Origin of the sequence: Microbacterium ureisolvens, from assembly GCF_019511645.1 — a bacterium.
Lineage (GTDB): Bacteria > Actinomycetota > Actinomycetes > Actinomycetales > Microbacteriaceae > Microbacterium > Microbacterium ureisolvens_A.
Genome location: NZ_JAEUAX010000014.1, coordinates 1 through 57,671 on the forward strand (window position 1 = coordinate 1; position 57,671 = coordinate 57,671).

Genomic DNA, 57,671 nt, shown 5'->3' on the forward strand with positions numbered 1-57,671 from the left:
GCCCGCCCGCCCCCGGTCGCGTTCGCGTGTCGACCGGGCAGGTGCTGCCGCTCGACCGCACGATCGTGATCGGCCGGCGGCCGCGATCGACGCGCGTGAGCGGCACCGACCTGCCGCACCTCGTGGCCGTCGACAGCCCTCAGCAGGACATCTCACGCAGCCACGTCGAGCTGCGGGTCGAAGGCGAGAGCATCGTCGCGACCGACCTGCGCACCACCAACGGCACGACGCTGCTGCGGCCGGGCGCGGATCCGGTGCGCCTGCACCCGGGTGAGGGCACCGTCGTCATTCCCGGTGACGTGCTGGACCTCGGCGACGGGATCACCGTGGCGATCGAGGGGCTGTCGTGAGCCCCAAGCGCGCGCCCATGGCGCCGCCGGATCTTCCCGGCTTCACCTACGTCGACCTGCTCGGATCGGGCGGCTTCGCCGACGTGTACCTGTACGAGCAGCAGCTGCCGAAGCGCCGCGTCGCGGTCAAGGTGCTGCTCACCGATCGCATGTCGAGCGGGTCGGTCGAGGAGTTCACCGCCGAGGCGAACGTCATGGCGATGCTGTCGACGCACCCGGCGATCGTCACGATCTACCAGGCCGGCGTCGCGAAGGACGGCCGCCCCTACCTCGTGATGGAGTACTGCCCGCGCCCGAACCTGCAGGTGCGCTACCGGCGGGAGCCCTTCTCGATCGCCGAGTCGCTGCGGGTCGGCGTGCAGGTCGCGGCAGCCGTCGAGACAGCGCACCGCGCGGGCGTGCTGCACCGCGACATCAAGCCCGCGAACATCCTCGTCACCGAATACAACCGGCCGGCGCTCACCGACTTCGGCATCGCGTCGACCACGAACGCGGCGGCCGAGTCGGCGGGTCTGTCGATCCCGTGGTCGCCGCCGGAGTCGTTCGCCGACGTGCCGCGCAGCGACCCGCGCTCCGACGTGTACGCGCTCGGCGCGACGGTGTACACCCTGCTCGCCGGACGCTCGCCATTCGAGCTGCCGGGTCAGCGCAACGGGGCCGCCGAGCTCATCCACCGCATCGAGACGCTGGCGCTCCCGGCCCTCGGCCGGGCCGACGTGCCGGCGTCGCTCGAGCGCGTGCTCGAGCGCGCGATGGCCAAGGCGCCCGTCGACCGGTACGAGAGCGCCCTGGCCTTCGCCCGCGCGCTGCAGACCGTGCAGATCGAGCTGTCGCACTCGGTCACCCCGATCGACATCCTCGACGACCACGTCCTGGACGACCTCGAGGAGGACGAGGACGACGGCCTCACCCGGGTCCGGGGTGTCGTCAGCATCAACCCCGAGACGACGCCGGCGGCCGGCATGACCCGTCCGTCGGCGACGACCGCGCCCAGCCGGGCCCACACCCCGCAGTTCGACCCGCCCCTCGCCGAGACGGCGACCGTGGCCCGCCAGGCGCCCGCGGCCCCGGCCCCGGCGTACGCGTCGGCGTACGAGCAGACGGTCCGCCGCGATCCGGTCGGCCTGCCGGTGTCGCTCGACGAGACGATCGTCCGCCCTCCCGCGTTCGACGCACCCCCTCCGGAGCCGGAGACGGATGCTGCGCCCCCGCGTCGCCGTCGCACCGGACTCTGGATCGGGCTCGGCGCCGCCGCCCTCGCGATCGTCGCGGTCATCGTGGGGGTGTCGCTGCCCGGCATGCTGTCGGGCACCGCCCAGGAGCCTCCCACGCCGACGGAGTCGTCGAAGCCGCAGGACCCTCTCTCGACGGTCATCCCCGCTGTCACCGACGTCGTCGGAACGCCGGTCGAGGGCGGCGTGAAGTTCACGTGGACGAATCCCGACCCGCAGGACGGCGACCACTACCTCGTCACGGCTGTATCGGTGAGCGACAGCGACCCCGCACCGGAGTCTGTCGACGTCGCCGAGATCGTGGTGCCGGCGGCAGCCTCGGGACCGACCTGCGTCGACGTGGAGCTGGTGCGCGCGAACGGGCAATTCCAGAACGCGCCCACCCGGGGGTGCTCGCCGTGACATCCGCACAGGTCGACGAGCTCAGGATCGAGTTCGCGGGCGAGGAGTTCTCGGTCGCGCCCGGCGCGGTCTTCACGGTGGGCCGCGAGGGCGACCTAGCGATCGACGACAACCTGTTCCTGCACCGCAACTTCCTCACGATCCAGAACCTCGAGGGTATGTGGCTCCTCTCGAACGTGGGCTCGCGGCTGTCGGCGACGGTCACCGACTCCGGCGGACGCGTGCAGGCCTGGCTCGCACCGGGCGCGCGGCTGCCGGTCGTGTTCGCCGCGACATCCGTCATCTTCAGTGCAGGCCCCACGACGTACGAGCTCACGATCCACGCGGCCGAGCCGACCTTCCGCGACACGCAGCCGCCCGCCGACGACGACGGCCTGTCGACGATCGGCGAAGTGCCGCTGACGCACAGTCAGCGCGTGATGATCCTCGCGCTCGCCGAGCCCGTGCTGCGCCGTGAGGGCACCGGCATGAGCGAGCTGCCGACCTCGGCGCAGGCTGCCGAGCGCCTCGGCTGGACGCTCACGCGTTTCAACCGCAAGCTCGACAACGTCTGCGACAAGCTCGACCGCGCGGGCGTGCCCGGGATGCGGGGCGGGGTGCGCTCGTACGCGACCAATCGCCGGGTGCGGCTCGTCGAGCACGCGATCGCGGCACGCCTCGTCACCCGCGACGACCTTCCCCTCCTGGACGTGGAACGCGAAAGCTCGCTCGCCGGCGCGAGCGCGTCCGCGGAGGACGACGCGTGAAGGGGGTGTCGCGTCAGCGGCCGGCGTCGTAGAGGTGGCGGCCGCCGTGGCTGACGACCTTCACCACCACACCTCGGCGGTGCAGCTCCGTGACGGTGCGGGTCTCCTCATCGATGTCGCGACCGAGCGCGTGCACGTTGGCCACGACGAGCACGTCGCCGCGGACGAGTGTGCCGAACAGACGGACGAGCCGCTCCTCCCAGGACTCGAGGGTCTCGGGAGCCGGGTGACGGAAGCCTTCGATCGGCACGCCGAAGCGCGCGAGGTCGCTGCGCTGCTCGACCACGGAAGGCATGTCGTCGCGCGCGATCACGAGCCCGACGAGGCGTGATCCGGCGGGCTGGGCGAGCCACCAGTTGCGGTTCTGCTGCAGCTCGGTGAAGCACTTGGGGCACTCCGCCGCCTGGTGCGGCAGATGCAGCGGCGCGGTGTCGGCCGCGACCGAGCCCGCAGCCGGAGCCGCGTGCGTGTGCGCGGCATCCGGCGTCTTCGTCGTCTCGCTCATGTGAGGCCCCCTCGCTCACGTCCATTGTCCCCCACGCCGGTGACGCGCGGCGACGCGGTGCCCCCCCCCGCGACGAGTGCTGCACTTTTCTGCGTCGCGGCACGCCGCGGGTGCAGAAAACTGCCGCGGTCGCGGCAGGACCGCGCTCAGTCGTCTTCGTCGTCCAGCCGCAGCTCGAGGCTCAGCTGGTCGGCGTCGAGCTCGGCCAGGGCGTGGCGCAGAGCGGGTGTGCTGTACTCGCCGCCCGACGACAGCTCGTTCAGGCGCCCGCGCATCGCCTCGATCATCGCGAGCCGGAGCTCGAGGAGGTCGCCGGTCGGCAGGCCGTCGGCGTCGTCCGGCGGGTCGACCATGCGGCTGCCGACAAGGGAGACGAGGTCCTCGGCGAACGGCGAGCCGTCGCGCCGGCGCAGCGAGGGATCCGACAGCGCACCGATCGCGGCGTCGCGCAGCTCGTCGTCGAGCGCAGACTGCTCCGCCTTGTCGAGGCTGTCGTCACCGGACTTCCCGATCCGCAGCGCCGTGACCAGCCACGGCAGCGTGAAGCCCTGCAGCATGAGGCTTCCGACGGCCACCGCGAACGCGATGAAGACGAGCAGGGCGCGGTCGTCGGTGACGTCGCTCGAGATCGTCTGCGCCGCGGCGAGCGTCACCACGCCGCGCATGCCGGCCCACACGATGATGACGCCGTGCTTCCAGCCGAGCGGCGAGGCCTGGTAGTAATCGAGGTCGCTGAGCGCCCGCGACACACGCGCCCGCATCGACGAGAGCCGCCGTTGCGCGCGCGGGTCGTCGAACGACACCCCGCCGCGTCGGCCGCGGTAGCGCGGATCCGGCACGGCCGAACCTTCGGCGATCTGGTCGAGTCGCGTGTTCATCGCCTCGAGACGGGTGCGCTGCCGCCCGCGGGCGCGCCGGCTCTGCAGCCACACCAGCAGCGAGACGTATGCCGCGCGCGAGGCGATGATGATCGCCAGCGCTCCGAGCGCGATTGCGAGGCCGGTGCCGAGGCCGTTGTGCTGCTCCACGTTCTGCGTCACGATGTCGCGCAGCTCGAGGCCCATGATGAGGAAGACGGCGCCCTCGAGCACGAGCTCGATCGTGCGCCAGTTGTGCTCGTCGGATCGGCGCTGCTCCGGTGTGAACCACCGGGCCGCGCCCTGGCCGGTCACGATCCCCGCCACGACCGCCGCGACGAGGCCGGATCCGCCCAGCTCCTCGGTGGGGATGTACGCGATGAACGGCACGACGAAGCCGATCGCGGTGTTCGCCGCCGAGTTCTTGATGAGTGCGCGCAGCCGCAGGTTCAGCCAGCCCACCACCGCACCGACCACCACCGCGACCACGACGCCCCACGCGAACTCCGGGATGAACCCGAACCCGACGCGGGTGTCGCCGCTGACGCTGGTCGCGATTGCCACCGAGGCGATCATCGTGCGCAGGAGCACCAGCGCCGTCGCATCGTTGAGCAGGCTCTCGCCCTCGAGCATCGTCACCACTCGGCGCGATACGCCGAGGCGCTTGACGATCGAGGTGGCCACCGCATCCGTGGGACTGAGGATCGCCCCGAGCGCCACCGCTATCGCGGGATGGATGCCGGGGATGACGGCGATGAAGAAGAGCCCGAGCAGCACCGAGCTGATGATGACGAGCAGGAACGACAGCCCCGCGATGGGGCCGAAGTCGCGGCGGAACTCGATGGCGGGCAGCGCGACGGCCGCCGAATAGAGCAGGGGCGGCAGCACCCCCACCAGGATGAACTCCGGGTCGATCTCGGGGATCTCGACGAACGGCAAGAGGCTCACCGCACCGCCGACCAGCACGAGGATCAGCGGCCCGGCGATCCCGAGCCTCGGGGCGACCGCCGTGGCGAGCGCGATGACCACGATCGCGATGATGACGACGATCAGGGCTTCCACGGTCCAGAGCTTATTGCGGGCGCGCTGCGCGGCTTCGGATCGCCCCTCTTGTTCCTGCGTCGATCAAGCGGGCGTGGCCGTGAGATCGGCGATGCAGGAACGGACCGGCGGCTACAGCACGCCCAGCGACCGCACCGCGTCACGCTCGGCGACGAGTTCGTCGACGGATGCTGCGACCCGCGCGCGTGCGCGATCGTCGAGGTGGAGTCCCTCGACGACGCGATATCCGTCGTCATGGCCGCGCGAGGTCACCGGGAAGGAGCACACGAGGCCCTCGGGAACTCCGTACTCGCCCCGTGAGACGACCGCCGCCGAGGTCATGCCGCGGCGGGTGCCGAGCTGCTCGTCGCGCACGTGGTCGATCGCGGCGTTCGCGGCGGAAGCCACCGACGACGAGCCGCGCACGTCGATGATCTCCGCCCCGCGCTTCGCCACGCGCGGGATGAAGACGTCATCCAGCCATGCCGTCGCCGCCGCTTCGCCGCCGAGGCGCTCGGCCAGCGCCTCGAGCACCGTCATCCCGTCCGGCAGGATCGCGTGCGAGACGTCGGGGAACTGCGTCGCCGAGTGGTTGCCCCAGATCACGACGTCTGCGATATCGCCGGCGGCGACATCGAGCGCCTCTGCGAGCTGGCCGACGGCACGGTTGTGGTCGAGGCGCGTGAGGGCCGTGAACCGCTCGGACGGGATGTCGCCAGAGGCGGATGCCGCGGCGATGAGCGCGTTCGTGTTCGCGGGGTTCCCGACCACGACCACGCGCACGGCGTCGTCCGCCACCGCGCCGATCGCCTTGCCCTGCGGCCCGAAGATGCCCGCGTTCGCCGCGAGCAGGTCGCCCCGTTCCATGCCGGCGGACCGCGGGCGAGCGCCGACGAGCATCGCGATGCGGGTGCCGTTGAAGGCGGCGAGCGGGTCGTCGGTGACGTCGACGCCGGCGAGCAGCGGGAACGCGCAGTCCTGCAGTTCGAGCGCCGCGCCCTCGGCCGCACGCATGCCCTGCGGGATCTCGAGCAGCCGCAGCCGAATCGGACGATCGGGGCCGAGCATGTCTCCCGCCGCAATGCGGAACATGAGGGCGTAGCCGATCTGGCCGCCGCCGCCGGTGATGGTCACGGTCGTGGGTTCGCTCGACATGCTCTGAGCGTAGCCCGGCGCATTGTACTCATTCCTGCCGATTCGGGAATGGTTCCTGCTGTGGATCGGACTGTCGGGGTACCGTGACGGCATGACGTTCAATGAGAACGCCAACGTCGGGGGGAACACGGCGCGGCGTCGAGGCGGTGGCATAGCGGTGGCGGGCGGCGGAATCGCCGGCCTGGGGGCGATCGCGGTCATCCTGTTCCAGCTCTTCACCGGGCAGGACCTGTCGAGCGTCATCCCCTCGCAGCCGCAGGTGGCATCGGGCGAGGAGTCCGAGATCCAGCAGTGCGAGACCGGGGCCGACGCCAACGCGCGCGACGACTGCCGACTGGCCGCGGGCAGTCTCGTGCTCGACCAGTACTGGGAGACGCAGGTGCAGGGCTACAGCAAGCCGCAGCTGATCGTCGTCGACCAGCAGACGCAGTCCGCCTGCGGCACGGCGTCCAACCAGACCGGTCCGTTCTACTGCCCGCCCGAGCAGACGGTCTACATCGACCCGACGTTCTTCGGGCTCCTCCGCCAGCAGTTCGACGCATCGGCGGGCGAGCTCGCGCAGTTGTACGTCCTCGCCCACGAGTACGGCCATCACGTTCAGAACCTCATCGGCGTCATGGACGACCACCCGAACAACGGCGCCGGCCCCGACAGCAACGGCGTGAGGACCGAGCTGCAGGCGGACTGCTTCGCGGGCGCCTGGGTGGGCGACATGACCGAGCAGCGCGACGAGAACGGCGTACCGTATCTGAAGGAGCCCACGCAGCAGCAGATCGCCGACGCGATCAACGCGGCCGGCGCCGTGGGCGACGACCACATCCAGCAGGAGTCCGGGGGCTTCGTGAACCCCGAGTCCTGGACCCACGGCTCCAGCGAACAGCGCCAGCGCTGGTTCGAGACCGGCTACCAGAATGGGCCCGAGGCGTGCGACACCTTCGCCGTCCCAGGGGGAAGCCTGTGAACGAACACCTCGACGACATCCTCTATCCGCCCATCGAGCCCTACGACACCGGCACGCTCATCGCCGGCGAGGGCAACCGCATCGCGTACGAGCAGAGCGGAAACCCCGAGGGTAAGCCGGTGGTGTTCCTGCACGGCGGGCCGGGTGCCGCCACGTCGCCCTGGCACCGCCGCTTCTTCGACCCCGAGCGGTACCGCATCATCCTGCTCGACCAGCGCGGGTGCGGACGCTCCACCCCGCACGCGAGCGAGCCCGATGCCGACCTGCGTCACAACACGACGTGGCACCTCGTCGCCGACATCGAGCTGCTGCGCAAGAACCTCGGGATCGAGAAGTGGCAGGTCTTCGGCGGCTCGTGGGGGAGCGCGCTCGCCCTCGCCTATGCCGAGTCCCACCCGCAGGCCGTCACCGAGATCGTGCTGCGTGGGATCTTCACGCTGCGGCGCCACGAGCTGGAGTGGTTCTACGAGGGGGGCGCAGCATCCATCGTCCCGGATCTGTGGGAGGACTTCATCGCCCCGATCCCGATCCTCGAGCGCTCGCAGCTCATGGAGGCGTATCACCGACGGCTCGCCGACCCGGACCCCGCCGTGCACGTGCCGGCCGCTGTCGCGTGGTCGCGCTGGGAAGCCGCGAATCTCACGCTGCTCCCCGACGCCGAGCTGATCGAGGCGATGACCGAGCCGCGCGCGGCCGTCGCGTTCGCCCGCATCGAGAACCACTACTTCCTGCACGGCGGCTGGTTCGAGCCCGAGCAGCTGATCGCGAACGTGGGTCGGATCCGCAGCATTCCCGCCGTCATCGTGCAGGGCCGCTACGACGTCTGCACCCCCGCCATGACCGCGTGGGACCTGCATCGCGCGTGGCCCGAGGCCGACTTCGTCATGATCCCGGATGCTGCGCACGCGGCGTCCGAGCCGGGTATCGCAGCCGCCCTGCGCGCGGCGACCGACCGCTTCGCGCAGGCGCCCGCCGAGCAGTCCCACGCCGGGGCCGTCGACGAGCCCGCAGCCGACGGCGCCGAGCCGGAGGCCGACCCCGACCCCGGGCCCGTGCCCGCAGCCGACGGCGCCGAGCCGGAGGCCGACGCCGAGCCCGACCCCGAGGCCGAGTTCCGCTCCGAGGGCGCGAGTGATCCAAAGGATCCGCCGGCCATGGAGCCGGAGCTTCGCCGTGAGCGCAACGGCAAGCGATCCACGAAGCGCAAGGACACCGCCGACCTCTGACCGGGGAACGCCCAGCCGCCACTGGTAGGGTGGATAACCTTGCAGCGCTCCGATGCGCTTCTCGCGTCGTAGAACGCTTCCCTCGCCGGCACCCGGACCCCGATCCGAAGAACCGCGCTGACATCTTTCGTACGGCGACCCGCGGGCGAGATACGCCCCGGTTACCGACAGGGCACCCGCGTGCCCGGAGAACTCCCCTCATGACCGAAACCACGTTCGGCGCGCTCGGCGTGCCGCAGCCCCTCGTCGACGCGCTCGCCGCGAACGGCAAGACCACCGCGTTCCCGATCCAGGTCGACACGCTCCCCGACACGCTCGCCGGCCGCGACGTGCTCGGCCGCGGCAAGACCGGGTCGGGCAAGACCCTCGCGTTCTCGATCCCGATGGCCGCGCGCCTGGGCGGCAAGCTGGCCGGCGGCAACCGCCGCAAGGGCCGGCCGCTCGGCCTCGTCCTGGCGCCGACGCGCGAGCTCGCGACGCAGATCGACGCGACGCTCGCCCCGCTCGCCAAGGCCTACGGGCTCACCACGACGACCATCTTCGGCGGCGTGAACCAGAACCGTCAGGTGAACGCGCTGAACGCGGGCGTCGACATCGTCGTCGCCTGCCCCGGCCGCCTCGAGGACCTCATGAAGCAGGGCTTCGTGCACCTCGACGCGGTCGAGATCACCGTCATCGACGAGGCCGACCACATGGCCGACCTCGGGTTCCTCCCGGGTGTCACGCGCATCCTCAACGCGACGCCGGCCGGCGGCCAGCGCCTGCTGTTCAGCGCGACCCTCGACAACGGGGTCGACAAGCTCGTGAACCGCTTCCTGCAGAACGAGGTGCTGCACTCGGTCGACGAGGCGCACTCGCCCGTCGCCGCCATGACGCACCACGTCTTCACGCTCGCCGACGCCGACGCCAAGAAGGACGTCGTCAAGGCCCTCGCCTCCGGCATGGGCCGCCGCATCCTGTTCATGCGCACCAAGCACCAGGCCAAGAAGCTCGCGAAGCAGCTCACCGGCCAGGGGATCCCCGCCGTCGACCTGCACGGCAACCTCTCGCAGGCGGCCCGCGATCGCAACCTCGCCGCGTTCTCGTCGGGCGCCGTCAAGGTGCTCGTGGCGACGGATGTCGCGGCCCGCGGCGTGCACGTCGACGACGTCGAGCTCGTCATCCACGTCGACCCGCCGATGGAGCACAAGGCCTACCTGCACCGCTCCGGCCGCACCGCTCGCGCGGGAGCGGAGGGTGCCGTGGTCACCCTCGTCCTGCCCGAGCAGAAGCGCGACGTGTCACAGCTCCTGCGCAAGGCCGCCATCTCTGTCGAGCCCGTCGCCGTGACCGCGACCTCGCCCGAGGTCGTCGAGCTCGTCGGCCAGGTCGCCCCGTACGTCAAGCCCGTCCCCGTGGCCGAGACGCCGCGCGGCACCAGCCAGGGCGCGAACGCGCAGCGCAAGCGCGCAGCCCGTGAGGCGCGGGAGACGGATGCTGCGTCCGGCCCCCGCTCGGGCGGCTCGGGCTCGGGCGGCGGTCGCCGCCGTCGCGGCTCCGGGTCGGGCGGCACGTCCCAGGGCGCCGCTGCCGGCGCGGGGCGTCAGCAGGGCGCTAGCGGCCAGCGTCGCGATGCCGCCACCGCGCACGACAAGGCCTCGCACCAGCGTCACGACCAGAGCGCCGGTCACGCCCGCTCGGCTCAGCCTGCGGGCAACCCCCGCACGCCGGGCCGTCGCGCCTCGTCGGGCGGCACCGGCAAGCTCATGGTCGGCTCGGTCGTCCGACCCAACGGCACCAACCGCCGCGGCGGCCGCTGACTTCCAGCTCGATCACGAACCCCCTCCACCCTCACCGGGAGGAGGGGGTTCGTCGTCTCCTCCTGTGGTTTGGGGCGCGCCGCGCACATTCGGGGCGCACGCCGCGCGCCCCGAACGTGCGGAGTGCGCCCCAATCCGGGGAAAGGCGACGCGAAAAGCTCAGACGTGGCGGCCGAGGATGAGGTCGGCGGCGACCTCGCCGATGACGATCGCCGGCGCGTTCGTGTGGCCGCGGATCACCGTGGGCATGATGGAGGCGTCGGCCACACGCAGGCCGCTGACGCCGCGGACGCGGAGCTCCGGGTCGACGACGGAGGCAGCATCCGTCCCCATCCGTGCCGTGCCGACGGGGTGGTAGAGCGTGTGCGAGTAGCGGCGCAGCGACAGCTCGGCGCGCTCGGCCGGGGTCATGCGCTCGCCGCCCTCGGGCTGCACCCATCCGCCCGTGGTGAGCGCGCGCAGCGCGTCGGTGTCGATGAGGCGCTCGCACTCCGCGAGGCCCGCGAGCATCGTCTCGGCGTCCACACCGTCGGCATCGGACAGGTAGGCGGGGTCGATGAGCGGCGGCATCGTCGGGTCGGCCGACGCGAGCCGGATCGTGCCCCGGCTGCGGGGGCGGAGCAGGATCGCACCCACCGTGAGCCCGTGCGCCGGCGTGGGCACCAGGCCCTCGCCGACGTACGGCACCGGGGCGAAGATGATCTCGATGTCGGGGAGCCCCGCGGGGGCACCCGTGCGTTCGGCGACCTCGGTGCGCACGAACCCGTACGCCTCGGCCACGTTGGAGGTGAGCATCCCCTTCTGCGCCGTCAGGTACCTCGCGAGCTCGGCGGGCTTCTCGGCGTCGTACAGCGTGCCGGCGTTCGCCGCCGGAGCGAGTCCCGCGACGAGGTGGTCCTGCAGGTTCGCGCCGACGCCCGGTGCATCCACCACCACGTCGATGCCGTGCTCGGACAGGTGCTCCGCCGGGCCGATGCCGCTCAGCATGAGCAGCTGGGGAGTGTTCACCGCTCCGCCCGACAGCACGACCTCCCGCCGTGCGTGCATGTGCCGGGTGATGCCGTCGATCTCGACGTACACGCCGGCGGCGCGCGGGGCCCCGCCCTCGCCGGCCTCGAACGTCACCCGCCGGGCGAGGGCCCCCGTCACGACGCGCAGGTTGCGCCGCCGCTTCGCAGGTCGCAGGTACGCGTCGGCGGTCGAGACACGGGCGCCGCGGTGCTCGCTCACCATCGTCTGCGAGAAGCCCTGGCCGGTCGGCAGATTCGGAGGGGTGACGGGATGCCCCGCCTCCCGCGCCGCGTCCAGGAACGCAGCCGTGTGCGGCCGCGGGTCGCGCTGGTGCTCGACCGCCTGCGGACCGCCCGTGCCCTGCGTCACATCTGCGGGATCGGACGTGCGCTCCACACGCCGGAAGTAGGGGACCAGCGCGTCCCACGACCACGTCGGGCCCGCAGCATCCGCCCACTCGTCGTAGTCGGCGGCGAAGCCCCGCACCCACATCATCGCGTTGAGCGACGACGACCCGCCCAGCGTCTTGCCGCGCGGCCAGTACACGGTGCGGCCCTCGAGGCCGGGCTGGGGAACCGTGTCGTAGTTCCAGTCGTACGCGCCGCGGAACAGCTTCGAGAAGGCAGCGGGCACGTGCAGCTCGAGCGCCTTGTCGGGACCGCCCGCCTCGAGAAGCAGCACCGAGACCCGGGCGTCCTCGCTCAGCCGTGCCGCGAGCGCCGCCCCCGCGGAGCCCGCGCCGACGACGATGTAGTCGGCCTCGAGTCCGTCCCTGCCGAAATCGGCGGTCACGCCTGCATGGCTTTGGTCAGCGTCTTCACGAGCCCCGGGAGCCTGCCGTCGACGAGGTACCGCGTGAGTCCGGCGCAGACCTCGGCGCCGGTGCGCGAACTCACGAACCACGGCGGCGTCGGGAGGATGGTGAAGACACCGCCCTTTCCGACCGAGCGCGGGAAGGGGCGGAACGGACCACGCGCCACCGACCGCTCGACGCGGTCGAGCAGCAGCGCGTTGTGCACGACGCCGATGCCGCTCGACACGTCGGCGAGCGTCGCCCCCGGGAAGCCGCCCCACGTGAGGCGGGCGGTGAGGAAGTTGAAGGCCGTCCACGTGTTGATCGCGATGTCGCCGTAGCGGAGGTCGGCCATCGCGCGTTCGAACCCGTCGCCGAGCGCCTTCTCGGTGACGGGGTCGATCAGGACGTTGGCGCCGAGCGTCCCAGTGAGCCTGTCGTTGGCGTGGGCGACCGCCGCGTCGAGGAACTCCTGTCCGGTGCCGGCCACCTCGACGACCCCGAGGATCGGCGCGAAGTACTCGATCGTCTCGACGGGGTCGGCGTCCCCCTCGCCGATCTCGACGATCGCGCGGGTGCGGTCGGCGCTCCAGACCGCGCCGGGATAGGCGGATGCTGCGGCCTCCAGCCGCTCGTCGGCCCGGGGGTACCAGACCGGGCGCTCGGGGGCCGCGGCGTACGCCGTGTGCAGCTCGCGGAGGAAGTCCGCGCGCTGCGGCCAGTCGGAGCTCACGATCACGACCTGGCCCGCGATGCAGTTGTGTCCGGCGTTCACGAGCCGCATCGTCGCCACGTGCTCCGCCTGGTACTTCAGGTCTGCCGCTGTCCAGCGGCCCGGCACCACGATGATCGGCGAGACGCCGCCCAGCTCCGCCGTGATCGGCACCTGCAGCTTCGGAGTGCCGGATTCGCGTGCGGACGCAGCATCCCCATCGGTTGCTGAGTCTGGCGCAGCACCCCAGACGATCGCGTCGAACGTCTGCGCCGACCCTGTGATGTGCACGTGGGCGAACCGTGGGTGCGAGGTGAGATACGCGCCGGTCGCGGCGCCGCCGCGCACGATGCGCACGAAGCCGGGTTCGATGAGCGGGGCCAGCGCGCGCTCGAACACCGGGAGGAGGGAATCCTGCGTGGGGTTAACCTTCAGCAGGGCCACGCGGTTGTGCGCGAACAGCTCGTACAGCACATCGGCGACGGGGATCGAAGTGACGTTCCCCGCGCCGAGCACCAGCCCGACGCCGCCCGACTCGGTGGGGGTCAGCTGGGCGAGGCCCGCGGCGCGGGTCGCTTCGACCGCGGAGACGCCCGGCTCGAACCACACCTCGCCGGTGAAGCCCGACAGCAGGAACTTCTCGGTGCCGTTCACAGGGTAGGTGTGGGCGCGCAGACGCCCGCCCGGCGCCTCGTCCAACACGATGCCGTCGAGCGGGCTGCGTCCCTGCGCGAGCGCCTCGAGCGTTTCACGCAGCGCGTCGAGCAGTCCGATGACGGCATAGGGCCCGCCGAGCCATTCCTCCCCCGACAGTGGATGCCCGGGCTCCAGGCCCTTCGACATCGTCGCGGTGTCGGCCCACTCCTGGGCCACCGCGCCGACGGCATCGCGGACGCGGCCGAGCAGGCGCGCCCGCTGGTCGAGCGTCAGTGCGACCCACACCTTGGCGCCCGCTTCGAGCCGATCGACGTCGACGTCGAGCGCCGCACGCTCGTCGGCCGGAAGGGCGGAGGCGGCAGCATCCTCGACCGGCTTGTCGGCGCGCGGCTTCGCAGGGGCCTTCGCCGGGGTCGACGAGGTGGGTGCCATGCTGCTCTCCTTCGAACTCGCTTCCCGGGACCGGCTCGGGCGAGTGTGTCACGGGGCATCCTATGCCACCCCGCTCGGCACTCGATGTCAGCATTCGTGCGACCCGATGTCAGGCCGTCGGGCACCGGTCCGCCGTCATGCGTGGTCGACGTCGTCGCGGCGCAGCGGGTACCGCGAAAGCGTGAGAAGGCTCACGCCGATCAGCACGGCGGGCGCGAGGCTGAAGCTCACGACGATGCCGGTGATCGCGGCATCCGGCTGTTCCACGACCTGCGTGCCCGTGGACGAGACGTATCCGGTGACTGTCAGGATCACCGCCAGCGTCGTCGCGCCGAGCGCGAAGCCCACGGTCTCGCCGGCCGTCCAGACGCCGCTGAACGAACCGGCCCGGCCGGCGCCGTGCGTGCGCTCGTCGTGCGAGATGACGTCGGGGAGCATCGCCATCGGCAGCGACTGCATGCCCGCGTACGCGATGCCGGCGACGCCGACGGGCACGTAGATCCAGTCGCCGGGCGCCCACAGCATGCCGAGGATCGACAGCGCGGCGACCGCGAACACGATGCTCGCGATCGTGAAGGCGCGCTCCTTGCCGATGCGGCGCGCGAGGGCACCCCACGCCGGGGCGGCGAGCAGCGCCGGCGCGATGAGTGCGACGAACAGCAGCTCGACCGCAGCCTGCGAGTGCAGCACCCACGTCGCGACGTACTGCGCACCCGCGAGCATGAGACCCGTGGCGAGGGCCTGCAGCACGAAGGTGGCGAGCAGCATCCGAAATGGCCGGCTCCGCGTGAGCGCGCGGAGTCCTTCCGCGAAGTGCTCCCGGATGCCTGCCGCCGCCTGATCCGTCGATCCCCCTTCCGGCGAGAGTTCTCCCGGTCGCCGGAAGGCTGGTTCGTTCCCCACCTCTTGCCGGCCGGCTGCGCTCCCGCGGATCGGCTGACGGGTGGCGGATGCTGCGCGCCTCGCGACACCCGTGGCAACCAGCATCCCGATCCCGATCACGACGCCGCACACCACGCCCATCACGAGGTACTGGACGAACGGGTCCTCCGACACGCGCCGCAGTGCCGGACCCCCGGCGCCGAACAGCAGGATCGCGAGGGTCAGCACCACCACGCGCCACGTCAGCAGGCGCGTGCGCTCGTCATAGCGCGGCGTGAGCTCGGCCGGAAGCGCGATGTAGGGGACCTGGAAGAGGCTGAACGCGGTCGCCGTGAGCGTGAACGCGACGAGCACCCAGATGCCCGCGACCACCGGCCCGAGCGAGGGGGGCACCGCGAACGTCAGCGCGAACAGCACCGGCAGCGCGAGCGCACCGAGCAGCATCAGGCGCCGCCGGCTGCCGTGGCGGGCGAGGTCGCGGTCGGTGAGCGCCCCGATGACCGGGTCGATGACGACGTCCCACACTTTCGCGACCGTGATGACGGCCCCGGCCGCCAGCGCCGCGACCCCGAGCGAGTCGGTGAGGTAGTAGGTCAGCACCAGCCCGGGCAGCGTCGCGAACCCACCGGTGCCGAGCGAGCCTGTCGCGTAGCGCGCGATGGTGCCGCGCGAGAGCCGGGCGGAGGAGACGGATGCCGGAACACCCGCCGCCGGCGGAGCCTCATTGCTCATCGCGCCAGTGTAGGTCTTGTCGCGACCATGCCCGTGTCGTCGCGACCATGCCCGTGCCGTCGCGACCATGCCGGGCATGCTCGCGGTGAAAGGGGCATGGTCGGCGCAGAAGCGGCAGGGGCGGGGGAAGGCACCGCCGATCCCGCGATCAGGACTCGGCGCGCACCGCGGCCTCGACCGCCCGCAAGCCCGCCAAGGTCTCTGCGAACGACGTCGACAGCGGGGAGAGGCCGATGCGGAGGCCGCCGGGGTCGCGGTAGTCGGGGATGACGTCCTGTGTCCACAGTCGCGCGGTCACCCTGCGCATCGACGGATGCGACAGCGTCACGTGACCGCCGCGCTCGGCGGGATCCCGGGGCGACGCCACGGTGACCCCGAGCGGTGCGAGCAGCTGGTCGGCCACGCGTACGGCGAACTCCGTGAGTGCGATCGACTTGGCGCGCACGGCGTCGATCCCGACCTCCTCGAGCAGGGCGAGCGTGTCCTGCATCGCGAGCATGCCCACGATCGGAGGTGTGCCCGACAGGAAGCGCCGCATGCCGTCGGCCGGGCGGTACGACGGCCCCATCGCGAAGACGTCAGCCGTGCCCATCCACCCCTGGATGGGCTGAGCCAGCCGATCCTGCAGCCGCGACGCGACGTACGCGAACGCGGGCGAGCCCGGGCCCCCGTTGAGGTACTTGTACGTGCAGCCGACCGCGACGTCGAAGTCCCACGCATCCGCCTCGACCGGCACCGACCCGGCCGAGTGGCAGAGGTCCCACACGATGAGCGCGCCGGCGTCGTGGGCGATGCGGGTGAGGGTCGCGGCATCCGTCAGATATCCCGATCGGTACGCGACGTGCGACAGCAGCACGACCGCCGTCTCGGGCCCGACCGCCTCGCTCAGTGCCGAGGCGGACACCCCGCCCGCGAGGTCAACGTCCACCCAGCGCACGCGGCCGCCGCGCTCGGCGGCGATGCCCTCGACGAGGTAGCGGTCGGTGGGGAAGTTGTCGCGATCCACGACGATCTCGACGCGCGCCGGATCCGCGGCGACGGCGGCGTCGAACGCCGCCCGCACCAGCTTGTACAGCAGCACCGTGGTGGAGTCGCCGATGACGGTCTGACCGGGGGCGGCGCCGATCGCCGTGCGGCCGACGGCGTCGCCGATCTCGAACGGCAGCTGCATCCAGGACTCGTCCCAGCCTCTGATCAGCCGCCCGCCCCATTCGTCGCGGGCAAACGCGGCGAGGCGCTCGACGCTCGCGCGCAGCGGACGACCGAGCGAGTTGCCGTCGAAGTAGACGAGCGAGGTCTCGGCTCCGACGAACGCGTCGCGGTGGCTGCGGAGGGGGTCGCTGCTGTCGAGAATGGATGCCTCGTCCTCGAGCGGCTCGGTCACCACCGACTCGGCGGGATCAGTGGTCGTCATGGATGAGCTCCTCGGTGGGGACCACGGTCGCGCCGCGCAGCCACTCGGCCACCTCGTCGAGGTGCGTCGGCGGCGGCCCCGGGATGAAGGTCGAGACACCCGAGGGCCGCTCGGCCAGCGGCCACGGGTCGGCCAGCGCCGCGATCAGCGCAGCACCGCGCACACCGGCGCGATCCAGCGCGGCGATCTCGTCGGGATTCACGCCCACCGGCTGCGCGCCGTTGCCCAGGTCGGTGCCGTAGAGCACCCGCCCGCCTGCGGCCGCGAAGCCCGCGAGGTTCACGCGGGCGAACTCGGCGGCCTCATCCCCGGCCTGGTGGATCGCGAGCGTCGAGATCCATACCTGCCCGGCTTTGACCGCGTGGGCGGTGAAGGTCCGGCCGACGAACTCGGTGAACGGTGTGTGGGCGAAGCCGTCGACCCCCGCATCGAGGGCGAGCTGCGGCATCCCGTCGCCCTCCGCATGCGCGACGACGGGCAGCCCGCGCTCGCGCGCGACCTCGACGATCGCGGACAGCGCCGCCGCGTCGAGCACCGGTCCCGCCACGCTGTTGAGGGACGCCTTGATGACGGATGCCCCGAACGACGCCTGCTCGTCGACCGCGGTCGCCGCGCCGCCGGCGACGCCGGGGTGGGTCGACGGGTCGGCGATCTCGCGGGCGATCTCGGCCGGCGCCCAGGAACGCCCGACCGGATAGCCGCCGACCGCGGTCAGGAACGCGCCGGCATATGCCACACGCGGAATGCCGTGGTTCTCGCGTCGGGCCAGCGCCACCGGATCACCGCCGAGATCGACGACGCCTGCGATGCCGCCCGCGGCCAGCCCGCTCTCGTCGATGAGATGCAGGTGCACGTGGTGATCGGTGAACGGGGGCAGCGAGACGCCGTGCTCGCCGGTGATGGCTCGGTGGCAGAGGGCGGCATCCGGTCCGAGGAGTCCGCGCAGGGCGTCGGGATCGTGCGACATCACAGCTCCGTCCGCACGGCATACAGCTCGGGGAAGAAGGTGAGATCCAGCGCCCGCTGCAGGAAGGGCACGCCGCTCGAGCCGCCGGTGCCGGTCTTGAAGCCGATGATCCGCTCGACCGTCTTGAGATGGCGGAAGCGCCACAGCTGGAAGTTGTCCTCGAGATCGACGAGCTCTTCGCACGTCTCGTAGGCCGCCCAGTGCGCCTCGGGGTCGCGGTAGATCTCGGTGAACACCGGCACGAGCTCCGGTGCGTAGGTCCACGATTGCGTCACATCCCGCTCGAGCACCTCGGCCGGGATCGCGTAGCCGGCGCGGGCGAGCAGCCCGAGGAATTCGTCGTAGAGGCTCGGGGCCTCGAGCGCCGCGCTGACGAGCGCGTGCGCGGCGGGGTCGGACGTGAAGACCCGCAGCATCGCGGCGTTCTTGTTGCCGAGGGTGAACTCGACCGCGCGGTACTGCGCGGACTGGAAGCCGCTGGCGTTGCCCAGCACGCCGCGGAACTGCCCGTACTCGGCGGGGGTGAGGGTCGCGAGCACCGACCACTGCTCGGTGAGGGTCTTCTGGATGTGCTTGACGCGCGCGATGCACTTCAGGGCGGGCGCCAGCTGATCCTCGCGCAGCAGCCGGCACGCGGCGCCCAGCTCGTGCAGCACGAGCTTCAGCCACAGCTCCGTGGTCTGGTGCTGCACGATGAACAGCAGCTCATCATGATGCTCCTGCTTGCCGCCGCTGCCGCTGAGCGGCCGCTGGGCCGACAGCAGGGTCGCCAGATCGAGGTAGCCGCCGTAGCTCATGCGGTCCTCGAAGTCGGTGACGACGGATCCCTCGATCGCCCGGGTATTGCGTTCGACGCTCACGGCCTCAGCCTAATTCGGACGGATGCCGCGGCGTCAGGCCCGCGGGTGAACCCGGGGTCGATCCGCGCAGCCTCAGATGAGGGAGAGCTCGCGCAGCTTGGCCTCGACGTCGGCGTTCGACGGCTCGACGTGGTGCGAGGCGTCCGGGTACACGACCACCGGGATGTTGGTGCGCCCCGAGATGTCGCGGGCGACGTCCGCCGCGGCGGGGTCGGCGACGAGGTCGACGTAGGTGTACGAGATGCCCAGCTCGTCGAGCTGCTTCTTGGTGCGGATGCAGTCGCGGCACCAGTCGGCGCCGAACATCGTGAGGGAGGAGGGGGAGGATGCCGGGGAGGTCACCCTTCCATTCTCGGGGATGGATCCTGGGTGGGGGCCGTGCCCGCTTCGGAGCGCGTGCCGTGCGTTGACCGAGGGTCTCACCTGCGTCCCCTGAACTCGGAGCCGGCGACGCACCGCCGCGTGGGAGGATAGCCCGCGATGCAGTTGTCGATCGTGGTTCCGACGTACAACGAGGCTCCGAACATCGCGGAGCTCGTCCGGCGTGTCACCGCCGCGGTCCACAACCGTCTCGACGCCGAGATCATCTTCGTCGACGACAGCACCGACGCCACCCCCGAGGTCATTCGCGAGGTCGCCGCATCCGCTTCCCTGCCGGTCCGGCTGATCCATCGTGATCGTCCCGTCGGGGGCCTCGGCGGGGCCGTGATGGAGGGTTTCGGGGCGGCCGAGACGGACGCGTGTCTCGTCATGGACGCCGATCTGCAGCATCCGCCCGAGGAGATCCCGGAGCTCTGGCACCGCTACTCGCGCGGCGACGTGGATCTCGTGATCGCGTCCCGTTACGCCGGCGGCGGCACCGCCGGCGGGCTCGCCGACCGCACCCGCGTGATGGTGTCGAAGGGGTCGACCGCGGTGACGCGTGCGATGTTCCCCATCCGGCTCAAGGACGTCTCCGACCCGATGACCGGGTTCTTCCTCATCGACCGGCGCACGATCGACTCCGAGCAGATGCGCCCGCGCGGCTTCAAGATCCTGCTCGAGATCCTCGCGCGCCGGCCCATGCGCGTGGCGGAGATCCCGTTCGACTTCGCCGACCGTCACGCGGGCGAGTCCAAGGCGTCGGTGCGGCAGGGCCTGCATTTCCTCACGCAGCTGACCGCCCTGCGGTTCGGCAAGATGTCGCTGTTCGCCGTGATCGGCGGGCTGGGCGCCGTCGCGAACGTCGCGATCGTCTGGGCGCTCACGTACTGGGGAGTGGATTACATCGTCGCCGCGATCGTCGCCGCCGAGGTCACGATCATCGGCAACTTCCTGCTCCAGGAGCGCTTCGTCTTCCAGGACATGCGCGAGAACGCGTCGGGTGTCTGGCTGCGCTTCGCGAAGTCGTTCAGCTTCAACAACGCAGAGGCCGTGATCCGCATCCCCATCGTCGCGATGATGGTCTCGACCGGACACATCTCGGCGGTCGTGGCGACGGCGATCACGCTGGTGGTCGCGTTCTTCCTGCGTTTCCTCTTCCACTCGCTCGTCGTCTACGCGCCCCGCAAGGCGAACGTCGAGCCGAGCCCCGCCCGGCGCTTCGTCGAGGAGCTGGACCACGAGGCCATGCAGCCCGGGGAGCTCTAGTCGACGGATGCGTCGGCCCGCGGCATCCGTTTCCGCAGGCTCGCTGCGGTCAGGCGTTCGCGATGAGGCCCTCGGCGAGCGCTTCATCGCGCGGGTGCGACGCCGCCATCACTTCGAGCGCATGCCGCAGTGCGCTCGAGGACGTGTGCACCGTGTAGGGGAAGTAGACGACCTCGACGCCGACCGCCGCGAACTCCCGCTCGAGTCGCGCCCCCTTCTCTGTGCCGCGCCAGTCGTCGCCCTTGAAGAAGTGCGTGAAATGCAGCTGCCGCCACGTCTCGAGCTTGTCGGGGACGTCCTCGATGTGGACATCGTCGACGTACGTGATGCTCCGGACGATCTCGACGCGCTCCGCCGTCGGGATGACGGGTTCGACGTGCTTCGTGAGGCGGAGCATCTCGTCGCTGACGACGCCGGCGATCAGGAAGTCGCAATTCTCCTTCGCGTGTCGAAGGATGTTCAGGTGTCCGACATGAAACAGGTCGAATGCCCCAGCGGCGTAGCCGATGCGTACAGCCATGATTCCCCCATGTGAATCCCTCGGTGTCCCACACACCGGGTCTGTTGGCGGCACCTTACAGCAGTCCCGACCGCTCGGACAGAGGGGGAGCGTCCCCACGGTGCGCTCGGGAGCGATGTGCGAGGGTCCGGGCTATCGGGTGACAAGCGGGTCGAGCAGCGCGCCGACCGCGGCTGCGATGGCCTGGTAGCCGGCTGCGTTGGGGTGCAGGCCGTCCTCTGAAACGAGGTCGGGTCGTCCGAAGAGCGGCTGACCGGCATCCAGGAAGACGACCTCGTGGTCGAGGGCCGCCGTCTGGATAGCGCGGGTGAACTCCGCGGGATCGGACGGTGGCGGATCGTCGTCGAACCACGGGCTGATCGCGAAGATCTCGGCGTGAGGGTAGCGAGTGCGCAGCTCGCCGAACAACGCGTCGGCGGCCGCTGCGATGTCGGCCGTCGGCAGCCCGAAGTCGTTGCGGCCTCCGGAGACGACGATGTAGGTCGGCGAGCCGACGATCTCGTCGATCGCTTCTCCGTAGCGTCCGCAGTACGCCCGCCCGCAGCCATTCACGTCGGACGTTCGGACGTACCCCGTTCCCCCGAGGCCCAGGTTCTCGACATCCCAGCCGTGCACCTGCCCGATCAGGGCGGGCCATTGCACACCGCCACCTCCCACGCCCTGCGTGTACGAGTCGCCGATGAAGACGGCGAGCGGCATCGGCGCCGGAATGGTCGGAGTGGAGGCGTCGCTGGGAGCCGTGTACCGGGGAGCCTTCCCACCCGCGGACGAAGCGCTGCCCAGGAAGACGGCGAGCGTGATGCCCGCAACGGCGACGAGCACGATCGCCCAGAGCGGCATGCCGCCGATGTCTCTACGGAGCATTCGCATGGTCGTCCCCAGCAGACAGACCCGGCCTGGTTCGGGTCCCCGGCCGACGAGGCAATGCTAGCGACAAGCGGCCGAGATGTCTCGGGTCACGCCGTGTTGCACACTCCCGATTCCTGAGAATCGTCTAACATACCCGCCCTCGATTAGGAGAGGGAATCGGTCTCCGGCTAACGTGACCTGATCGTTAGGAACACCGTGCGCCGATGGGGGTCGTCGCACGGCCTGGCCGAACACTCGCAACAAGGACATGACTGACTCGTGACACATTCCCATATCGAAAAACTCCCCACCTCCCCCGGTTCCCGCTTTCGAATCACTCGGCGTGCCAAGGCACTCGGCGCTCTCGTCGCTGCCGCGATCGTCGTGGGCGGCATCGTTCCGCTCAGCACTGGCGCGGAAAGCGCCGCCGCTGATGACTCGGCGGTCCTGACCGCCACAGACAGCGCCTGGACGACGACGCGCCAGCCCACGACGCCGCAGACCGGCCTGCTGAGTGCGACGGCCACCGCGGACCGTACCTACCTCAAGTTCGACGGCGACTCGCTGTCGGGTCGCACGGTGACCGCCGCGACGCTCGTCGTGAAGGTGAACAGCACGACCGCGACCGCTCCTGGACTCGTCGCGTATCCGACCTCTGCTTCGTGGAAGTCGGCCACGCTCACGCACGACAACCAGCCGGGAACGACAGGCTCCGCCGTGTCGCAGCCGAGTGCCACCGCGGTCAAGGGTCAGACGCTGCGCATCCCGCTCGACGTCCGCGCCATCCCGACGACCGGCGATTTCGCCCTCGCCCTGAACTACGCGCAGCGGTATGTTCAGCTCCGTCTGGAGCGATTCAACGCCGACGTGCCCCGCATCGAGGTGAGCACGGCGCCCGTCTCCACGGCGACGCCCACGCCCACGCCGACGCCGACCCCGACGCCGACCCCGACGCCGACCCCGACGTCGCCGGCCGACACATCCGGCGACGGCCCGCTCGTCTTCGCGCACTACTTCGTGCCGTACCCGCTGTCGATCGACAACAAGACCGAATCCACCGACTACTACACGCGCAACTACCTGAGCCCGGACGGTGAGGGCGGCAAGTTCGCATCCGTGGGTGGCCTCCTGCGTGACCGCCCCATCTCTCCTGGAGTGTCGACCGCGACCGACTGGCGCGTGAACAACTTCGCGACCGAGGTGCGGCAGGCGAAGTCGGCGGGCATCGACGGCTTCACGCTCAACCTCATGAGCACGAGCGGCCAGAACTGGGACGCCTCGGTCAACGTCATGAAGGCCGCAGCCCAGGTCGGCGGGTTCGCCGTCGTGCCCATGGTCGACGGATCCTCCGGGTTCACCTCTGCAACTCCGGAGACGGCGGCCTCCCTGCTCAGCCAGCTCTACAAGTCCGGCTCCGCCTACAAGGAGGACGGCGAGTACGTGCTGTCCAGCTTCAAGGCGGAAGGTGCCTCGATCTCGTGGTGGACCCAGGTCATCAGCCTGCTCGAGACCAAGTACGCGCTGCCCATCTCGTTCCAGGCGGTGTTCAACAACGCCAGCGACGCCAACCTCAAGGCCTTCGCCCCGATCGCGGACGGCTTCGGCAACTGGGGCACGCGCACCGAGCGCACCACGCTGAACAGCGCCAACAACGTGGCACGTGCGCACGCGCTCGGCAAGACCTGGATGGCGCCCGTGGCGGTTCAGGACGTTCGCTTCAACTCGCTGTCGTGGGCTGAGGCCAACAACACCGCATCCGTGCGAGCGCAGTGGAACAAGGCGATCGCCGAGAAGGCGGACTACGTGCAGCTGGTGACCTGGAACGACTACAGCGAGTCGACCCAGATCGCTCCGTCGCAGGACCACGGCTCGGCCTTCCTCGACCTGACGCGGTACTACACCGCGTGGTTCCACACGGGCACGCAGCCCGCGGTCACCGCGGACGCCATCGTGCTCACCCACCGCACCCAGTTCGTCAGCGCCAAGCCGTCGTATCCCCAGTCACTCATGGGTGCCCCCGCGCTCGACGGGACGTCGACTCCTGCTCGCGACATGGTGGAGGCGCTCGTGTGGCTGCCGACGCCGGCGACTGTGCAGATCACCGTCGGCGGAACGACCACCAGCTTCTCCGCTCCGGCGGGAGTCTCCGCCTACACGGTGCCGCTCAATCTGGGCAGTGTCTCGGCGAAGATCGTCCGATCGGGCGCGACGGCGGAGTCGGTCACGTCTCCCTATGCCGTCGTTTCGACGCCGTACGTGCAGGACCTGCAGTACTACGCGGTCAGCAGCTGGTAAGCCAGCCGGTCATCGCCGGATGAGGTGCTCGAGCACACGCTCGAGCACCTCATCCATTTTCGCTGCACTGCGCGCATAGACGCGACGCGACCGCTTCCACGGATCCTCTATATCGTCGTGCTCGGTCGACGCGCCCGCCGTGCCACGTGCCTGGTGGGCGAGCCGCGCCAGCGTGGGAAGGTCGGCGCCCGCACCCTCACGGGACGGAAGCGCTCTCAACAGACGCGCGAACTGCAGCACCGTGAATGTCCGGGTCGCCGCGGAGGGCAGCTGTCGAACGAGGAACTGCCGATGCCCCCGCGCCGCGGTGAGGACGACGTCGGCGCGGGTGACCATCGCCTCCGTCAGCCCGCGAGCCCTGAATTCCGATGCGTCGATTCCGCGATCCAGCAACCGGTCGAGAAGAGGACTGCTCATCGGGTGACCGGTGAGCGGGGCGAGACCGGCCGATGACAATCGGATGGCGGGTCCTCCTGTGGACTCGAGGGCACCCCTCAGTCCCCACTCCAGATAGGGCGACCGACAGACGTTGCCCGTGCAGACGAAGAGAATCGAGCCCAGACCCTCGGTCACGATGAATCGCTAGGCGTCACGCGCCGAGTCGGCCCCGCGGATGGGCGGGACGCTGGCGCGGCGGGCCGAGCGGCGACGGGGCGACCGGGCATCCGAGCCTTCATCGGTCGTCCAATCGATGTCGTCGATGCCGTCATCGTCGTCGGCGAAGCTGTCATCGGCGCCGATCCGCTCGTACTCGTCTGCGAGCGCCTCTCGCACGCCTCCGTCGCCGCGGCTGTCGGCGTCCGCGATCGCCTCGGCGTGCCGGTCGCCCCCGCCGGGCGCTGCAGCGGGTTCGGCGTCAGCCGTGTCTGCCTCGGGGGGACGAGCGGGCGCCTTCGTGGGTGAGTAGCTGTAACGGTGGTCTTCTCGCGCGCGGGACAGATTGAAGACGGCGCCTTCGACGGACGCGCCCATCGCGGTGAGCCGGTCCATTGCGCGGCGGAGTTCGCGGACGCGGAGCACGCGGGCGCCGATCACGAGGATGACGCCGCCGAGCAGGCGCGCCAGCACGGCGCCGTCCGGTACGGGGTTCAGGGGCGGGCAGTCGATGATGGTGACGTCGAAGCGCTCGCGGATCCGCCGCAGCGCGTCACTCGCGGCCGCGGACTCGAGGAGTTCGCTGGGGTTGGGCGGGCGGGAGCCGGCGAGGACGACCTTGAGGTCGTCGGGTCCCCAGCTGACGATCGCCTCGTCGAGGGTGATGTCCCCGGTGAGCACGTCGGTGAAGCCGGTGTACTCCGGCAGGTCCAGGACGTCGCTCAGTGTGGGCCGGCGCAGGTCGGCTTCCACGAGGCAGACCTCGAGGCCCGAGGCCGCCAGGGCCGCGGCGATGTTCGCCGCGGTCGCACTCTTGCCCTCCCCGGGCCGCGATGATGTGATGGAGAAGACCTTGTGCGGTTCCCCGGGCTGGAGGAATCGGAGATTGGCGCGCAGCTGCCGGTACTCCTCACCTCGGCGGGACCCGCTCTTCACGACGGCGATGGGATCCCGCTGCGCGCGACGGTCGAAGGAGACGACCCCGAGCACGGGCAGCCCGGTGATCTCCGCCACCTGGTCCTTGTCGCGCACCCGGGCATCGACGACACCGCGCAGCACGACGACGACAGCCGCCGCGACGAGCCCCGCGAGCACTCCCGTGAGCAGCAGCAGCGGCACGTTCGGCGACGAAGGCGCCGAGGGCGCTGTCGCGGACTCGATGACCTGCAGGCGGACGGGCGACTGGCCATCCACTCGGGGCGTGAGCGACGGAACGACCTCTGCGAGGTACGTGGACACCGAGTTGGCGATGGCCGCCGCGCGTTCGGGGGACTCGTCTGTCGCCGAGATGGTGATGACGCTCGTGTTCAGAGGAACGGATGTCGAGACCTGACGGCGCAGCTGGGAGATGGTGACGTCGAGGTCGAGCGACGTGATGACAGGCTTCAGCACCACCTCGCGGGTGGCGACCGCGCTGAAGTTGCGAGCCTGCAGCTGCGAGAAGTTCGACGACTGCGCGAGCTCTCCCGTGCTCGCCCCACCGGTGACGGTGACGAACACGTCGGCGCTCGCCGTGTACTCACGCGGGGCAGCGACGACGAGCGCCCACCCCCCGAGGACGCCGATCATCAGACAGGCCACGACGACGGCCCAGTGATGCCGGACGAGCCGCAGCATGCTTCTGGTCTCCATACCCTCGCCCCGTCACGTCGAGGTGTAGGACCCAACCACTATTTCCCCCATCCCCATATAATTCCCCCCAACCGCAGAGAAATCTACAACCCGGACTGAGCGCTCAGCCCCCGCGAACACCCTGTGGACGGCGCCCGATGACGCGAACCGATCAGTTTCCAGAGCCCAGCCCGCGGCCCGGGCCACCCGCAGCCGGACGCGTCGCCTCCCCCGCGGCCGACACCGCCGGTGACGAGCTGCGGCGAGGATTGCGCATCCTCTTCCTCGTGACGTCTCTCGCGGTGCTGTCGGTGGGGATTCCGGCGTTCCTCGTCGCGGATGTCGCGGACCTGCCGCGCAGCGATGCCTGGATCATGACGCTCGCGCTCCTGGTGTGGGCCGGGATCCGGCTCTCCTTCCTGTGGGTGCGAGGAACCCCGAGGCTGTTCGACTTCTTCTTCTGGCTCTTCGTCTACATCTTCATGGGCATCGCCCCCACCGCGCAGATCCTGTCGGGGCTTACGTCGACGACGACGCCGGGGGTCGACACCGGTTTCGACATGCCTACGGCGGGTGTCGTCCTGCTCGGAGTCCTCTGCTACGAGATCGGCCGTCTGCTGTGGATGCTGCGCGAAAGCCGTCGGCATGGGGAGGGGCGGCGGGTCGCGGTCCGCTCCGTCAGCAGTTGGGGCACGGTCGTGCTCGCCCTCATCTCGCTCGCATTGAGCGGCTACGTCCTCTCGCGGCTCGGGGCGATCGCCCTGCTCGGGAGCCGGGATGCGGCGGCCGCGGCGCGAGCGGCGGTGTGGCCCGACCCCGCTGTGCGCAGTGTGGTCTTCGCGAGCGGGATCTACCCCCTGCTCGTCTCGGTCGGCGCCCTGGCCCAGCTTCGTCGCACCGCCAGTAACGAGCAGAGTCGTCGCCTCGCTCTGATCGGCGCCGTCGCGGGTGCGGCCGTCCTCCTGCTCATCGTCAATCCGATCACGAGCGCGAGGTATTCGTTCGGAACGGTCGTCTTCGCGCTCGCCGTCTTCGCCGGCGCCGTCGCCACGCGCAGACGGGCGCGGATCACCATGTTGGCGGCGATCGCGGGGTTCCTGTTCGTGTTCCCGATCGCCGACGCGTTCCGCCGCGCGGGCGGGGAGGTGGGCACGCGATCCGGATTCTTCGCCGAGTACCTGTCCAACCCCGACTACGACGCGTTCTGGCAGGTCGCCAACGCCCTGTCGTACTGGCTGGACGGCCTCGTCGCCCCGTTGAGTCAGTTCGCCGGGAGCGTCCTGTTCTGGGTTCCTCGCGCACTGTGGCCGAACAAACCGACGGATACGGGCATCCTGCTGGCCGAGTACCGAGGATATGCGTTCGACAATCTCTCGGCACCGACGTGGGCCGAAGCGCTCGTGAACGGCGGCATCATCGCAGTCGTGATCGCCTTCCTGCTCATCGGGGTCGTCTTGCGCGCGATGGACAGCCGGACGGTACCCGCCTTCCGCGCCGGCGGGGTGTGGGCCATCGTCGGAGGGATCCTGCCGGTGTTCATGACGATCCTCCTGCGCGGGTCGCTCCTGCAGGCGACCGGAGCGCTGTTCCTCACCATCGTCTGCATCATGGCTGTCAGGGGCCCCGCCGCAGGGCCGCCCGGTGCGGAGCAGCATCCGTTCCCCGCGTCCGATTCCGACGCGGCGGGAGCACCGTCGAACTAGCTGTAGAAGGCCTCGAGGCGCTGGGCGATGGCGGTCATGCTGCGCTCCGATCGCACGGCATTCCTGCCTCGAGCGCCCATCGCGGCAGACCGGTCCGGGTCGGCGAGCAAGGTGCGGAGGGCCTCCTCGAGACTTCCCACCGTGCCGTCGGTCACGAGGCCGGCCTCATGCTGTGTCACGAACGACGCGAGGCCGCATGTATCGGTGATGATGACGGGCAGACCCACCGACATCGCCTCCAGCACCGACATCGGATAGGGCTCGTCGACACTGGGCAGCACGTAGACGGTGGCGTGACGCATCCGCTCGGCCGTCCCGCTCATGCCGATGGGGCCCTCCCATCGGATGCGATCGCCGTGGCCCGAGGCGGCGATCGCATCACGGACCGCCGGGCCCTCGCCTTCATCGGGTCCGACGAGTGCGAAGGTCGCTTCGGGGAACGCCGGCGCGACGCGCGCCGCTGCCTCGACGAATGCGACGGGGAGCTTCCGAGCGGCCAGGCGAGCCAGATACAGAACCCTCGCCGGACCGGCGATGCGGGCCGACGCCTGGAGCGGGACCCCGTTGGGAAGCTCTTCCAACCGCGTTTCGCCACCGGCGACGACCTGCAGGGATGCACGCTCGCGAGCGGTCAGGTAGGCGACGATCCGAGCTCGATGGAGCACCGGGCGAGTAAGGGCGAGATCGAGGGGGACGGCGAGCGGATTGTTGGTCTCGTCGACCATGCCGTGCGTCTGCACCACGATCGGCACCCCTCGCAGGACTGCGATGAGCGCCGACGGGAGGGTCACGAGGTCGCGCGCGGCATGCACGTGGACGACGTCGAACTCGCGGGCGTGACGGTGGACCGCTCTCCACAGCTCGGGAGAGCCGAGCCCTGCGAATCCGCTTCCGGGCAGGATCGTGCGGGCGGGGAAGAGTCTGGCCGGCACACCGTCGAGCTCGGTGGGGACGTTCCCGTCGAATCCTCGCTGCGTCCCGGCGAGCACGACCTGATGCCCCCGCTGCTGGAGTGCGAGCAGCTGGTTGATCGCGACTCGGGTCGGTCCGCCGTACTCGCCCAGCGGGCTGACGAGCGTGACGATCCCGAGGATCTTCATGACGCCGGCTCGCTGGCACCGCGGACCGACGCGCGCGGCGCGAGGACGATTGCTCCCGGCTCGACGTCCGATGTGACCAGTGCCGTCGCACCCACGACGGCATCCCGGCCCACCGTCACTCCGCGCAGGACCGTCGCTCGTGCCGCGACCCAGGCGCCGTCCTCGATGGTGATCGGGCCGTTGTCGAACTCGAACGTGGGAGAGCGGCGGTCGTGGCTTCCTGTGCAGAGGAGCACGCCCTGCGAGATGCAGACGTCGCTGCCGATGGTGACGGGCTCGAGGTTCAGGATCCACGCGCGTTCGCCGATCCATGTGTCGTCACCGATCGTGAGCTTCCAGGGCCAGTGGACGCGGACGCCGGAACGGAAGTTCACTCCGTCGCCGATGCGCGCGCCGAAAGCTCGCAGCACCTTGATCCGAAGTCCTGCAGGCACGAACCAGGGCATGACGAGAAGGCTGGAGGCCAGCTGCCACGCCGCCTGCCACGCGATGCTGCGTCCTTTGTCGTAACCGTCGCCGGTGAAGCCGGCCAGACTCCGTCGTCCGCCCATGGGCGACATCCTAGCCACGCGCGGTTTCCGCAGGTCAGCGGTTATGATCCACTCGAACGCGCCCCACCGTTCACTGCAGTCGCGGTCGAGCAGCACTTCGTCGAAGGAGGGGCCCGGTGACAGCCTCCGATCACCTGCGAGCGGTGTGGGTGAGCGGCGCGTTCGGGTTCGGGGACGATCTCGCCTACTTCCGGGAGGTCCTCGGGCAGTTCGCCCGACGGTTTCCGGACGCCGTCGTCCTGGTGAGGGAGGGCTATCCCGTCGACCGCTACCCCGAGCTTCCCCTCGTCCCCGACCTCCGCTTCTGGGTGCGCCGGCGCGACCGATCGGTGGGAGAGTTCACGTACACCGGGAACCTCCGCATCCCGACTTTCCGGACCGCGTGGCGGATGCTCCGGCGCCCGACGGATGTCGTGGTCGTCGTCGAGTTCACCCCCACTGCGCTGGTCTCGGCGACGGCTGCACACCTGCGACGACGCAGAGTCGTGCAACTGATCGAATCCGACCCGTCGTTCCGCGGCGGCCGTGACGGCCGAATCGCGACGACGGTGAAGAGGGCGTTCGCGCGACGGTCGCACGTCGTGCTGGTGAGCAACGACCGAACGGCGCGTTACGCGCGCGAGCGCCTCGGCATCCGCGCCGAGCGGTTGCGTATCGGGCCTTACCTGACGTCTCAGCCGGCGCAGCCGTCGACCGGTTCCGATGACGGCGGTAGCGTGCGCTTCCTGTTCCTCAACAGCCTTCAGCGCCGCAAGGGTCTCCACCTCCTCCTCGCTGCACTGGCCGAGCTCCCCGCGCACACCCGTGACTGGACGCTGGATGTCGTGGGGGATGGACCTGAGCGCGCGAGGCTCGAAGGGCAGGCCGTCGAGCTGGGGCTGGCGGAGAGGGTCCGCTTCCATGGCCGGAGGTCCCACGACGAGGTGGCCGCCGACTACGCGCGCTCCCATGTCGTGGTCTGTCCGACCCAAGGCGACTACCGCTCGCTCGCCGGGTTCGAGGCGGTGAACGCCCGGCGTCCGGTCGTGCTGTCCACTCGCGACGGGGCGGCTGAGGAGATCGTCGATTCGGGTGCCGCTGCGGTCGCGGTCGATCCCGTCGAGAGACGAGCGCTGGCAGCGGTTCTCGCGAGCTTCCTCCAGGACGACACGCACCTCGCGAAGCAGCTGGAGATCGCATCGGTGCCACCGGGCCGGTTCAGCGTCGAGGTCGTCGGCGCGAACCTGGAGTCCGCGATCCGGGCGGCGGTGAGATGACCCCTCGTCGTCTGCGGCTTCCTCGCCCGCTGACGATCGCGCAGATCCTCTCGAGCGCCGCGGGAGCGGTGCCCATGCTGATCGCCGCCGTACGGATGGATCCGCCGGCCTTCACGTCGTTCTCGATCCTCACCCTGGCCAGCGTGCTCGCGGTCGGAGGGTCACGGGCTGCCCTCTTCCAGCCCGCGCTGATCTTCCAGCGAACGGACGCGGGATCGCTGGTGCCCGCGCGATACATGTTGGTCGTCTCGTCGTTGTCCGCTCTCGCGGTGGCCGCGATCGCGGTCGTCTCGACCGGGGCGCCTCCCGCCGAGGCAGGGCTCATCGGTGTCGCCGGCGCCGTGCCCGTCTTCTACGACTGGGTCCGGTATCGCGCCATCGGTTCGGGCCGGCGCTGGGCCGTCGCCGCCGGGGACGGCGTGCGTTTGACGTTCGTCTCGGCGACGGCCCTGCCGCTTCTGGCAGCCACTCCCTTGTCGTTCATGCTCGCCATCGGTGTCTCCTGCGCGATCGCGGCCGCGGTGCTCCTTCCCCAGGTTCCGGTGCGCGTGGGAACCTACCCGTACCGCCGCTACCGTTCGTCGGCGGCCTGGCAGACTCTCGACTTCGCCGTCGGCCAGGCCATCGTCTCCCTGCCCCTCTTCCTGCTCGCCGGCTCCGGCGCGAACGATCTGATCGGCGGAGTACGCCTTGCCCAGACGCTTCTCGGACCGCTGAATCTGGCCTTCGCGGCGACGACGACGAACATCATCGCCGATGGCGCAACGCACGTCGATTACCGGCAGGCGTCGGCGGTCATCGCCCGCGGCTGGCGCGCCAGCATCCGGCTCGGCCTTCTGGCGACCGCCGTCGTCACGATTCTCACCGGCGTCATCTGGTCGACGGGGTGGGCGCCGGCGGGAGTCGAGCGTGCGGACCTCCTCCTCGGTATGGTCCTGGTCGGGGCGTCGACCATCCTCACGGGCTGGTCGGGCATCCACGGGATCGTGCTCCGGGTGCTCGATCATCAGTCCGCGGTCACGCTGGTCCGCATCGGCATCGCGTCCGCCACCACGGCAGGGTTCCTCATCGGCTACGCGGCCGGCGGCGACGAGTGGAGTCTGATCCTCGGATTCGGCGCGAACGCGATCTCCGCCCCCCTCCTGTTCATTCCCGTCGCGCTGTTCCACTACCGCCGTGACACGCGTGAGACGCCCTGATCGTCCACGGTCAGCCGGTCCGTTGCAGCACCCGGAACCACTTGAGGAGCAGAGCGATCGTGATGACGGCGGTCAAGCCGCCGAGCGCGGCGTAGACCGCGAAGAAGATCTGCGATGAGCCCCACAGAACGAAGGCGAGCGCCAGGACACCATAATCCGCGGGCAGCAGCCCGAGCGCCCGGATCGTCGACGGGGACCGCGGTGGGTCCGCTTGAAGCGGCCGAGTGCGTCGGAGCAGTTCGAAGATCGTCATTCCCGAGAACAGCACGACCGCGACGAGCATGTAGGCGAGGGGCAGCAGCAGCCATGCCCCCGCCAAGAGCCCCTGGGTCGCCGCGGCGATCAGCACCGCGGCGTGGACCGCGACCATCTTGCCCGCATCCACGACGTGGTCCAGCCACTCTCCGGCAAGGCTGCCGCGCCCGGTCAGTCGCGCGACCTGACCATCCGCCGAGTCCAGGGCGAACCCGAGCGCCAGGAGCACCGTGACCGCCAGACCGGTGAGCCAGCCGGCGGGGCTGAGGACGAGCACGACCAGGCCCAGTGCGGTGCAGAGCGCAGAGACGGCGGTCACGCCGTTCGGCGAGACGCCGGCGGAGGCGGCTGCCGCCGCGAAGAACCGACCGACCGGACGGTTGATGTACCTGGAATACAGCGAGACGCCCGCTCGACTCTTCTGCGAGCTCGACAAGGAACCCATGGCTTCGCGAAAGGTCAGACCGGACATGTCCCCCCATGCCCCCGCACCTCGTGGTGCGAGTGTTGGAATACACACTGGCGTCTGACGCCCTGTCGTGTAAACTCCGCGTCAAGCGTACTGGCAAGTTGCACCCGACGACGATGATGCCGAAGCGCAGCGACAGCACGTGTGCCCGCGGACGGGGAGCCTGTGGGCGACCGGTGATCCACTGGGGAAGTGCGACGACCGGTCTCGAATATCTGGGAACGGGGTTTCACGTGCGTACTCGCTTTTTCGCGAGCGTCGCCGCTGCTGCGGCGCTCGCCATCGGAATCATCGCCTTACCACCGGCACAATCGGCGAAAGCGCTCTCGCCCGATCTGCCGTTCAGTGCCGACGCACTGCCGACATGGCAGACCAACGGCGTCGTCTGGCAGGTGGCCATCTCCCGTGGCAGAGCAGTCGTCGGCGGGACCTTCAGTCAGATCCGGCCTGGAGCAGGGCAGTCCGGAACGGCACGGAATCTGACGAGTCTGGCCATCCTCAACGCCGCGACGGGTGAGCCGGACGCGTGTCAGCTGCCGGTCGCCTTCAACGGCGGCACGGCAGCGGTGTATGCCGTCAAGGCCGCACCCGACGGCAACACCGTCTTCGTCGGCGGCCAGTTCACGAGCGTCGGCGGCGTCGCGGTGAGCAGGCTGGCCGAGATCAATGTCGCGACCTGCACCGTCACGCCGTTCCGTGTCACCGGCATCTCCAACTATGTGCTCGAGATCGAGCCGTCCAACGACTTCGTCTACTTCGGCGGGGTGTTCCAGACGGTTGCCGGACAAACCAGGCGCAGCTTCGCGAAGGTCAATCGCGCAGGAGCTCTGCAGACGGCGTTCGTCGCAAACGCGTCCGGTGCGACGGAGGAGCTGTACAGCACCACCGTCGTGCCCGGCAAGAATGCCCGTGGTGATGCCCTCCAGCTATCCCCGGACGGCACCCGGCTGGCGATCGGCGGTGACTGGTTCGACATCAACGGATCGGCATCCCACAGCTTCGCCGTCGTGGACTCGACGACGGGAGCGGTGCTGCGCACGTGGCCGGCCAACACTGTCGGGAACACGTCCCGCACCAAGATGATCAGCTCCGATGGCACGCGGTTCTTCGTGGCGCAAGAAGGGTTCGCCGGGTTTGACGGCGCGCTGGCGTACAACTGGTCCGACTACAGCCAGGCATGGCGCGACAACTGCGCCGGTGCCTTCCAGGCCATTGTGCCCTACCAGGGGCTGCTGTTCGAGGCCCACCACCACCATGACTGCGGGGCGATGGGGATGTTCCCCGACGGCCGGCGCACGTTCCTGTCCGTTACCCATGCTGCCGATCCCACCCAGCTGCACATCGGCTGGCTCCCGGAGCTGAACGACGGCACGGGCGAAGGCATCGGGCCGCGCTCGATCGCGATCGGACCCGGGACCAACGGCACCCCGTACCTGTGGGTCGGCGGGGAGTTCACTCGCGTCAACGGCGCGAATCAGCAGGGACTCACGCGATTCAGTCCCACCGATACGGGTGCACCACCGGTGCCCGCCGTCGCGGCGCGCGCCATCACGCCGAATGCGATCCAGGTCAACATCCGGGGTGTCTATGATCCTGACGACTCCGACATCACCTATGCCGTGTACCGAGGGAACAACACGACGACCCCGGTGTGGACCGGCGTGGCGCAATCGAAGCACTGGTACCGGTACCAGGCCACATTCGTCGACACGGACGTCACCCCCGGTACGAGTTACACGTATCGCGTGCGGGCGATCGACCGGGCGAACAACCAGAGCGCCTTGTCGGGGACGGCGACGGCGAGTGCGTCGGCGACAGGGTCGGTCTACGCCTCGAGCGTCATCGCGGACCAGCCGCGGCTCTACTATCGCTACGACGACACCGCGAACGCGCAGTGGATCCTCGACAGCGCCGGCCAGACTGTCGTCGGGCTCAACGGCCTCGCGCAGAACGGCGTAGACCGCAATGCGGCCGGTGCGATCCCCAACGACCCAAGCCGCAGCGCGACCTTCACCGATACGCAGGCGAGCGGGCTGCCGCAGTACGTCTGGAACGACGTCATCGCCGTCGGGCCCACCGTGTACTCGGTAGAGACGTGGTTCCGGACGACATCCACCACCGGCGGGGCGCTCGCGAACTACGGATCGTCGAACGGGCGTCCTCGTACGGACAACGGAACGGATCGCACCAGCGGGACCGTCGACCGGGTCGTGTACATGGAGAACGGGACCGGCTTCCTCCGATTCGGCGTGCGCGCCGGCTTCGGCACGACGACGCTGCGCAGCCTGTCTGCGTTCAACGACGGGCAGTGGCATCACGTGGTCGGCACGCAGGGCCCGGGCGGCATGCGCCTGTACGTCGATGGGGTGCTTCAGTCGCAGAACGCCACGACCGGCGCGGGCACCTACAGCGGCACGTGGCACGTCGGGGGCGACAGCCTCAACGGCTACCCGTCGACGGGCAACACGCTCGTGAACCGTTACTTCGACGGTCAGCTGGACGAGACCGCGGTGTACTACCAGGCGCTGTCGCCGCAGCAGATCCAGAACCACTTCAACGTGGGGACCGGATTCGTCGACACCGTTGTGCCGAGCACCCCGCAAGGCGTGAGCGGATCGTTCGACGGCGCCAATGTCGACGTCAGCTGGTCCGCCTCGACCGACAACATCGGCGTGGCGGGGTACCGGGTCTACCGCGGGACGACCGCCGGGTTCACGCCCGGCACCGACACGCTTCGCGGAACGGTGAGCGGGACGACGTTCGAAGACGTGGCGCCGCCTCCGGGCACCTTCTACTACAAGGTGGTCGCGTTCGACGGCGCGAACAACGCGAGCGTCGCCTCCGCGGCATCCGCTCCCGTCACCGTCGTCGATGGGGTCCCGCCGACGGTCCCGACTGGAGTGACGGCGGTGGCTGCCGGCCAGGCGGCGGATGTCTCGTGGACGGCGTCGACCGACAACGCCGGCGTGACGGGCTACGCGCTGTACAGAGGCTCCGATCCGGGCTTCGTGCCGAGCGCGGAGACCCTCATCCAGGCCAACGTCGTCGGCACCTCGTACCATGACACGCCGCTCTCCGAGGGCACGTGGTACTACAAGGTGACCGCCCGCGACGCAGCCGGGAACGTCTCAGGTGCGTCGAGCGCGGCATCCGTGGTGATCGTCGCCCCCGACAACACCGCTCCGAGCGTGCCCACCGGATTGACGGCAGTCGTCGAAGGCGGCAACAACGTGCAGCTCAACTGGAATGCCTCGACCGACAACGTCGGCGTCACCGGATACATCGTGTACCGGGGAACGACGGCCGGGTTCACCGCGAACGACGCTTCTCGGATCGGCGACGCGATGGACACGACCTTCACCGACAGCGCCCGACCACAGGGCACCTGGTATTACAGGGTCGCGGCCAGAGATGCGTCGTCGAACGTGAGCGCGGCATCGGCCGCAGTGGCCGCCGTCGTCACGAACCCGCCGGCGCCGCCCACGACGCAGACGATCGTGACGTCCGCCGATTCGATGGCCGCAGCCGTCAATCCGACGTTCGCCTACGGGTCGACGAACCAGCTCTCGTCGCGCTTCAACACCACGATCGAGTCGTTCCTGCGGTTCGACCTCCCGGCCGCACCGGCGGGGCAGGTCCTCACATCGGCGACGATCTCGCTGCGGACGTCCAACGATCAGACGGCTGGATCGACGGACATCCACGAGTTCCGCCTGGTCAGCGGGACGTGGCAGGAGAACACGATCACGTGGAACAACCGCCCGACGACGGTCGGCGCGGCCGTGCTGGGGCAGCTGATGGGGGCCACAGCGGTCGACACGCCCTACAGCGCCACCCTCTCCGCTGCGGATCTCGCGCCGCTGGCAGGCACCTCGGTCACCCTGCGGCTGTCGAGTTCGGCGGGCAGCGACAACGTGCGCCTGTGGTCCCGTGAGGCGGCGCCGACCGCCTACCGGCCGACTCTCACCCTCGTCTACACGACACCCTGACGGCAGGAGTCGGCCCGGGGGCGGGGCGAGCGGATCGATCAGCCGCGAGTCCCGCCCCCGGGCCGGCGCCGGCCCGGGGATGAAGCCTGGTCCGGCTCAGGGGTGGCGGTGCCGGCCGGTGAGAGGCCGGTCGGCTGCGGCGGCGCTCGCCGATGCGTGGCGCACGGCCGAGCCGAGCCCCCTGCCCAGCGAACCCGCGAGGGCGCTGACCGGCGCGTGGCGGCCGGAGGCGATGGCCCTGGTCAGCGTCGCCTGGAAGGACGACACCGCTGCGTCGACGTCGAGATGCTGATCGCGGAACCTTCGCGCCGACTCGCCGAACGCCTGTGCTGCGGCGGGGTCCGCCGCCAGCCGCTCGGCCGCGTCTACCAGCGCATCGGGGTCGCCTGCAGGAACACAGATGCCGGCGCCCGCGGCGCAGACCTCGTCGTGAGTGATGCTCGACGAGTCGACAGCCGCGATCACCGGAAGCCCGCTCGCGAAATACGTCGTGAGCTTGCTGGGCACAGCCATCTCGGTAAGGCCCGGAAGCTCATTGACGAGAAGGATGTCCGCGGATGCGAGGGCACGCTCGAACCGGCCATCCGGCAGGGGATCGAGAAACTGCAGCCGCGAGGAGCCGCCCATCGCCTCGAGCACAGGACGCTGATTCCCATCGCCCAGGAGCACGAACTTGATGCGGGATCCACGGCGCTCGGCTTCGCGCGACGCAAGGACGACGTTCTCCAGCCCCTGCTTGGCGCCGATGTTCCCCGCATGCAGGACGACGACGTCGTCGTCCTTCCAGCCGAGCTCTCGACGCAGCGCGCTGTCGCGCCCGGCGCCGTCGGTCGTCACATGCGACCAGTTCCGCACGACGTCGACGGGGGTGGTGACGGAGAGCTCCTCGCGCAGGACGCGGCGGAAGCGGTCGTGGATGACCACCACCCGGTCGGCCGATCGCGCCAGCCCGCGCTCGAGCAGGGCAATCCCCTCCGCACGGCGGGATATCGCGCCCGTCTCGCGGACCCCGAGCGTGTAGATGTCCTGAACCCAGACCACGGTGGGGATGCCCGCCATCGCGGCCCGGACGGCGGCGAGCCGTGAGGCGATCATCGCCGGGCTGATGAGGACCAAGGCGTCCGGATGATGCCAGTGGGCGAGGTCGGCCCTCAGGCCGAAGGTCAGCTCCGATACCGCCCGCTCCACCATGGTGTGGTGGTGTGGCACGTAGTGGCTCACGCGCGTGACGTCGACGCTCTGCTGCCTCTCCACACGCTTCCAGCCGCCGAAGCCGTCCTGGACCCTCCACCACGGGTAGTGCGGATGGGTGGTGATGACGCCGACGTGCCATCCGCGCATCGCGAGGGCCTGTGCCATGCCCGCGGTGTAGGGCGCGATGCCCGTCGGTTCGGGAGCGTAGTTGATCCCGATGAAGAGCACACGCGGTGCTCGTCGCTGCTTCACGCCGGTCGATCGCCCAGCCATCTGTCCTCCCAGATGCGCCAGACGACGTCGTCGAGACGCATCACCCGCAGGGCGCTCGAAGCGCAGTCCTGCCTCGACCCCTCGATTTCGGGCACGTCGACCGTCGGTCTCGGGTACGACGACCGCCGGTTTCGGGTACGACGATCATCGGGTACACCGGTCGACGGTTTCGGGTTCATCGACCGGCAGCGCCCCGCCTGCCGGCGAGGTGCATGTCTTCCGGCACACCATACATCGCGGCGGCGTCACGCGGAATACGCCGATGACACGAGGGGCGTTCACCCCCTCATCAGGGAAACAGGGCGCATAGCACAGGCGGGTGTCGCTGAGCAAATCCTGGGGAGACAAAGCGCGGACCGAGATGTACAGTGTGCGTAGCATCGTCCCGAATGCCGAGCGCCACACTCAGGGGAGAGTGTTCGAGCCCGCGACTGGGAACCCGACGGTGCTTCTGGGAGGCCCGCGGACCCGACCGTGGGCATTGGGGAGCGTGACCTGTGGTCTCACGTATCTGGGTGGGTGTCGTCGCATGCTTGGCACTCGTCGTCGGCCTCGTCGCCGTCACGCCGTCCGAACGAGCCGCGGCACTCTCGCCCGGCGTGGGCTTCAGCGCCGACGAACTGCCCACGTGGCAGACCAACGGGACGGTGTACGCGCTCGCGCAATCGGCCGGGAAGGTCGTGGCCGGCGGGACGTTCAGCGAGCTGCGTCCGCCGGAAGGAGGATCGGGCTCGCCGATCGCCGCGAACGGGCTTGCGATCCTCGATGCCGAGACGGGAAACCCCGACAGCTGCCAGCTGAGCCTCTCGCTGATCGGCGGAACCCCGGCGGTCTACGCGGCCACTACCGCGCCCGATGGCAACAGCATCTACATCGGCGGCAACTTCTCCAACGTCGGCGGCGTCTCGACCGGCCGCATCGCCCAGATCGATGTGCGCACGTGCACGGTGAGCAGCCTCCGTCTGCCGACAATCTCGTCGATCGTGCAGACGATCGCGGTGAAGGGCACCACGATGTACTTCGGCGGGATGTTCCTCACCGTGGGTGGCGAATCGCGCCAGCGCTTCGCCGCGGTCGACGTGACAACCGGCGCGCTGCTTCCCTGGACGGCGAACGTCGACGACATCGGTCGTGGCATCGGCGTCTCGCCCGACGGCACGAAGGTCGCGATCGGCGGGGACTTCTTCAACGTCAACGGTGCGTACTCGCACTCGATCGCCGTCGTCGACGCCGTCACGGGTGCGAACATCCGCACCTATCCGTCGGGATTCATCGCGGACACGTCGGTGACCAAGCACATCTTCAGCGGGGACGACGGCAAGTTCTACATCTCCAACGAGGGCACCGGCGGCGGCGTCTTCGACGGGCGTGCGGCGTTCTCGTGGGCCACGGGCGACCAGCTGTGGCGCGACACCTGTCTCGGCGCCACGCAGATGACGCTGCAGGACCAGACGACCCTCTACTCGGTCAGCCACGGGCACAACTGCGACTCCGTGCATTTCCAGCAGGACGGTACGCGCCACTACTTCCTGGCGCAGAGCGCCGTCGACGGATCGCACGTCGCCTGGGATCCGAAGTCCAACGACGGGATCGGTGAGGGCATCGGACCACGCGCCCTGGTCATCGCGGCCGGCCGATCCTCCGGGCAGCGCTACATGTGGAGCGGCGGCGACTTCACGACGATCAACGGCGCGGCTCAGGACCACCTGACACGCTTCGGAACCACTGACACCGGCAACCCCCCGGCCCCCGCCGTGGCGGCGGTGGCTCAGAGCAGCGGCTCCATCGAGGTGCGGATACGCACCTCGCTCGACGACGACGACTCCGAGCTGACCTATCAGGTGTTCCGCAACAACTCGTCCACCCCGATCTGGAGCGGCACGGCCTCATCCGTCTGGTGGAACCGCCCGCAGGTGACGTTCGTCGACGCCGGTGTAACTGCGGGGGCGACGTACACGTACCGCGTCCGTGCGACCGACGGCACGAACACCTCCGTTCTCTCGCAGGTCGCGACGGCAACGGCGGTCGCTCCTACCGCGGATTACGCAGCATCCGTTCGCGCGAGTGCCCCGGCCATCTTCTGGAGGGGGGATGCCGCGGGCTCGTGGCTGCAGGACGCCTCCGCGTCGACGACCAGCACCAGCCGGCAGGCAGGCGTCATCGAGAACGGTGCGGCAGGCTCGACCGACACACCGGTCCCGAACGACACCAGCGGATCGCTGGTCTTCGACGGTGCCGACGACTACGTCTGGCACCAGGGATTGGCTCCGGCGCCGACGACGTACAGCGTGGAGACGTGGATCAAGACGACGACCACCCGCGGGGGCAAGATCGTCGGATTCGGCAGCGGGCGCCCGCGCACCGACACCGGCGCCACGGTCCTCAGCGGGAGTTACGACCGGCACCTCTACATGACCAATACCGGTCGGGTGCTCTTCGGCGCCTACACCGGCTCGACCGTCACGCTGACATCGCCCGGCGCATTGAACGACGGATCATGGCACCACATCGTCGGCACGCAGGGCGCCGGCGGCATGGCGCTCTACGTCGACGGCGTCCGCGTCGCGCAGAACACGAACGCGGTCGCCCAGGCGTACTGGGGCGTGTGGCACGTCGGCGGTGACAACCTCTCCGGATGGCCGAACCGCCCGACGAGCAACTTCTTCGCGGGCACGATCGACGAGACGGCCGTCTACGCGACCGCGCTGACCGCGGGCGCGGTGGCGGACCACTATCAGGCGGCAGGTCGAGACCTCGGCCTGAATCAGGCACCCGCCGATGCGTACGGAACCCGGGTGTTCGCTGCGGACCCGACGTTGTACTGGCGTCTCGGAGAGGCGTCGAGCAACACCGCCGCCGACGCCGCACGCTTCGGCACCTACCCCGGGACGTACCGGACCGGCGTCACGAAGGGCCAGCCGGGCATCATCCCCGGCAACACGGCGGTGTCGACCCCGGGCACTCTCCTCGGCACGGTCGCGACCCAGGCGTCGCTCACGCCCTCGACGGCGTTCACGGGCGAGATCTGGTTCAACACCACGACCCCCGGCGGCAAGCTGTTCGGGTTCGAGAACGTGCAGACCGGCAACGGCACCAGCTACGACAAGCACCTGTACATGACGTCGAACGGCAATCTCGTCTTCGGCTCGCGGGTCGGCTCCAGCAACGTGGTCGTGACCAGCCCGCTGGCCTACGCCGACGGCAACTGGCACCAGGCGGTCGGGGTCTTGGATTCGTCGGGTCGCAAGCTCTACGTCGACGGCGTGCTGGTGGCTCAGAGCACCGTCACCGGGGCCGAGACCGGCAACGGATACTGGCGTATCGGCGGAGGCAATCTCACCAGCTGGCCGTCGGCGCCGTTGAACTCCTACTTCCGCGGGACGCTCGACGAGTTCTCGCTCTACAGCGGTGGTGTGAGCGCCACCGAGATCGCGCGGCACTATGCCCTCGGGGTGCAGGATGTCGCCCCGCCGAGCGCGCCGTCCGGCCTCGCCGCGACGCACGGGTCCGGTGGAGTGGATGTCTCGTGGACGGCGTCCACCGACAACACCCGCGTGCTCGAGTACCGGGTCTTCAGAGGCACGACGGCCGATTTCTCCGCTGACGCGGACTCGTTCCTCGCGACCACGGCGACGACCTCGTACCACGAGGCATCCCCCGCGCTCGGCACGTACTACTACCGGGTGACCGCGGTCGACGGGGCGGACAACGAGAGCGCGCCCTCGTCTGCGAGGCAGCTCGATGTGACCGACATCGACGCACCGACCACGCCGGCCAGCGCTGCCGCGACGCAGACCGGGGCCGACGGCGTGACCGTGACGTGGGCGCCTTCGGCCGACAACGTCGAGGTCACGCAGTACGCGGTCTACCGCGGCCCGACCTCGGGCTTCGCGATCGCCGACGGGACGCTCGTGGGGACGGTCGCCGGCACGACCTTCAGCGAGAGCGGGCTCTCGGCGGGCGCGAAGTACTACCGCGTCGTCGCGCGTGATGCGGCGGGCAACGCCAGCGCACCGTCCAACACCGCGGCGGTGACCATCGTGCCGCCGGACGTGACCGCGCCGAGCACGCCGGGGAGCTTCACCGCGACGCTGTCCAGCGGAACCAACGTGACGCTGTCGTGGGATGCCTCGACCGACGACCGCGGCGTGAGCTCCTACGTCCTGTACCGCAGTCTCGCCTCCGACTTCACGCCGAGCGCGGGCAATCGCATCGCTGAGGTGACCACGCCGGGACACGTCGACACCGGACGCGCCGCCGGCACGTGGTACTACAAGGTGACGGCACAGGATGCCGCGGGAAACGTCAGCGCCGCAGCATCCGCTTCGGTGACCGTCCAGCCTCCGTCGCAGGCGACGGAGGTGACCCTGACGCCCACGGAGGACGCGATGGTGGCGCAGTCCTCGCCGACGACGCTGTACGGCTCGTCGAACCAGCTGTCCGCGCGCGGCACGGGCGGCACGATCGAGTCGTTCATCCGGCTGCAGCTTCCGGCCGCACCGGCGGGCACGGTGCTGACCAGCGCGGTGCTGTCGGTCCGCACCTCGAACGACAGCACCGCCGCCACGACGGACTCGCCTCAGTTCCGGCTCGTCACGGGTGCGTGGAGCGAGGACACGGTCAACTGGAACAACCGCCCCACGGCGACCGCCACGGGCGTGCTCGGCACGCTCAACGGCGCCACCGCCCTCAATACGCCGTACACCGTCGGCCTGGGCGCGGACGGACTGTCCTCCTTCCTCGGGCAGACGGTGACCCTGCGTATGTCGGGCGCCAACAGCGACAACGTGCGACTGTGGTCCGCAGAGGCGTCGTCGGCCTCCTACCGCCCATCCCTGCGGCTGACCTTCACGCCCGTCTCCGGCCCCGACACCCAGGCTCCGACCGCGCCGACGGGCCTGGCCACGACCGTCGCGAACAACGCGGACGTGACCGTGACCTGGTCGCCCTCGACGGACAACGTCGCAGTCACCGGCTACAGCGTCTACCGGGGGACGACGGCGGGCTTCACCGCCGACGCCGCCTCGAAGATCGCCGATGCGACGGCGGCGTCGTACACGGACAACGGCCGTCCGCAGGGAATCTGGTACTACAAGGTCACCGCGAGGGACGCGGAGAACAACGTGAGCGCACCCTCGGCGAGCACCTTCGCCACCATCCTCGCCAACGGCGGTACGCCGGTCGAGATGACCGTGCCGATCACCGACGACGCGATGGTCGCTCAGTCCTCGCCCACGACTCTCTACGGCACCTCGAACCAGCTGTCGTCTCGGGGGACCGGAGGAACGATCGAGTCGTTCCTCGCCGTCCCGCTGCCGGCGGCTCCCGCCGGCACCGTGCTCACGGGCGCGGTGCTTTCGGTGCGCACCTCCACGGACGGCACGGCCGCATCCGCGGACGCCCATGAGCTCCGTCTGATGTCGGGAGCCTGGACCGAGGCCGCGGTCAACTGGAACAACCGCCCGCAGACCACGACCTCGGGCGTGCTCGGCAGTCTCACCGGTGCCACCGCGCTCAATACGCCGTACACCGTCGCGCTGAGCGCGGAGCCTCTCGCGTCGGCCCTCGGCCAGACGGTGACGCTGCGCATGTCGAGCTCCGGCGCCGACAACGTCCGGGTGTGGTCCGCAGAAGCGACGTCCGCGACATACCGGCCGTCGGTGAGGCTCACGTTCACACCCGTCGCCGGCCCCGACACCACGGCGCCCTCGGCGCCCGCGGGGCTGGCCGCATCTGTCGTCAACAACGCCGACGTCAACCTCACGTGGTCCGCCTCCACCGACGACACCGGGGTGACCGGGTACACGGTGTACCGAGGCAGCGCTGCGGGCTTCACCGCCGACTCAGCGTCCCGGATCGCCGATGTGACCACCACGTCGTACGGCGACAGTGGACGCCCCACCGGGACGTGGTACTACAAGGTGACCGCTCGGGATGCCGCGGGCAACGTGAGTGCGGCATCGACGGAGGCCTCGGGAACCATCACACCGCCGGCGGTGCCGCCGGTCGTGCAGACGGTGGTGACGACCGCTGACACGATGGTGGCCGCGAGCAACGCCACGGGGCTCTACGGCACGACCAACCAGCTGTCGTCGCGGTTCAGCACTGCGATCGAGTCCTTCATGTCGTTCGCGCTGCCCGCAGCGCCGGCGGGGATGCAGCTGACGGGCGTCTCGCTCGCCGTACGGACCTCGACGGACACCACGGCGGCATCGGCCGACACTCACGTGTTCCACCTGATGACGGGCACCTGGGACGAGGCGACGATGACGTGGAACAACCGGATCACTCAGACGGCCTCCGGCGCCATCGGCCAGCTGTCCGGTGCCGCCGCCGTCAACACCGCCTACACGGCGACCCTCAGCGCGACGGATCTCGCCGGGCTGGCGGGTCAGACGGTGACGGTGCGGATGTCGAGCGTCGCCGGGACCGACAACGTCCGGATCTGGTCCCGGGAGGCGACCACCGCGGCGTACCGCCCCACCCTGACGCTCACCTACACGGCGGTGCCGTAAGTCCGCAGATCGCGGGGCCCGTGATCCTCAGTGAAGGCGGGTCGGGCTCCACGAGGAACGGGAGAGACCATGACGCCGTCTCCGATCTCGCGTCGCGGGTTCCTGATCGCCGGGCTGTCGACCGCGCTTCTGGCGGGCTGCACGGCGGTGCCGGGCTCGAGGTCCGCCCCGACCACGGCGGCTCCGAGTGCCTCGCCGACTCTCTCGCCTTCGCCGACCCCCTCGCGCCCGCCGGCGCCGTCCTCGATACCGGAGCTTCTCGCTCGGGAGAGGTTCTACGTCGGACACCGCGGCAGTGGCGACAACTGGCCGGAGCACACGCTCACCGCCTACCGGAATGCCAGAGCGGCCGGTGCGGACGCGATCGAGATCTCCGTCTGCGCGACCTCGGACGGGGTCCTCGTCTGCCATCACGACCTCTCCGCCGAGCGGGTGCTCGGCGTCGACAAGAAGATCGCCGACATGACGTGGAGCGAGCTGAGCGCCCTCCAGGTGGACGCGAGGAGCTGGCTCGGCGTCAACACCCCGCTGGAGCCGGTGGCGAGGCTCGAGGACGTGCTCCGCGAACTCGGCCCGGAGGTGCTCGTCTTCATCGAGGACAAGCAGGGCACCAACACCATGCCGATCCTCGACGTCCTGGACGCTCAGGCCCGTTCCACCGAGCGCTTCGTGTGGAAGCAATGGGCGCCGGCCGCGCAGGTGCGCGCTGCGAAGGAGAGGGGCTACCGTGCCTGGGGCTATTTCGACGAGGAACAGCTCGATCGCCTGGACGACTTCGCGGCGACGTTCGACATCCTCGGGGTGCCCACGGGGGCGTCCGATGAGCTGATCCAGCAGGTCGTGGGCACCGGCCTTCCGGTGATGTGCTGGGAGGTGCGGTTCCACGACCAGGTCGAGCGGCTCGCGCGACTCGGCGTCACGGGGATGATGTGCTCCAATGTCGGCTACCTGGTCGACGGGCGGCCCTCGGACCGCGACGCCTTCGCCACCGGGAGGCGAGCGGCCGGCGACCTGCCGTCGGCGATCGACACCCTCGGCTGGTCGTCGCAGCCCGCGTTCGTGCCGTCGAGAGAGTCGCTGCGCATTCAGAGTGCCCGCGCGACCAGCTATCTGATGGGCTCGCTCGCCGCCGCAGGGAAGCGGCTTCGCCGTCTGGACGTGACGATCGCCTGGCCGGATGCCGTGCCCCCGAGCGGCGCCGCGGGCGTGGTGTTCGCCTTGAGCGGCGACGGACCGGGCGGGCAGGGGGAGCGTGGCGATGCCACCGGCTGTCAGCTGACGCTCGACGGCAGCGGAACGATCGCGATCGCGCCATACGAACGGGGAGTGACAGGGTCCCCGGTGTCCACCGGCAAAGTGGAGGCGCCGGCCGAAGGCTCGGCGGTGCGCCTGCGGATCGACGTCGACGACGATCACGTGCGGGTGACGGTGGGCGAGCGCACAGCGCTCGAGGCGGTCCTGGAGGCATCCGCTCTCCGCGGCCCGTGGGTGCGCCTGTTCAAGGACGACAAGACGGACCAGGCGGTCGAATTCTCGGGACTCCGAGTCGCCTTCAGGTAGAGCGGAGGAGTATTCCGCTTCGGGAATCTACTCCGCTCAGGCCCCAGGGACCCGCGGCCACGCCCGCTTGGGGGAACGGGCTGTCGTCACACGCGATCGCCGGCGTACACCTGGCGGGTATGGCGGCGTGTGACCGCGGATCCGGCTGTGGCGGCCGGCGACGCCGTTGTCGCCGGCCAGGTCTTTCCCGGGGACATCAGTAGGCCCCCTTCGGTGCGATCATCACGTGCGCGGTGCGCCACATGATCATGAGGTCGGTCGCGATCGACCAGTTCTCGACGTACCGCAGATCGAGACGGACGCTGTCGTCCCACGACAGGTCGCTGCGCCCGCTGATCTGCCAGAGCCCGGTGATGCCGGGCTTGATGTACAGGCGTCGATAGACCGTGCCGTCGTACGACGTCACCTCCGAGGGCAGCGGCGGACGCGGGCCGACGATGCTCATATCGCCGCGCAGGACGTTGACGAACTGCGGCAGCTCGTCGATGGAGAACCTCCGCAGGACGGCGCCGACGCGTGTGACGCGAGGATCGCTCCTCAGCTTGAACAGCGGGCCGGCCCCCTCGTTCTCGGCGAGCAGCTCGGTGCGCCGCATCTCGGCGTCGGCCACCATCGTGCGGAACTTGAGCATCCAGAACTGCCGGCCGTCGCGCCCTACACGCAGCTGGTGGAACAGCACCGGCCCCCGGGAGTCGAGCTTTATGGCGAGCGCGACGAACGGCGCGATGATCACGATCGGGACGAGGGCGAGCAGAGAAAGGACGACATCCATCCCCCGCTTGATCGCATGGACACCGCCCTCGAACTCGGGGATCTTGACCTGCACGAGGGGCAGCCCGTCGAGAGGCCGCAGCGAGAGGCGAGGCCCTGCCACGTCGGTGAGCCGGTTGCACAGGACGAGCTCAGCCGCGCTGCCCTCCAGCTCCCACCCCAGTCGCCGCACGAAGTCGCGGTCGTTCTCCGGCGTGCTGGCGACGACGATGGCGTCTGCACCGGCCTGGCGTCCGTATTTCGCCGTCAGGCGGATCGAGCCGATCACCGGGTAGTGGTGATCCTCGATGTCGATGGGATCGAACACGCCGTCCGTCGTCGTCGCGCCGATGACCATGTACGCGTGATGGGGGTCGTGCGTGAGCTTGTCGATGACGTACTCCACGTCGTCGCGGGTGCCGGCGACGATGACCCGTGAGACGCACTCACCTCGTTCGCGTTCGTGGATCAGCCACTTCCGCCACAGCCGCCGGCTGAGCACGAGGGCGACGAGGCCGCAGGGCAGGGCGATGATGAGCTGCGCGCGCAGACCGGGCAGCTGGGCGAGGATGAAGACGGTCGACAGGATGCCGAAGGCGAAGCCCGTCGCGTGACCGAGGCGCATGTACTCTGCCGCTCCCGCGCCGAGCACGGACGGTTCGCGCGTGCGGGCGAGCCACAGCAGCGTCATCCAGGCGCAGACGACGAAGGCGCCGATGCGAGCCGGCTCCGCGAGCGCCGTGAGCGGCGCCGCGACGCCCGTTTCGAAGACCATCGCGGCGATGGCGGCCGCTGTGACGCACGCCGCATCGGTCGCGACCAACCGCCGCCGGTAGCGCCGCTCCCACAGGTGGCGGCGCTCCAGCGACGGCTGTACGCGAGGGGCCATCGCGTCGGGAAGGGTGTCGAAGTCCGGGCGCGTCAGGGGTGGACGTCGGAGGAGCGTTCGGGTCACTCCTCCGGCGCCCGTAGGCGCCGCGGCGATCGCGGTCGGCTTCAGACCGCGGTCCACCGCGCGCACGACGACGCGTCCCTAGCAGACATGTACTTCCCCGTCGGACGGCACGACGACGACGTCGAGCAGACCAACCCCAGTGCGCAGACCCGGCCGGGTTGTCGGGTCGTGAGGGACCACAGTTTCGGGTACTGCGCCCCCCGCGCGTTGTCACTGTACGCCTGCCAGGCGGTGACCGGAAGAGCTTTCCCCGGAAAACTTGACACACCTTAAGGGAAACCGGTAATGCGACTCAGGTTCGAGCTGCGGGTGTCACCCGATCAGGTTGATCAGCGCGTCCAATCCCATGCCGTAATTGATGCGCACGGTAGGAAGAGCGAGCTTGTCGGTGCCGATCGTGACGTACCCGGGCTCGATGGTGCGCGCCATCTCCCAGCCGGCCTGACGCAGGCCCTCTTTCGCAGCGTCGTTGTAGTGACCGAACGGGTAGGCCATGATCTCCTTCACCCCGAGGACGCCGTACGACGCCTGCATGTCGGCCACGATCTCGGGCACCGAGAGGTTCGTGATGAGCCCGTCGCCGTTCGCGCCCGCGCGGTGCATGTCGTGCGTGTGCGACCGGCGCAGAACGTAGGGGCTCGGCGCCGGGTCCTGGCGGTAGGCCGTGATCATGAACGACGTCGACAGCACCTTGTACTTGTCGACGACAGGGACCGCCAGGTCGAACCACGTCTGGTCGGCGTCGTCGTCGGTGACGATCACCGAGTGCGTCGGCAGGAACAGGCGCCCGTCGATGAAGGCCGACAGCTCGTCCCACGTCGGCAGGTAGAAGCCCGTCGTGGCGATGTGGTTCATGTGCGCGTCGAAGTCGCCGATGAACGCGTAGTTCCCGCGCAGCCACCCGCTCTCGCCCTGGGGGTTGGCGGTGAACTGGTGGTACATCAGGATCGGCACCCGGGCGTCCTCGGCCGCGTTCTGCTCGGGGCTCATCCACGCCCCGTGCAGCGTCACGCGCTGGTCCGTGCACACCACAGGCTCGGAGCCGTTGACGCGCCCGGGGATCGCGAAGGCAGCGGCATCGGCCGGGGTCGCGTACCAGCCTGCGAACACCAGCCCGTCGCGTGAGGGAATGGGAAGCCCCGCGTACAGCGCCCCCTGCGTCTGCAGCATGGGCGCGTCGGCGATGCCGTCGCCGGCGAAGCTCACCGCGCACGCCGCGGGGTCGGCGGTCGACGCGAGCAGCTGCTCCTCGGGCGTCGGCGGCGTGGGGGTGGGAGTCGGTGCGGCCGGCTCGGTGGCCGCGGGCGCGGCATCCGTGTCCGGGTCCTGTGCGCCCGCGCGCGCGAAGCCGATCGCCGCGACCGTGCCGCCGATCACGGCGAGCACCACGACGGCGCCCGCGATGCCGGCGAACAGGCGCCGGCGACGCACCCGCGCCGACGGTCGTCGGGCGGGAGGTGTGCCGAAGGTGGCCATGCGACTCCCCGCGTCCGGACCGCGCATCCCCACGTGCGATCTCTGAGGGGATGCTACCCGGATGCTGCGGCCCGCCGCCGAACCGCGGCGCGGGTTGTGGATGATCCGCGTCTCTTGCGGTGCATTCGCTACGCTCGGGACCCATGCTGCCTGCCGACTGGATCGAGCACCGCCGCGCCGACGGCGAGATCCTCGGATGGATGCTCGCCTCCGGCGACGGCTTCCGCGCCTTCGACCTGCTCGGCCGTGAGCGCACGACCCACGGCGCCGTCGAGTGGCTCGCCGCCGAGGAGCTCCTCGAGGCGCTCGGCATCGGCTATCTCGCCGAACCCTGGCTCCTGCGCCTCCCCGACGGCACCGAGCGTCCGGTGCGGATCGCGGAGGTCAGTGCGCGCGGCGTCACCGTCGTCGCGGACGAGTACGGCGCCGCCTCCGCCGTCGGGGCCGATCCCGAGCGCTTCCGCCTGCCGTTCCCGGTGACGGCCGAGCTCGCACCGCGCTGAACCCGTGTCTGCGACGTGGGTACGCTGTGAGCCATGACGATCCTCGTGCTCACCCTTGTCGGAGGCGATCGGGCCGGTCTCGTCGCGGCCGTCGCCGATGTGGTCGACCGCCACGGCGGCAACTGGGAGAACAGCCAGCTCGCCGAGCTGTCAGGCGTGTTCGCGGGCGTCGTCGAAGTGTCCGTCGCGCCGGCGCGGGCGGACGAGCTGCGCGAGTCGCTGTCGGTGCTCGACGGGCTGCTCTCCGTGACGGTCAGCACGGGATCCGAGCCTTCGCCGGAGGACGCCACCATGCGTCAGCTCGCGCTGCAGGTGATCGGCAATGATCATCCGGGCATCGTCAGGGAGATGACGACCGTCCTGCGTTCGCACGACATCAGCATCGACCGCATGACCACCGAGACACGTGAGGCGGCCATGTACGGCGGCCGCCTCTTCGAGGCGACCGTGAAAGCCCGGATCCCGGCATCCGTCGACCTCGCCTCCCTCACCCAGGAGCTCGAGCGGCTCGCGACCGAGATCCAGGTCGACGTCACGTTCGAGCCCTGAGCTTCGCCCGGCGCCGAGAAGCGCCGACGCCGAAGGTGCTGTCCTCGCGCTCGCCGACCTGTTCGCCGCCTGCCGGCGCCAGGCGGTCACGGTGCGGGCTCTGCCGTGCGTCCTGCCGAGCGGATGCGTTCGACGAGCGACGTCGTGGAGTGATCCGGGACATAGTCCACCACGCGCACCTCGCCGCCATAGGCCTCGACCACCGGCGCCTCCCGCAGCATGTCGGGGCTGTAGTCGCCGCCCTTGACGTATACGTCGGGCTGCAGGCGCTCGAGGAGCGCGATCGGGGTGTCTTCCTCGAAGACCGTGACGTGGTCCACCCATTCCAGGGCCGCGAGGAGCCCGGCGCGGTCGTCGGCGCCGTTCAGAGGCCGGTCAGGGCCCTTCAGCCGACGCACGGACGCGTCGCTGTTGATCGCCACGATCAGCACATCGCCGAGCTCACGGGCCTGCTTCAGGTAGGCGGTATGGCCCACGTGGAGCACGTCGAAGCACCCGTTGGTGAAGACGATGCGGCGTCCGTCCGCCCGGTGGCGGGCGACACGCTCAGCGAGCTCGGCGGCGTCCAGCACCGCGGCCGGCCGGTGGGCGAGCCGGTGGGCGAGCTCCTCCCCGTCGCACACCGATGTGCCCTCGTGGGACACCGCCACGTCGGCCGCGCCCTGCGCGAGGCGCACGCCCGTCTCGAGCGGGATACCGGCGGCCAATGACGCCGCTATGCCCGCGGTGAAGGTGTCGCCCGCACCGGATGCGAACCGCTCGGCGACAGGGTGGGCCATCGTGACGACAGGCCCGGCTTCGGCGCGCAGGAGCACGGCGCCATCGCGATCCAGCGTGACGATCACGTGGCGGGCGCCCGAGCGGGTGAGGAGCTGGTGCGTGCGCCGCACCGCCGCCGAACGCCGATCGTGACCTTCGCCCAGTGAGAGGCCGAGCAGTCGCTCCGCCTCGTCGGCGTTGGGGACGGCGACATCGGGTCGCAGGTCGCGCCAGCGTGCGAGATCGTGGGCGTCCACGACGAGCGCGGGGCGCTCGACGCCATCGAGGGCCTCGCCGACGAGGCCGGGCAGATCCCGTGAGCCGTAATCGCTCACGACGAGCGCCGACGCGCCCTGCAGCGCCGCGCGGAGGGCCCGGATCATCCCGTGCCGCATGCCGGGGTCGAGGGCCGCCCGCCCGTCCGCGGCATCGCGGCAGTCGTCCACCCGCGCGAGCACCTGATCGTCCGCGACGACGCGGGTCTTGGAGATCGTGCGGCGGCGCGGATCGCGGCTCACGCCGCCGACCCCGACGCCCCAGGTCTCGAGTGCGGTGACCAGTGTGGCCCCGGTCTCGTCGCCGCCGATGACCGCAACCAGCTCGCAGTGGGCGCCGAGCGCGGCGAGGTTAGCCGCGGTGTTGCCCGCCCCGCCCGGTGCTTCCACGGCGTCGCGCAGTTCCACCACCGGCGCCGGCGCCTCGCGGCTGAGCCGGTGGCTGGTGCCGCGCCACCACCGGTCGAGGATCGCATCGCCGACGACGACCACACGGGGGTGGGTGCGGCGGATGAGATCGGCTGCGGCTGTCGTGTCCATGGCCCCCGACCTACCCATCCGGGCGGCCGGGTATGCGTCCGCCGTTTGGATCCGGTCCCGCCGGGGAAGGACGAGGGAAGCGGCGTCCGTCGCGAGAGAGGAAGACATGCAGGGCTACGCACCGCTGCGTCCGCGCTTCGCCGACGTCTCCCGCATCGCCGTGCTGCGCGGCGGAGGCCTCGGCGATCTGCTCTTCGCCATGCCGGCGGTGAGTGCTCTGCACGCCGCCTACCCGGGCGCGGAGATCGTCCTGCTCGGGACGCGGGGGCATGCCGAGCTCCTCGACGGGCGGCCCGGCGGGGTCGATCGGGTCGAGCCGCTTCCCCATGCGCCGGGCGTCCATGACGGCGCCGGCGCCCATGAGGACGCCGACCGCTTCCTCGAGCGCCTCCGCCGCGAGCAGTTCGATCTCGCCGTGCAGCTGCACGGCGGCGGCCGGCACTCGAATCCTTTCCTGCTGGCGCTCGGCCCGCGGCACAGCGTCGGCGCCGCGACGCCGGACGCCGTACGTCTCGAGCGCACGCTGCCGTACGTCTACTACCAGCACGAGGTCGTCCGCGCCCTCGAGGTCGTGGGCTTGGCCGGTGCCGGTCCCGTAGAGCTCCAGCCGTCCCTCGCGGTCCGCGCGGACGAACGCGCGCGCTCGCACCACCATGTCCCGGCCGAGGCGGAGCCCTTCGCCGTCGTCCACCCCGGCGCCTCGGACGTCCGCCGTCGCTGGCCGGTGGACCGGTTCGCGCACGTGGCGCGGGGTCTTCTGGACGACGGCCTGCGGCTCGTGATCATCGGGGCCGCCTCGGACCAGCCCATCGAGGCCGCACTGGCTGCGGCCGTCGGCGAGCGGGACGGCCGCGTTCTCAGGCTCTCGGGACGCCTTCGCCTGGGTGAGACGGCGGCGGTGCTCGAGCGGGCCGCGGTCGTCGTGGCCGATGACAGCGGCCCGCGTCACCTCGCGCAGGCCGTCGGTGCGCCCACGGTCGGCATCTTCTGGTTCGGCAACGTCGTGAATGCGGCGCCGTTCGATCGCGAGCGCCATCGCGTGCACCTCTCCTATGTCACCGCCTGCCCCGTCTGCGGCAGGGACGTCACGCAGGTGGGGTGGACCGCCGAGCGGTGCGACCACGACGTGTCGTTCGTCGCCGACGTCGATCCCGTAGCCGTTCTCGCCGACGCCCGCAGCCTCACGGCCACGAGCTCTCTCCGGACGGCGTCACCAGCAGTTCCCGCACCTCGACCCCCTGCGGCCGGGTGAGCGCGAACAGGACCGCCGCTGCCACCTCGGCCGGATCGTTGAGGCTCGCGTCCGGGCCGGGACGGTACTGCTCGTCGCGGTCGTCGAAGAACGGGGTGCGCATCCCGCCCGGGATGAGCGTCGTCACGCCGACCCTGCCGGCGGTCTCGGCCGCCAGCGCCCGCGTGAACCCGAGCACTCCGAACTTCGACGCGCAGTAGGCCGTCGCGTCTCCGGCACCGCGCAGTGCGAGCGTGGAGGCCACGGTGACGACCCGTCCGTGGGATTCGAGCAGGGAGGGGAGGGCGGCGCGCACCGTGGCCGCCGTGCCCAGGAGGTTCACGGCGATGACACGCTCCCACTCGATGGGATCGACGCCGTCGAGCGGACCGCATCTGTCGATGCCGGCGGCGGTCACGACAGAGTCGATCCCGCCGTGACGGGCGGCGATCTCGGTGATCGTCCGTTCGATCTCGCGCGTGGCCGAGACGTCCGCCCGGTGGCTCTCGTGGCCGGCAGGCGAGGCCGCGAGGTCGAGCACGATGGGAGTGCCGCCCGCCTCGGCCACGGCGTCGGCGACGGCGGCGCCCAGCCCCGAGGCTCCGCCCGTGATCAGGGTCCTGCCGGGCGTGCGGTCGTCGCGTCGCGCGCTTCGCGTAGCGGGGTCCGCGCCGGCTGTCGAGGTGATGGTCATGTCGCTGTCCTTCCCGCCGCGGGTGCGGCGCGTGGGTCCGGGAGGGCCGCCCGGCCGGTCAGGTTGGAGCGTCAGCTCACCGCCTGAAGGGAACGGATGAGGGAGGCAGATGCGGCATCCGGGGCCAGCGCGGCGACTCCGCCGGCGGCCAGGAACGCGCTGCATGCGGCGACCGCCTCCGCCAGGGCACCCACGACGGACTCCCGTCGCGCCAGTGCGAGCGCGACCGCCGAGGAGAACCTGTCGCCGGCTCCGCACGCATCCGCGACAGTCACCTGCTGCGCGGGCAGGCGCACCGAGCCGCCGTCTTCGAGAGCGGCGGCCGCCCCATCGGCGTCGAGGGTCACGACGACGCAGGCGGCGGCCCATCGCCGACGGAGCTGGTCGGCGGCACGCATCGCGTCCTCGGGGCTCGTCAGCGCACGCCCGCACAGTCCCGCGGCCTCGCTCCGATTGGGGGTCACGATGCGGCATCCGTCCACGGGCTCCGCCCCGCGGGGATGCGGGTCCCAGACGACCGGGATCTCGCGGGCGCGAACGCCGAGCGCGGCACGGACCTCGGCGTTCGCGAGCAGGCCGCGGCCGTAGTCGGCGGCGATCACGATGTCGGCCGCGCCGATCGCTTCGACGACGGATGCTGCGCGCCGCACGGGAGCGACCGCGCCGCAGCCTTCGTCGATCCGGGCGACGGGATGGCCGTTCGCGTGGAGGCGGGTCTTCGTCGGGGTGGGACCCTCCAGCGCCGCAGCGACGAGGTGGACTCCGCTCAACGCCGCGCGGATCCGCGCGGCGCCGGCGTCGCCCGACAGTGCTGTCGCGAGAGTCGGGCGCACTCCGTCGGTCGCGAGCAGCGCAGCGACCAGTCCGGCGCCGCCGGCCCGCTCGCGCCGATCGCTCACGTCGACGACGGGGACGGGCCCGTCGGGTGAGATCCGGGTGGAGGCGCCCGAGAGGTCCACGTCGAGCAGGGTGTCGCCGACCACGACGATGCGGGCATTCATGGCGCCCTCGTGATCTCGTGCTCGAACACGACGCAGAGGGCGTGCACGGCGACGAGCTCCGCCTCCTGCACATTCGCGGCGATGCCGGGCAAAGCGATGCCGTCGTCGCATGCGGTGTGCAGCGGGTTGGGTGCGGGACCCGTCATGCTCCAGCGGAGCATGCCGATCGGCGCGGCCGCTGCGGCGGCCCTCAGCAGGTTCGCGCTCGCCCCGCTGGTGGACAGCAGCAGGAGCACGTCACCGTGACGCCCGTGCGCCCGGACCTGGCGGGCGAACACCTCGTCGAACCCGTAGTCGTTGCCGATTGCGGTGATCGCCGAGGTGTCGGTGTTCAGCGCGATCGCGGAGTACGGGCGACGGTCGTCCCGGAAGCGGCCGGTGAGCTCCGCGGCCAGATGCTGGGCCTCCGCGGCGGAGCCCCCGTTTCCCGCCACCAGCAGCCTGGCCCCGCTGCCCAGCCGGACCGCCAGTTCGCGTCCCCAGCGGTCCAGTCGCGCCCGCTCGCCTTGCAGTGCCCGGATTACCTCGGCTGCGCCGCCGAGGTGACGGTCGAGCGTGAGCATGCCGGCGGCAGGGGTCGCGGCATCCGTCGTCCTCATCGGTGATCCCCGTCGCGCAGGGGAGTGCGTGCTCATCGCCTGACCTCCAGGGAGCGGGCGTCGGGCGCGGCGGCGTCGGCCATCGTCGCCGCATACGCCCGCTCGGTGTCGGCGGCCACGCGCTCCCACGCGTAACCGGAGACCACGCGGCGTCGTCCCGCCGCGCCGAGCCGCGCGCCGCGAGCGGGATCGGCCAGCAGTTCGGCGATGGCGTCGGCGACGGCACCGGCGTCCCGGGGCGGGACGTGCAGGCCGGTGCGCCCGTGCACCACGGTGTCGATGAGGCCGCCGACGCCGCTGGCGACGACGGGCCGCCCGCAGGCCATCGCCTCGAGCGGCACGATCCCGAAGGGCTCGTACCACGGCGCGCACACGACGACATCGGCCGACCGGTAGATGGGCGGCAGCTCCGCCTGCGGGAGCTGCCCGCGCAGCTGCACGCGGTCGCTCACGCCGAACCGCTCGGCGAGGCCCGCGAGCCGATCGAGCTCGGGGTCGCTGCCGCCGGGGGGTGCCCCGCCGCCGACGATCACCAGCTCGGCGTCGGTGTCGAGCATCGACAGCGCCTCGATGACGGTGCCGACGCCCTTGCGCGGCACCATCCGCCCGACGACCAGCACACGGGGCCGCGCGGAGCGCTCGGCCACCGGGCCGTCGGGCTGGAAGTGCTCGACGTCGACTCCGCACGGGATCACCGAGATCCGTTCCTGCGGCACACCGAGCTTCTTGAGCTCGAACGCCTCGTCGGAGCACGTGGCGATGACGCGATCCGCCGATCGCCCGACCTCGGGCTCGAGCCACTCGCGCTCGGGGGGACTGGTGTCGGCGGCGCCCTGATGCCGGCGCTTCACGACGCCGAGCGCATGGAAGGTCTGCAGCACCACGGGGGAAGGGCTGCTGGCCTTCGCCGCCGCGAGCGCGGCGACGCCCGACATCCAGAAGTGGCCGTGGACCACATCGGGGGCCCAGGTCCGCCAATCCGCGGCGATCCCGTCGGCGAGCGCAGGGATGTGCGGGAGCAGATCGTCCTTCGGCACGTGCTCGGGCGGACCCGCATCCACGTGCACGACCCGCACGCCGCGCGCGAAGACGACGCTGCGCGGCAGGTCAGGGTCGTCGCGCCGCGTATAGACGCGGACCTGATGCCCGCGTCGGCCGAGGGCCGCGGCGAGAGCCGCGACGTGTACGTTCTGACCGCCGGCGTCCTCACCTCCGAGGGTGGCGAGAGGGCTGGCGTGTTCCGAGACCATCGCGATGCGCATCATGTCTCCTTCCATCGGTCCGGCCGGTCGCGTCCGTCGAACTCGACGGCTCCCGGCCCGGGTCGGCGTTGCGCTTCTTCCTCGATGACCGTGTTCCAGTCGGCCAGGAACCGGCCCAATCCGTACCGCTCCAGCGCCGCCTGCCGGCCGACGGCGCCCAGCCGGGCGGCTTCCTCCGGCTCGGCCAGCAGCCACCGCGCCGCGGCGACCAGCTCCCCGACATCGGCCGAGACGAATCCGGCACCCGGCGGGATCGCGCGGGGCGCCTCGGTGCTCTGCACCGCGACCACCGGCATGCCGAGGTGCATCGCCTCCAGGAGCGACAGCCCGAGTGAGGTCCAGCGCATCGGGTGGATGTAGAGCCGGCGACGCGCCATCGCGGGGTGCAGCTGCGCGGCGGGCAGATCCCCGCTCGGACGCAGCGCATGGGGCGACATCCCCAGGGCTGCCGGGAGCTGGTCGGCGCCCATGCCGAAGGCGTCGATCGGACCGGCCTCTGCGAACAGCGGCAGCAGGTCGGTCCCGGTGATCCGTCCGCGGCGCACCGGCTCGTTGACGACGAGCGCCATGCTCGGGAGGTCGCCGAGGTACTGCTCGCCGGGATCCGGGATGCCGTGCTCGATGACCACGCAGCGCGCTCGGCCGGCATCCCACATGAGCCGGTTGAAGTGCGTCACGTGGACGATGGCGATGTCGTCCTGGTCGGCCAGCGGATGCCTCGTCGTGGCCGCCGCCGGTTTCGGGGCGTTGTGCTCGACGAAGACGGCCGGCACGTCGCGGC

The 57,671-nt window shown here is 70.5% G+C and carries 42 protein-coding genes and 1 pseudogene (1 of these 43 running past the window's edge); 17 read left to right on the top strand and 26 right to left on the bottom strand.

Annotated features, from left to right (window positions below; translation table 11 throughout):
* The 3 genes from JNB61_RS17750 to JNB61_RS17760 all read left to right on the top strand — a co-directional run.
* Positions 1–350: FHA domain-containing protein (locus JNB61_RS17750; protein ID WP_220340494.1), on the top strand; the 350-nt coding region annotated here is incomplete at its 5' end.
* Entirely contained in the window at positions 347–1,984 is a 1,638-nt protein-coding gene (locus JNB61_RS17755; protein WP_220340495.1) for a serine/threonine-protein kinase, read from the top strand. The genes JNB61_RS17750 and JNB61_RS17755, both read left to right, overlap by 4 nt.
* Positions 1,972–2,730: a hypothetical protein gene (locus JNB61_RS17760; RefSeq protein ID WP_220340496.1), complete on the top strand. Its 759-nt coding sequence runs from the start codon at positions 1,972–1,974 to the stop codon at positions 2,728–2,730. Before JNB61_RS17755 ends, JNB61_RS17760 begins: the two co-directional genes overlap by 13 nt.
* A 13-nt stretch (positions 2,731–2,743) precedes the next feature.
* Here the strand turns inward: JNB61_RS17760 and JNB61_RS17765 are convergent, their stop codons facing one another.
* The 3 genes from JNB61_RS17765 to JNB61_RS17775 form a co-directional block, all read right to left on the bottom strand.
* Positions 2,744–3,235, bottom strand: a complete 492-nt coding sequence (locus JNB61_RS17765) for a recombinase family protein (protein ID WP_223214948.1) — start codon at positions 3,233–3,235, stop codon at positions 2,744–2,746.
* A gap of 146 nt (positions 3,236–3,381) precedes the next feature.
* Positions 3,382–5,154, bottom strand: a complete 1,773-nt coding sequence (locus JNB61_RS17770; protein ID WP_220340497.1) for a cation:proton antiporter — start codon at positions 5,152–5,154, stop codon at positions 3,382–3,384.
* 111 nt (positions 5,155–5,265) lie between these two features.
* Complete coding sequence (locus JNB61_RS17775; protein ID WP_220290264.1) at positions 5,266–6,288, bottom strand: malate dehydrogenase; 1,023 nt, start codon at positions 6,286–6,288, stop codon at positions 5,266–5,268.
* 91 nt (positions 6,289–6,379) lie between these two features.
* On the opposite strand from JNB61_RS17775, the gene ypfJ reads away from it, so the two are divergent.
* The 3 genes and pseudogenes from ypfJ (at position 6,380) to JNB61_RS17790 (ending at position 10,274) form a co-directional block, all read left to right on the top strand.
* Entirely contained in the window at positions 6,380–7,249 is an 870-nt protein-coding gene (ypfJ, locus tag JNB61_RS17780; protein WP_220340498.1) for a KPN_02809 family neutral zinc metallopeptidase, read from the top strand.
* Positions 7,246–8,211, top strand: a pseudogene (pip, locus tag JNB61_RS17785) (prolyl aminopeptidase); the annotation flags it as partial. The gene ypfJ and the pseudogene pip, both read left to right, overlap by 4 nt.
* 464 nt (positions 8,212–8,675) lie before the next feature.
* Positions 8,676–10,274: a DEAD/DEAH box helicase gene (locus JNB61_RS17790; protein WP_220340499.1), complete on the top strand. Its 1,599-nt coding sequence runs from the start codon at positions 8,676–8,678 to the stop codon at positions 10,272–10,274.
* A gap of 159 nt (positions 10,275–10,433) precedes the next feature.
* Here JNB61_RS17790 and JNB61_RS17795 read toward each other — a convergent pair whose 3' ends face one another.
* The 7 genes from JNB61_RS17795 to JNB61_RS17825 form a co-directional block, all read right to left on the bottom strand.
* Positions 10,434–12,077 carry a GMC family oxidoreductase gene (locus JNB61_RS17795; RefSeq protein ID WP_220340500.1) on the bottom strand — a complete coding sequence of 548 codons (1,644 nt, stop codon included), beginning with the start codon at positions 12,075–12,077 and terminating at the stop codon, positions 10,434–10,436.
* Positions 12,074–13,879: an aldehyde dehydrogenase family protein gene (locus tag JNB61_RS17800; RefSeq protein ID WP_220340501.1), complete on the bottom strand. Its 1,806-nt coding sequence runs from the start codon at positions 13,877–13,879 to the stop codon at positions 12,074–12,076. Before JNB61_RS17800 ends, JNB61_RS17795 begins: the two co-directional genes overlap by 4 nt.
* Before the next feature lie 135 nt (positions 13,880–14,014).
* A complete protein-coding gene (locus JNB61_RS17805; protein ID WP_220340502.1) occupies positions 14,015–15,493 on the bottom strand; it encodes an MFS transporter in 1,479 nt (492 codons plus the stop codon).
* 148 nt (positions 15,494–15,641) lie between these two features.
* Positions 15,642–16,907, bottom strand: coding sequence for a kynureninase (locus tag JNB61_RS17810; protein ID WP_220340503.1), 1,266 nt, complete (start codon positions 16,905–16,907; stop codon positions 15,642–15,644).
* Positions 16,894–17,874, bottom strand: coding sequence for a hypothetical protein (locus JNB61_RS17815; RefSeq protein ID WP_220340504.1), 981 nt, complete (start codon positions 17,872–17,874; stop codon positions 16,894–16,896). Before JNB61_RS17815 ends, JNB61_RS17810 begins: the two co-directional genes overlap by 14 nt.
* Positions 17,874–18,734 (bottom strand): tryptophan 2,3-dioxygenase, encoded by an 861-nt coding sequence (kynA, locus tag JNB61_RS17820; RefSeq protein WP_220290248.1) that lies wholly within the window; start codon positions 18,732–18,734, stop codon positions 17,874–17,876. Before kynA ends, JNB61_RS17815 begins: the two co-directional genes overlap by 1 nt.
* 72 nt (positions 18,735–18,806) lie before the next feature.
* Positions 18,807–19,040 carry a glutaredoxin domain-containing protein gene (locus tag JNB61_RS17825; protein WP_159849066.1) on the bottom strand — a complete coding sequence of 78 codons (234 nt, stop codon included), beginning with the start codon at positions 19,038–19,040 and terminating at the stop codon, positions 18,807–18,809.
* Between the two features lie 174 nt (positions 19,041–19,214).
* Between JNB61_RS17825 and JNB61_RS17830 the strand changes: the two genes are divergently transcribed.
* Positions 19,215–20,363, top strand: a complete 1,149-nt coding sequence (locus tag JNB61_RS17830; RefSeq protein WP_220340505.1) for a glycosyltransferase — start codon at positions 19,215–19,217, stop codon at positions 20,361–20,363.
* A gap of 49 nt (positions 20,364–20,412) precedes the next feature.
* Here JNB61_RS17830 and JNB61_RS17835 read toward each other — a convergent pair whose 3' ends face one another.
* A complete protein-coding gene (locus tag JNB61_RS17835) occupies positions 20,413–20,883 on the bottom strand; it encodes an adenylyltransferase/cytidyltransferase family protein (protein ID WP_159847584.1) in 471 nt (156 codons plus the stop codon).
* Positions 20,884–21,015: 132 nt separating this feature from the next.
* On the bottom strand, positions 21,016–21,747 hold the full coding sequence (locus JNB61_RS17840; protein WP_220340506.1) for an SGNH/GDSL hydrolase family protein: 732 nt from the start codon (positions 21,745–21,747) through the stop codon (positions 21,016–21,018).
* A 369-nt stretch (positions 21,748–22,116) separates the two neighbouring features.
* Between JNB61_RS17840 and JNB61_RS20560 the strand changes: the two genes are divergently transcribed.
* The gene (locus JNB61_RS20560) at positions 22,117–24,027 is read left to right on the top strand and encodes an endo-1,3-alpha-glucanase family glycosylhydrolase (protein WP_220340507.1); all 1,911 of its coding nucleotides are present in this window, start codon (positions 22,117–22,119) and stop codon (positions 24,025–24,027) included.
* A 9-nt stretch (positions 24,028–24,036) separates the two neighbouring features.
* Here the strand turns inward: JNB61_RS20560 and JNB61_RS17850 are convergent, their stop codons facing one another.
* A complete protein-coding gene (locus JNB61_RS17850) occupies positions 24,037–24,600 on the bottom strand; it encodes an arsenate reductase/protein-tyrosine-phosphatase family protein (RefSeq protein ID WP_220340508.1) in 564 nt (187 codons plus the stop codon).
* Positions 24,601–24,609: 9 nt separating this feature from the next.
* Positions 24,610–26,253: a polysaccharide biosynthesis tyrosine autokinase gene (locus JNB61_RS17855; RefSeq protein WP_220290219.1), complete on the bottom strand. Its 1,644-nt coding sequence runs from the start codon at positions 26,251–26,253 to the stop codon at positions 24,610–24,612.
* Between the two features lie 137 nt (positions 26,254–26,390).
* Between JNB61_RS17855 and JNB61_RS17860 the strand changes: the two genes are divergently transcribed.
* On the top strand, positions 26,391–27,935 hold the full coding sequence (locus tag JNB61_RS17860) for a hypothetical protein (protein ID WP_220340509.1): 1,545 nt from the start codon (positions 26,391–26,393) through the stop codon (positions 27,933–27,935).
* Here the strand turns inward: JNB61_RS17860 and JNB61_RS17865 are convergent.
* A complete protein-coding gene (locus JNB61_RS17865) occupies positions 27,932–29,035 on the bottom strand; it encodes a glycosyltransferase (RefSeq protein WP_220340510.1) in 1,104 nt (367 codons plus the stop codon). The genes JNB61_RS17860 and JNB61_RS17865 overlap by 4 nt on opposite strands.
* On the bottom strand, positions 29,032–29,586 hold the full coding sequence (locus tag JNB61_RS17870) for a DapH/DapD/GlmU-related protein (RefSeq protein ID WP_220340511.1): 555 nt from the start codon (positions 29,584–29,586) through the stop codon (positions 29,032–29,034). Before JNB61_RS17870 ends, JNB61_RS17865 begins: the two co-directional genes overlap by 4 nt.
* Before the next feature lie 116 nt (positions 29,587–29,702).
* On the opposite strand from JNB61_RS17870, the gene JNB61_RS17875 reads away from it, so the two are divergent.
* Together JNB61_RS17875 and JNB61_RS17880 are read left to right on the top strand one after the other, a co-directional pair.
* A complete protein-coding gene (locus tag JNB61_RS17875) occupies positions 29,703–30,842 on the top strand; it encodes a glycosyltransferase family 4 protein (RefSeq protein WP_220340512.1) in 1,140 nt (379 codons plus the stop codon).
* On the top strand, positions 30,839–32,041 hold the full coding sequence (locus tag JNB61_RS17880; protein WP_220290201.1) for a hypothetical protein: 1,203 nt from the start codon (positions 30,839–30,841) through the stop codon (positions 32,039–32,041). The genes JNB61_RS17875 and JNB61_RS17880 overlap by 4 nt, the downstream gene beginning before the upstream one ends.
* A gap of 10 nt (positions 32,042–32,051) precedes the next feature.
* On the opposite strand, the gene JNB61_RS17885 is transcribed toward JNB61_RS17880, so the two are convergent.
* Positions 32,052–32,741 carry a CDP-alcohol phosphatidyltransferase family protein gene (locus JNB61_RS17885; protein WP_220340513.1) on the bottom strand — a complete coding sequence of 230 codons (690 nt, stop codon included), beginning with the start codon at positions 32,739–32,741 and terminating at the stop codon, positions 32,052–32,054.
* A 257-nt stretch (positions 32,742–32,998) separates the two neighbouring features.
* Here JNB61_RS17885 and JNB61_RS17890 point away from each other — a divergent pair, with 257 nt between their 5' ends.
* Positions 32,999–36,754: a LamG-like jellyroll fold domain-containing protein gene (locus tag JNB61_RS17890; protein ID WP_220340514.1), complete on the top strand. Its 3,756-nt coding sequence runs from the start codon at positions 32,999–33,001 to the stop codon at positions 36,752–36,754.
* A 96-nt stretch (positions 36,755–36,850) separates the two neighbouring features.
* Here JNB61_RS17890 and JNB61_RS17895 read toward each other — a convergent pair whose 3' ends face one another.
* Complete coding sequence (locus JNB61_RS17895; RefSeq protein ID WP_220340515.1) at positions 36,851–38,221, bottom strand: glycosyltransferase; 1,371 nt, start codon at positions 38,219–38,221, stop codon at positions 36,851–36,853.
* A 515-nt stretch (positions 38,222–38,736) separates the two neighbouring features.
* On the opposite strand from JNB61_RS17895, the gene JNB61_RS17900 reads away from it, so the two are divergent.
* Positions 38,737–44,736, top strand: coding sequence for a DNRLRE domain-containing protein (locus JNB61_RS17900; RefSeq protein ID WP_220340516.1), 6,000 nt, complete (start codon positions 38,737–38,739; stop codon positions 44,734–44,736).
* A 69-nt stretch (positions 44,737–44,805) separates the two neighbouring features.
* Positions 44,806–46,296, top strand: a complete 1,491-nt coding sequence (locus JNB61_RS17905; RefSeq protein ID WP_220340517.1) for a glycerophosphodiester phosphodiesterase — start codon at positions 44,806–44,808, stop codon at positions 46,294–46,296.
* A gap of 196 nt (positions 46,297–46,492) precedes the next feature.
* Here the strand turns inward: JNB61_RS17905 and JNB61_RS17910 are convergent, their stop codons facing one another.
* Both JNB61_RS17910 and JNB61_RS17915 read right to left on the bottom strand, forming a co-directional pair.
* Positions 46,493–47,935 carry a sugar transferase gene (locus JNB61_RS17910; protein ID WP_220340518.1) on the bottom strand — a complete coding sequence of 481 codons (1,443 nt, stop codon included), beginning with the start codon at positions 47,933–47,935 and terminating at the stop codon, positions 46,493–46,495.
* A 378-nt stretch (positions 47,936–48,313) separates the two neighbouring features.
* Positions 48,314–49,477: a polysaccharide deacetylase family protein gene (locus tag JNB61_RS17915; protein WP_220340519.1), complete on the bottom strand. Its 1,164-nt coding sequence runs from the start codon at positions 49,475–49,477 to the stop codon at positions 48,314–48,316.
* Between the two features lie 143 nt (positions 49,478–49,620).
* Here JNB61_RS17915 and JNB61_RS17920 point away from each other — a divergent pair, with 143 nt between their 5' ends.
* Together JNB61_RS17920 and JNB61_RS17925 are read left to right on the top strand one after the other, a co-directional pair.
* On the top strand, positions 49,621–49,980 hold the full coding sequence (locus tag JNB61_RS17920; RefSeq protein WP_220340520.1) for a hypothetical protein: 360 nt from the start codon (positions 49,621–49,623) through the stop codon (positions 49,978–49,980).
* Between the two features lie 33 nt (positions 49,981–50,013).
* A complete protein-coding gene (locus JNB61_RS17925) occupies positions 50,014–50,529 on the top strand; it encodes a glycine cleavage system protein R (protein WP_220290182.1) in 516 nt (171 codons plus the stop codon).
* An 86-nt stretch (positions 50,530–50,615) separates the two neighbouring features.
* Here JNB61_RS17925 and rfaE2 read toward each other — a convergent pair whose 3' ends face one another.
* Complete coding sequence (gene rfaE2 / locus JNB61_RS17930; protein WP_220340521.1) at positions 50,616–52,103, bottom strand: D-glycero-beta-D-manno-heptose 1-phosphate adenylyltransferase; 1,488 nt, start codon at positions 52,101–52,103, stop codon at positions 50,616–50,618.
* Positions 52,104–52,209: 106 nt separating this feature from the next.
* Here rfaE2 and JNB61_RS17935 point away from each other — a divergent pair, with 106 nt between their 5' ends.
* Positions 52,210–53,355 carry a glycosyltransferase family 9 protein gene (locus tag JNB61_RS17935; protein WP_220290178.1) on the top strand — a complete coding sequence of 382 codons (1,146 nt, stop codon included), beginning with the start codon at positions 52,210–52,212 and terminating at the stop codon, positions 53,353–53,355.
* On the opposite strand, the gene JNB61_RS17940 is transcribed toward JNB61_RS17935, so the two are convergent.
* The 5 genes from JNB61_RS17940 to JNB61_RS17960 all read right to left on the bottom strand — a co-directional run.
* The gene (locus JNB61_RS17940) at positions 53,285–54,028 is read right to left on the bottom strand and encodes an SDR family oxidoreductase (RefSeq protein WP_220340522.1); all 744 of its coding nucleotides are present in this window, start codon (positions 54,026–54,028) and stop codon (positions 53,285–53,287) included. The genes JNB61_RS17935 and JNB61_RS17940 overlap by 71 nt on opposite strands.
* Positions 54,029–54,099: 71 nt before the next feature.
* A complete protein-coding gene (locus JNB61_RS17945; RefSeq protein ID WP_220340523.1) occupies positions 54,100–55,029 on the bottom strand; it encodes a bifunctional heptose 7-phosphate kinase/heptose 1-phosphate adenyltransferase in 930 nt (309 codons plus the stop codon).
* Positions 55,026–55,628, bottom strand: a complete 603-nt coding sequence (locus JNB61_RS17950; RefSeq protein WP_220340524.1) for a D-sedoheptulose-7-phosphate isomerase — start codon at positions 55,626–55,628, stop codon at positions 55,026–55,028. Before JNB61_RS17950 ends, JNB61_RS17945 begins: the two co-directional genes overlap by 4 nt.
* A gap of 32 nt (positions 55,629–55,660) precedes the next feature.
* Entirely contained in the window at positions 55,661–56,890 is a 1,230-nt protein-coding gene (locus JNB61_RS17955; RefSeq protein ID WP_220340538.1) for a glycosyltransferase, read from the bottom strand.
* On the bottom strand, positions 56,890–57,671 hold the 3' portion of the coding sequence (locus tag JNB61_RS17960) for a glycosyltransferase (RefSeq protein ID WP_220340525.1). 244 nt of this gene lie beyond the right edge of the window; 782 of the gene's 1,026 nt are visible here — the last part of the coding sequence; its start codon lies beyond the right edge, outside the window; it ends in the stop codon at positions 56,890–56,892. The genes JNB61_RS17955 and JNB61_RS17960 overlap by 1 nt, the downstream gene beginning before the upstream one ends.

Bases quoted from the DNA above. Each gene is read 5' to 3' on its own strand.
- JNB61_RS17765 (WP_223214948.1), bottom strand. From the start codon at position 3,235: ATGAGCGAGACGACGAAGACGCCGGATGCCGCGCACACGCACGCGGCT.
- JNB61_RS17775 (WP_220290264.1), bottom strand. From the start codon at position 6,288: ATGTCGAGCGAACCCACGACCGTGACCATCACCGGCGGCGGCGGCCAG.
- ypfJ (WP_220340498.1), top strand. From the start codon at position 6,380: ATGACGTTCAATGAGAACGCCAACGTCGGGGGGAACACGGCGCGGCGT.
- JNB61_RS17790 (WP_220340499.1), top strand. From the start codon at position 8,676: ATGACCGAAACCACGTTCGGCGCGCTCGGCGTGCCGCAGCCCCTCGTC.
- JNB61_RS17800 (WP_220340501.1), bottom strand. From the start codon at position 13,879: ATGGCACCCACCTCGTCGACCCCGGCGAAGGCCCCTGCGAAGCCGCGC.
- JNB61_RS17805 (WP_220340502.1), bottom strand. From the start codon at position 15,493: ATGAGCAATGAGGCTCCGCCGGCGGCGGGTGTTCCGGCATCCGTCTCC.
- JNB61_RS17810 (WP_220340503.1), bottom strand. From the start codon at position 16,907: ATGACGACCACTGATCCCGCCGAGTCGGTGGTGACCGAGCCGCTCGAG.
- JNB61_RS17815 (WP_220340504.1), bottom strand. From the start codon at position 17,874: ATGTCGCACGATCCCGACGCCCTGCGCGGACTCCTCGGACCGGATGCC.
- JNB61_RS17825 (WP_159849066.1), bottom strand. From the start codon at position 19,040: ATGTTCGGCGCCGACTGGTGCCGCGACTGCATCCGCACCAAGAAGCAG.
- JNB61_RS17830 (WP_220340505.1), top strand. From the start codon at position 19,215: ATGCAGTTGTCGATCGTGGTTCCGACGTACAACGAGGCTCCGAACATC.
- JNB61_RS17835 (WP_159847584.1), bottom strand. From the start codon at position 20,883: ATGGCTGTACGCATCGGCTACGCCGCTGGGGCATTCGACCTGTTTCAT.
- JNB61_RS17840 (WP_220340506.1), bottom strand. From the start codon at position 21,747: ATGCTCCGTAGAGACATCGGCGGCATGCCGCTCTGGGCGATCGTGCTC.
- JNB61_RS17855 (WP_220290219.1), bottom strand. From the start codon at position 26,253: ATGGAGACCAGAAGCATGCTGCGGCTCGTCCGGCATCACTGGGCCGTC.
- JNB61_RS17860 (WP_220340509.1), top strand. From the start codon at position 26,391: ATGACGCGAACCGATCAGTTTCCAGAGCCCAGCCCGCGGCCCGGGCCA.
- JNB61_RS17865 (WP_220340510.1), bottom strand. From the start codon at position 29,035: ATGAAGATCCTCGGGATCGTCACGCTCGTCAGCCCGCTGGGCGAGTAC.
- JNB61_RS17870 (WP_220340511.1), bottom strand. From the start codon at position 29,586: ATGGGCGGACGACGGAGTCTGGCCGGCTTCACCGGCGACGGTTACGAC.
- JNB61_RS17880 (WP_220290201.1), top strand. From the start codon at position 30,839: ATGACCCCTCGTCGTCTGCGGCTTCCTCGCCCGCTGACGATCGCGCAG.
- JNB61_RS17885 (WP_220340513.1), bottom strand. From the start codon at position 32,741: ATGGGTTCCTTGTCGAGCTCGCAGAAGAGTCGAGCGGGCGTCTCGCTG.
- JNB61_RS17895 (WP_220340515.1), bottom strand. From the start codon at position 38,221: ATGGCTGGGCGATCGACCGGCGTGAAGCAGCGACGAGCACCGCGTGTG.
- JNB61_RS17905 (WP_220340517.1), top strand. From the start codon at position 44,806: ATGACGCCGTCTCCGATCTCGCGTCGCGGGTTCCTGATCGCCGGGCTG.
- JNB61_RS17910 (WP_220340518.1), bottom strand. From the start codon at position 47,935: ATGGCCCCTCGCGTACAGCCGTCGCTGGAGCGCCGCCACCTGTGGGAG.
- JNB61_RS17915 (WP_220340519.1), bottom strand. From the start codon at position 49,477: ATGGCCACCTTCGGCACACCTCCCGCCCGACGACCGTCGGCGCGGGTG.
- JNB61_RS17920 (WP_220340520.1), top strand. From the start codon at position 49,621: ATGCTGCCTGCCGACTGGATCGAGCACCGCCGCGCCGACGGCGAGATC.
- JNB61_RS17925 (WP_220290182.1), top strand. From the start codon at position 50,014: ATGACGATCCTCGTGCTCACCCTTGTCGGAGGCGATCGGGCCGGTCTC.
- rfaE2 (WP_220340521.1), bottom strand. From the start codon at position 52,103: ATGGACACGACAGCCGCAGCCGATCTCATCCGCCGCACCCACCCCCGT.
- JNB61_RS17935 (WP_220290178.1), top strand. From the start codon at position 52,210: ATGCAGGGCTACGCACCGCTGCGTCCGCGCTTCGCCGACGTCTCCCGC.
- JNB61_RS17940 (WP_220340522.1), bottom strand. From the start codon at position 54,028: ATGACCATCACCTCGACAGCCGGCGCGGACCCCGCTACGCGAAGCGCG.
- JNB61_RS17945 (WP_220340523.1), bottom strand. From the start codon at position 55,029: ATGAATGCCCGCATCGTCGTGGTCGGCGACACCCTGCTCGACGTGGAC.
- JNB61_RS17950 (WP_220340524.1), bottom strand. From the start codon at position 55,628: ATGAGGACGACGGATGCCGCGACCCCTGCCGCCGGCATGCTCACGCTC.
- JNB61_RS17955 (WP_220340538.1), bottom strand. From the start codon at position 56,890: ATGCGCATCGCGATGGTCTCGGAACACGCCAGCCCTCTCGCCACCCTC.